A 57,671-nucleotide genomic window follows, 5' to 3' on the forward strand; every position below is an offset into this window, starting at 1 on the left:
GGTGTTGCGGGCGGATGTGTCGGGGGATCCGGTTTTCCGTGAGCTGGTGGGGCGGGTGCGGTCGGCGGATCTGGCGGCCTTCGCGCATCAGGATCTGCCGTTCGAGCAGGTGGTGGAGGCCCTCAACCCGGTCCGGTCGCCGGCCCGCCACCCCCTCTTCCAGGTCATGCTCACCCTGCAGAACACCACTCGTGACGCCCTCGAACTGCCCGGTCTGCGGGTCGAGCCGGTGGCACCCGGGGCGACCGCCGCGAAGTTCGACCTCTCCTTCGACTTCACCGAACGGTTCACGGCCGACGGCGCCCCGGCCGGTGTCGAGGGCGGTATCACCTACGCCGCCGATCTGGCCGAACGCGCGCGGCTGACGTGCGACGGCGACGGCGGAACCCTCCGGGCGCCGGCGGCCGACCGGGGCGTCGCGGAGCTGTTCGAGGAGCAAGCGGCCCGCACCCCACGGGCCGTCGCCGTCATCGACGAGCACATCACCTTGACCTACGCGCGGCTCAACGCCGAGGCCAACCGGCTCGCGCACCGCCTCATCGCCCACGGGACGGGGCCCGAGGACGTGGTGGCGGTGGTCATGGAGCGCTCGGCGGAGCTGATCGTCACGCTGCTCGGCGTGCTCAAGGCGGGCGCCGCGTTCCTCACCGTGGAGCCCCATCTGCCCGCCGAACGCGTCGCGTTCTTGTTCGCCGACGCCCGCCCGGCCTGCGTGGTGACCCGTCCTTCGGCGGCCGCGGCCGCAGCCGTGCCGGAGACGGGGCCGCCCCGCCTCGTCCTGGACGACCTGCAGCGCGGCGCGGACCAGGCCCCGGACGACACGGACCCGGCGCAGGAGCCGGGCGACCCCACCGACGCGGCGCGCGTGCGCCCGCTGCGTCCCGCCCATCCGGCATACGTGATCTACACCTCCGGCTCGACCGGCCGCCCCAAGGGCGTGCTGGTCCCGCAGCACGGCATCGTCAACCGCCTGCGCTGGATGCGCGAACGCGCCCCGCTGAACCACACCGACCGCGCGCTGGTGAAGACACCGGCGAGCTTCGACGCGTTCGTGCCGGAGTTCCTCGGGCCGCTGATCGACGGGGCCGCGCTCGTGGTGGCACGGCCGGAAGGGCACCGGGACCCGGAGTACCTGGCCCGGCTGACGCGCGACCGCGCGGTGACGACGGCGACCTTCGTGCCGTCGATGCTCCAGGCCTTCCTGGAGACGCGCGAGGCCGCCGAGTGCACCGCGCTGCGCCGGGTCCTCAGCGGCGGCGAACCTCTCACACGCCGGACCGTCACCGCGTTCACCGACACGCTCGACGCGACCCTGACCAACTGTTACGGGCCCGCCGAGACGACCGTGGACGTGGTGGTGGGGGACTGCCACGGAACGCCGCACCCGGAGCCCGGCGGTGTGCCCCTCGGGACCCCCGTGCCGCACACCCGGGTGTACGTCCTCGACCGGCGCCTCGGTCTCGTACCGCCCGGCGTGGTGGGCGAGCTGTACGTGGCGGGCGCGCAGCTCGCGCGCGGCTATGTGCGGCGACCGGGTATGACGGCGGAGCGTTTCGTGGCCGACCCGTACGCGGCGGCGTACGGAGCCGGGGGCGAGCGCATGTACCGCACCGGAGACCTGGCGCGCCGGCTGCCGGACGGGCGGCTGGAGTTCGCGGGCCGCGCCGACGACCAGGTGAAGGTGCGCGGCTTCCGCATCGAGCCGGGCGAGATCGAGGCGGCCCTGCTCGGCCATCCGGACGTGGCCCGCGCGGCGGTCGTCGTCCGCGAGGACACCCCGGGCGACACCCGGCTCGTGGGCTACGTCGTGCCCGTGCCCGGCGCGCGGTGCGAGGCCGCCGAGCTCAGGGAGCGGGTCCGGGCCACCCTCCCGGAGCACATGGTGCCCGGCGCCGTCGTCACCCTCGACGAACTGCCCCGCACGGACGGCGGGAAGCTCGACCGCCGCCGCCTGCCCGTGCCCGGCCACGCCGCGTCACCGGCGGGCCGCGGGCCGCGCACCGCACGTGAACAGGCGCTGTGTGGCCTCTTCGCCGAAACCCTCGGCCTGCCGAGTGTCACGATCGACGACAGCTTCTTCGACCTCGGCGGACACTCACTGCTGGCCGCACGGCTCGTCGGCCGCCTGCGCTCCGTCCTCGGAGCCGAGGCGGGCGTGCGGACCCTGTTCGAGGCACCCACGGTCGAAGGCCTCGCCCGCCGCCTCGCGGGCTCGCCTCCGGCCCGGGACGCCCTCGACGTGCTGCTGCCGCTGCGCGAACCGGAGGCCGGTACGCGAGCGGAGGGCGAGGCACCGCTGTTCTGCGTGCACCCCGGCGCCGGGCTCAGCTGGTGCTACGCGGGACTGTTGCGGCACCTCACGCCCGACATGCCCGTCTACGGACTGCAGGCCCGCCTGCTGTCGGAGGGCGGAGCGGCCCCGGCCTCGCTCGCGGACATGGCGGGCGACTACGTCCGGCGCATCCGCGACCTGCAGAAGTCGGGACCGTACCGGCTGCTCGGCTGGTCCATGGGCGGCACGCTAGCCCACGCCATGGCGACCCGGCTCCAGACGGACGGCGAGGAGGTGGAACTGCTCGCGCTGCTCGACGCCAGGCTCCCCGACGACGCACCCCGGCCGGCGGAACCCGGGCCGGTGGACGACATCCCGGCGGCACTGCGCGAGGGGCTGCGCGAACTCGGCCATGCCGTCGACGCGGAGACCCCCGAGGTCGCGGCCGCGGCCCAGGGCATCGCCGAGGCGGCCCGCTTCCTCATCCGCAACGACCCGGAGTTCGCCGGGATGCAGGAGAACACCGCCCGGGCGATGGTCGAGCTGACCCTCGCCGGGAAACGGCTCGCGCGCGAGCACCGGCCCGACGTGTTCCACGGCGACGCCCTCTTCTTCGAGCCCCTGGCCGACCTCGCCCAGAACCCCGCGCTGTCCCCGGCGCGGGCCTTCGCCCCCTACGTGGACGGGCGGATGACGACGTACCGAATCGACTGCGCCCACAAGGAGATGATGCAGCCCGAACCGCTGCGCGACATCGCGGCGAGAATCTCGCACCACCTGCGCGGCAGCGGCACACCCCCGCAAGACGGAGCCGCCAAGTGAAGGGACGGAACCACAAGTTGCTGTCTGACACGGCGGGTGCGCGGTGACGACCGCCGAAGCGCCCACAGGACTGCTGGCCGGAACCCGGCCCCGCATACTCGACCTGGCCACCGCCACACCACCCCTGTCCTACTCTCAGTCCGAGGTACTCGACCTCTACGGCATCTCGGACCCCCGGATCCGGTCGCTCTTCACCAACAGCGCGATAGACCGGCGCCACCTGACCCTGCCGCCGATCGACCCGGACACCGGCAGACCGCGCCCGGAGAGCCAGGGCGAACTCCTCGCCAAGCACCGGGAGACCGGCATCGCCATGGGCTCGGCGGCCCTGCAGGACTGCCTGAAGAAGCTCGGCGCGTCCGTCGACGACGTCGGCTATCTGATGTGCGTGACCAGCACCGGGCTCCTCACCCCGGGACTCTCCGCGCGGATCATCCGCGAGACGGGGCTGCCGAGGACCTGCGCGCGCGCCGACATCGTCGGCATGGGCTGCAACGCCGGACTCAACGCGCTGACCGCCGTGGCCGGCTGGGCCGCCACCCATCCCGGGCAGCTCGCCATCATGCTCTGCGTCGAGGCGTGCTCGGCCGCGTACGTCTTCGACGACACGATGCGCAGCGCCGTGGTCAACAGCCTGTTCGGCGACGGCGCGGCCGCCCTGGCGGTGCGGGCCGACGACGACGGAGGCCACCCGTCCGGCGAAGCCGGCGGTGGTGCGCAGATCCTGAAGTTCGCCGGACTGCTCATCACCGAGGCGTTGGAGGCGATGCGCTACGACTGGGACGAAGACCAGGGAAAGTTCAGCTTCTTCCTCGACCGCGATGTCCCGTACGTCGTCGGCGCCCACGCCGAACAGGCCGTCGACGCGCTGCTCGCGGGCACCGGAGTGCGGCGCACCGACATCGCCCACTGGGTCGTGCACTCCGGCGGAAAGAAGGTCATCGACTCCGTCATGGTGAACCTCGGCCTGACACGACACGATCTGCGGCACACCGTGAGCGTGCTGCGCGACCACGGAAATCTCTCCAGCGGTTCCTTTCTCTTCTCCTATCGGCGGCTCCTGGACGAGGGCGTGGTGCGCCCCGGCGACCTCGGCGTCCTGATGAGCATGGGGCCCGGCTCGACCATCGAAACCGCGCTGGTGCGGTGGTGACACGGATGGATGTGAACAGACGATGACGACGCTGCGCTTACGGCTCGATTCCGCGCCGGACATGGCACGGCTGACCAGGACGATCACCGCGTTCCGCGAGCGGGTCGAGGACGAGCGGGCCCAGGCGGCGGTGATCGGGCTCGGCCCCGGCCACACGGACTGGCCGGGCTCCGTCGACGTCCACACGGTGAACAAGTGGGAGCGGGCCCTGCGCCAGTGGGAACGCCTGGACGCCGTGACCCTCGTGACCGCCTCCGGGGCGTGCGGCGGGCCCGCGTTCGACCTGCTCATGGCCGCGGACATCCGGATCGCCGCGCCTGACCTGAGGATCGCCCTGCCCACCGCGGCCGGCGGCTTCTGGCCCGGCATGGCCGTCCACCGGCTCACCCACCGCATCGGCGTCTCGCGCGCCCGCAGGCTCACCCTGTGCATGGCGGGCACCGGAGTGCTGGAGTCCTACCAGGCGCTCGATCTCGGCATCGTCGACGAGATCACCGACGCGCCTGACGACCGCGTGGCCAAGGCCCTGTCGGGCATCCCTTCCGGCGCCGGGGCCCGACTGCTGCGCGGCCTGATCCTCGACGCCTCCGGCACGTCCTTCGAGGACGCCCTCGGCATCCATCTCGCCGCTTGTGACAGGGCGTTGCGCGCAGCGGCTCCGGCGACCGGGGACGAGCGATGACCGCCGCCCTGACCGCGGCCTGGCAGCGCCCCCGTGCCCTGGCCGTACGCGCCGAGGAAGTCCTGGCCCGTACCCCGCGCAAGGCCGATCGCACCCCCGAGCAGTGGGCACACCTGGACGCCGCGACGGACGACGCGCGGCGCGGGCGTACCACGTTCCTGGCCGAGCACGGGCAGGCCGTGTACGACGCACTGACCGGGAACCGCACCCGCTACCTCTGGCTGGACGAACTCCTCGACGCGGCAGCCGAGTTGCTCGGCGGGCTGGTGCCCACCCGCGAGCAGATGGTGGCCGAGGCCGGGCTCGCGCAGGCCGACAAGGAAGGACGGGAGATCGACCAGGCGGTCTTCTTCTCCGGTGTGCTGCGGCACGAACGGGCCGGCCTCCACCTGATGGAGTCGCTGCTGCGGCCCACCGACCGCGCTCTGGCGCTGCTGCCGGAGTTCACCGAGCGCGGCAGCGTCGATCTGGGCCGGCTGCACGTCGAGCGCGTCGGCGACGCGGCCCACCTGACCGTCACCAACCCGGACGCCCTCAACGCCGAGGACAACGACCTGATCGCCGCCATGGACGTCGGTGTGGACCTGGCGCTCCTCGACGACCGCGTCAAGGTCGGGGTGCTGCGCGGCGGCGAGATGACGCACCCGCGCTACCGGGGCCGCCGCGTCTTCAGCGCCGGCATCAACCTCCGCCACCTCGACGCGGGCCGGATCTCGTACACGGACTTCCTGCTGCGTCGCGAGCTGGGCTACCTCAGCAAGCTGCAGCGCGGCCTGCTCCCGGCCGACGCGAGCGGCAACCCCGTCATGAGCCGGAACGCGCCCTGGTCCACGACGACCGTGCAGAAACCGTGGATCGCCGCCGTCGACAGCTTCGCCATCGGCGGCGGCATGCAGCTCCTCTTCGCCTTCGACCGGGTGATCGCCGCGTCCGACGCCTACTTCAGCCTGCCCGCCGCCCAGGAAGGCATCATCCCGGGCGTGGCCAACCTGCGCCTGCCCCGTATCGCGGGCAGCCGCCTCGCGCGCCAGGTCATCCTCTCCGGGCGGCGCCTCCACGCCACCGAGCCGGAGGCCCGGCTGATCTGCGACACCATCGTCGACGCCGCCGACCCCGCCGCCCTCGACACGGCGGTCGCGGCCGCCGTCGAAGAGCTGGCGGCGCCCGCGGTAGTCGCGAACCGGCGGATGCTGGGCCTCGCCGAGGAGCCGCCGACCGTGCTGCGCGCCTACCTGGCGGAGTTCGCCCTCCACCAGGGCCTGCGCCTGTACGCGCCGGACGTCCTGGAGAAGACGACGAAGTTCGGCGGGACGACGTCCTGATGCCGTCGCCCCCCATCCCTGCCCACCGGCCGGCCTGCCTCGGAGACCGTCGACCGCGCTCACCTTCCACCGGTCCGCCGTGCGCGTCATCGTCATCCGCAGCCGGTTCAGGTCCAACCGGGGCCGCGACACCTGCGTGTCAGTGGTACGCCGTCGTCCGGGCCGGCGTCATCGCGACGACGACTTTGCCGGCCTTTGCCCGTCCCTTTTCGACGTATTCCATGGCCTGGAGGGTTTCTTCGAACGGGAAGACGCGGTCGATGACGGGGCGGATCTTTCCGGTGTCGATGAGGGGGGTGAGGTCGCGCAGTTGGTCGCCGCTGGCCCTCATGAACAGGAACGAGTACGTCACGCCGTGGCGCCTGGCGTTGCGCCGGGTCTTGAAGCTGAGGGCGGTCATGGCCAGGCGGAGGATCGGGTTCGCGCCCAGTTCGCGGGCGAAGGCCGGGTCGGGCGGGCCCGCGACGCCGATGACTGTGCCGCCGGGCTTGAGAACGCGCAGGGACTTGGCGAGGTTCTCGCCGCCGAGGCTGTCGAGGACGACGTCGTAGCCGTCGAGGACCTCTTCGAAGTCCTGGCTGCGGTAGTCGACGACGACGTCCGCGCCGAGGTCCTTGGCCAGGTCGACCTTGGCGGTGCTCACGGTGGTGGCCACGTGCGCGCCCAGCGCCTTGGCCAGCTGGACGGCGATGGAGCCGAGGCCGCCGGCGCCCGCGTGGATGAGGACCTTCTGGTCCGGCTGCACGCGGGCCCGCTCGACCAGTGCCTGCCATGCGGTCAGGGCGACCAGGGGGAGGGAGGCGGCCTCGGCCATGGTGAGGGTGGCCGGTTTGGGTGCCAGGTCGTCCTGGTGGACGGCGATGAGTTCGGCGAAGGTGCCGATGCGGTCCTTGTCGGGCCGGGCGTAGACCTCGTCGCCCACCGCGAAGCGGGTGACGGACGGGCCGACCCGGACGACCGTCCCTGCGAGGTCGTTGCCCAGAACGAGCGGGAGACGGTAGGGCATGAACGCCTTGAAGTCTCCGTTGCGGATCCTGAGGTCCAGCGGGTTGATGCCCGCCGCGTGGATCTTGACCAGGACGTCGTCGGCACCTACCTGGGGGTCGGGTATGTCGGCGGCGCGCATCCCGGCTTGGTCGCCGTAGTTCTCGACCATGAAGGCCTTCATCGTCGTCTCCGTTCCGTTTCCCGCCCGTGAAAGGCCGGGGTCTCCCTTCGCCCCGGGCCTTTCCAGTGCGAGGTAGGTTGTGTGGTCTTTCTGGTTGCGCGCGGGCGCACCGCGTCCTCAGCCGCGTTCACCCATCAGGCCACCGGCACGACCCGGGCGGTGACGCGGTCGGCGGCGCCTCCCTGGAGGCGGTCAAGGGAGGCGGCGATCCCCTCGTGGGGCGCGCCGGGCGGCACCGCGCTGACATCGGTCAGGCGGGTGTACTGCTCATCGGTCAGCTGGACGTCGAGGGCGCCGAGGTAGCTGTCGAGCTGGGAGAGATTGCGCGGGCCGATGATCGGGACGAGCGTGGCCACGGAACGGGCGCCGCGCTCGCGCACCCATGCCACCGCCACCTCGGCGGGCGTCAGGCCGGTCTCCTCGGCGATCGCCAGGACGGTGTCGACGACGGCGGTCTTCTGGCCGGTGCTCTCGGTGTGGATGACCATGCCCAGGTCGCTCAGGCGCCCCTCGGTGGAGTTGCGGTATTTGCCGGTGAGCAGTCCACCGCCGAGCGGGGACCACAGGGCGGCGCCGAGCCCGAGGCTCTCGGCCATGGGCAGGAGCTCACGGTCGGCGGTGCGCTCGACGAGGCTGTACTCGTGTTGGATGCCCACGATCGGCGCCCAGTTCTTCAGGTCCGCGAGGGTGACCGCGCGCGAGACGCGCCAGGCGGGGAAGTTGGACAGCGCGGCGTGGTGGATCTTGCCGGCGCTCACCAGGTCGTCGAGTCCGCGCAGGAGTTCCTCCATCGGAGTGAGCTCGTCGGGGAAGTGCACCCACAGCAGGTCGATGTAGTCGGTGCTCAGGCGCCTCAGGCTGGCCTCGACCGAGGCGACCATGTTCTTGCGGCTGTTGCCGGTCCTGGAGATGTCCGGCTGCGGGGCGGCGCCGAGGGTGAACTTCGTGGCCAGGACGAAGTGGTCGCGGTCGGCGGAGATCAGCTTTCCGGTCAGTTCCTCCGACTCGCCGAACTGGTAGCCGTCCGCGCTGTCGAGAAAGGTCCCGCCGGCCTCGGCGAACCGGTCGAAGATCCGGCGTGCCTCGTCCGGCTCGGCGCCCGCGCCCCAGCCGGTGCCGAAGTTCGCGGTGCCGAGCGCGTACTCGGAGACGCGCAGTCCGGTCCGGTGGCCGAAGGTCGTGTAACGCATGAGATGTCCTTGCACGAAGGGGTGTGGAGGTGGTCGCGCCGGGGTGTTGGGGGTGAGCGTCAGTCCGCGTTCGACTGGGGTGCCGCGGACAGGCTCTGCTTGACGTACCGGCTGGTCTCGTCGGCGAGGATCTCGGGCAGGCCGGTCTCGATGCCGTACAGGGCCTGGGTCGCGACGTCGGCGGCGGCGACCTTCTGATCGGCGGGCACGCCGGCGGCCATGTCGGTGTCCATGTAGCCGACGTGCAGCGCCGAGACGGCGATGCCGCGGGGTGCCAGCTCGTCGCGGATGGCACCGGTCAGCGCCCACGCGGCGGCCTTGGACGCGGCGTAGGAGCCGAGTCCTGCGGGGTGCAGCCAGGACAGGACGGACAGGACGTTGAGTACGCCGCCGCCGCCGTTGCCCTCGATGACGGGGGCGAAGGATCGGATCGTGGCGAGCGGGCCGAAGAAGTTGGTCTCCATCTCCCGGCGCACCTCAGCCACGTCGCCTCCGATCAGCGACGCGCCGGTGGAGATGCCCGCGTTGTTGATCAGCAGTGTCGCGTCGGACGCCACGCGCGCGGCCTCTCGTATCGACGCCTCGTCCGTGACGTCCACCCGCAGCGGGATGACGCCCGGCAGGTCGACCGTCTCGGGGCGTCGGGCCGCGCCGTACACCTTCGCGCCGCGCTCGACGAGCTGGGCGGCCAGGTGCCGCCCGAGACCCCGGTTGGCGCCGGTGACGACCGCGACCGCGTTCTTCAGTTCCAATGCTCGCTCCTGGTCGTGGCGGGCGGCGTCGGCCACCCGCAAGGGTTTAGATTACGAATCCAATCTAAACATGGGTCTATGATAGATGCCAGTCGACATCCAAACGGGAGGTGATCATGGGCCGCGTATCGCAGGCGCAGGCGGAGGAAAATCGCAGGCGAGTGGTGGACACCGCGTCCCGGCTGTTCCGGGAGCAGGGCATGCAGGTCAGCGTCGCCGACCTGATGAAGGCGGCCGGTCTGACTCACGGCGCCTTCTACAAGCAGTTCGCCTCCAAGGAGGCGCTCGTCGACGAGGCCACCGCCCACGCCTTCGCCGAGCTCGCCCAACGCCACAGCGCCGGGCTCGAGCGGCACGAAGGGCAGCGCGCCGCCGCCCAGCGGGCGCTGATCGACACCTACCTCTCCGTCGAGCACCGCGACGCCCCGGCGGACGGCTGCCCGGTCGCCGCGCTCGCCACCGACATCGCGCGCGAGGGCGGAGGGCGCGAGGCCCGTCGCGTCTACGCCGAGGGGGTGGCGGACTTCGCCGATTTCCTGGCCGATGACGACCAGGACGGCATCGTCCGGCTCTGCACCCTGTTCGGTGCGCTGGCCCTGTCCCGGGCCACCAAGGGCTCCCCGCTCTCCGGGGAGATCCTCGCCGCCGCGCACGCGGCCTTGACCGAAGCAGGCTGACCAGGGACTCGGTGCGGGTGCCCATCGACCGGGCTCGTGGGTGACGAGGGCATTCGTGGCCAGACGGAGGCGGTGGGAGAAGGCCGCCGGCGCCTGCGGGGCCGGCATCACCCTGCGCGAGTCAGTTCCGGGCCGGGGCGTCAGGTGGCCTCCGGGCGGTGCGGCGAGGTCATCGCAGGGTGAGGGGGGTCTCGCTCTCGGCGCGGGTCAGCTTCTCGGGGTTGCGGACGACGTAGAGGCCGGTGACCAGGACAAGGCCCTGTTCCGGGCCCGGCCCGCGCCGCTCCCGTTCCCGCCGAACCCGCTGACCTCACCGCGAACAGCAAGACGCTGCTGTACCGGCGCCTGGTGACGGCCACAGGAGGTGGCGACCACCGCCACCACCGCGCCGACCACGAGTTCGGCGTGGTGCGGCACCTTGAACTTCGGGTGCCCCGCGGCCAGGGCATGCGGCAGTCGACCACGCTCAGCGGCGGCGCGAGTTGAACGTGGCGACGTGGTCTGGAGCCGAGTGGCCGGCGTTACCTCGCCATCTTGATACCAGCCCGGTATCATGGCTGCATGGCGATGACACTCCGACTCCCCGACGACCTTGACGCGAAGCTCACCGAGCGTGCTCGTCGGGAAGGTCGCAGCAAGCAGGAACTCGCCATCGAGGCCATTCGTGAAGCCCAGGAGCGGGCTGAGCTGAAGGTCGAGGACGTTCTCACGGAACTCATGGACAGCGATGCAGAGATCTTGGACTACCTGAAGTGAGCACCGTGCGCTACGTCCAGATCGACGAGATCCTGGCCATCGCCCGCACGGTCAACGGTACCGAGCACAGCGTGCGTGACCTGGGGCTTCTGGTGTCAGCTGTCGAACGGCCCCGGACCAACGTGTTCGGGGCCGAGTTGTATCCCACGCTGCACGAGAAGGCGGCGGCGCTGCTGCACTCCGTGGCTCGCAATCACGCGCTGATCGACGGCAACAAGCGCACCGCCTGGCTCGCCATGCGTGTCTTCCTTCGGTTCAACGGCGTCAGCGCCGGTACCGTCCCGCCACCCGTCTCCGTTGCCGGCCCGTTCGTCGAGGAAGTCGCACAGGACAACATCGATGTACCGGTCATCGCCAAGCGCCTCTCGACCTGGTTCCCCATCTCCTGACGTTCGACGTCGTGCGGTGTAAGCGGTGCTGGCTCCGGGCAGCCTGATCTCGTTCTCCTGGGATCCGCTCGTTCAGCGGCTTGATTCGTATGCCCTGGAGAGACGGAGCAGCGAGTCCGCTCGGCTGGCTGTTGTCAGCGTCCGGGCGGCAAAAGGTTCCCGGCGCGGCCCGCGGCGTCGACGTCCGGCCAAGCTCCACGCCGACAAGGGCTACGACTGCGACCACCTGCGCCGCCGACTGCGCAAGCGCGGCGTGGTGCACACGGCCGGCCGCGCACGGAGGTGATGCTGCACGGCCTGGAGGAGATGCCGCGCAAGGAGCTGGAGTACCGCGGCGGCGTCTTCACCGAGATGGACGTCGACGCGGTCCTGGACCGCCGCCCGCAGGTCGCCCTGGTCGACGAGCTGGCCCACACCAACATCCCGGGCTCACGCAACACCAAGTCATATCCACGGTGAACATCCAGCACCTGGAGTCCCTCGGTGACGTCGTCGAGTCCATCACCGGCATCCGGCAGCGGGAGACCGGGCCCGACGAGGTGGTGCGCCGGGCCTCAGCCACGACCTGCGCACCCCGATCGCCGGCATCAAGGCATCGGTGTCCAGCCTGCGTTCGGACGACGTCGAGTGGTCGGAGGAGGACCGGGCCGATCTCCTGGAGGCGATCGAGGAAGGCGCGGACCGTCTCGACCACCTGGTCGGAAACCTGCTGGACATGTCACGCCTGCAGACCGGCACCCTCGCCCCGCTCATCCGCGAGATCGACCTGGACATCCCCGAGACCCTGCCCATGGTGGCCACCGACAAGGGTCTGCTGGAGCGCGTGGTCGCCAACATCGTGGAGAACGCGGTGAAGTACAGCCCCGAGGACGAGCCGGTCCTGGTGGCGGCCAGTGCCATCGCCGACCGGGTCGAACTCCGTGTCGTGGACCGCGGACCGGCCGTCCCCGACGAGGCCAAGGACCGCATCTTCGCGCCCTTCCAGTGCTACGGCGACGCCCCGCGCGGCAACGGCGTCGGTCTCGGTCTCGCGGTCGCCCGCGGCTTCGCCGAGGCCATGGGCGGCACCCTCCATGCCGAGGACACCCCCGGCGGCGGCTTGACCATGGTGCTCAGCCTGCCGACCGCCGCGGAGCGTCAGACGGTTCCCGCGCATCTTCCGGCGCCCGCCACCTCGTAGTCCACGCCGGGCCGCGGCGACGGTGACTGTCTCAGGCCGACGCGAATCGGTAGGACCCCGAGCCGACCTCGAACACTGCAGCGCCGTCCTCCATGCGGAGGAACCGGACGCCCTTGACGGTGTCCGCCGGACGGCCGCTCTCGGTGACCGCCCGGCGGCTCGTGGACGGCACGTGAACCTCCGCGACGGTGTTGACCGGCACTGTCACCTTCAGATCGAACGCGCCGTCGCGGGTGCTCCATCGTGACGACAGAAGGCCGTGGACGGTCTTGAGGCTTCCTGAGCCCTGCGTCAGGTTCCCTCCGGGCGCCGGTGCGATGCGGGACCGCTTGTAGCCGGGGTCGACCGCGGAGAGGCCGCCGATGTTCCGGAACATCCAGTCGCCCACGGCGCCGTACGCGTAGTGGTTGAAGGAGTTCATGTCGACCGGGCCGAAGCTGCCGTCGGGCATGATCGAGTTCCAGCGTTCCCACATGGTGGTGGCACCGTTGGCCACCTCGTAGCCCCAGGACGGGTAGTCCTTGTGCAGCAGCATCGTGTAGGCGAGGTCGTTCCGGCCGATCTTGCTCAACGCGGGCAGCAGCAGGGGTGTGCCGATGAAGCCGGTGCGCAGGTGGTGGTCGGTGAGCGCCAGTTTGGCCACGAACCTCTCGCCGGCCTTCTCGACCAGCGCCGGGTCCGAGATCAGGTCCATGCCGAGGGCCAGCGCGTACCCGGTCTGCGAGTTGCCCTTGACGGTGCCGTCGGCGTCGACGTAGGCCTTGGTGAAGGCGGAGCGGATGTCGGCGGAGAGTTCGCTGTAGTCGGCAGCCGCCGCCTCGTCGCCCAGCGCCTCGGCCACCTCCGCCATCATGCGGGCGTCCTCGGCGTAGTAGGCCGTGCCCAGGACGCCCTGCTCGGTCGGGTCGTCCAGATGCAGCCAGTCGTTGGTGAAGAACGTGGTGCGGCCGGGCTCGAGAAGGTCCGGTCCGGCGCTGTCGCGCACGAACTGGAAGAACTTCCGCATGGCGGTGTAGTTCTCCCGCAGGATGCGGGTGTCGCCGTAGGAGCGCCACACGTGGTACGGCACGGTGATCATCACGTCGGACCAGCCGACACCGCTGTCGCTGAACTGACCCTGCGGGGTCGGAACCACCGCAGGCAGATCACCGTTGGCGTACTGGGAGTTGCGCACGTCCGTCATCCAGTGGGACAGGAAGGCCCGGGTGTCGACCAGGTAGTTGGCCGTCGGCGCGAACAGGCTGATGTCTCCCGTCCAGCCCAGGCGCTCGTCACGGGCCGGGGTGTCGGTGGGAATGGACAGGAAGTTGCCCCGCTGGCTCCAGGAGATGTTGCTCACCAGTTGGTCGAGCATGCTGTCCGAGGTCTTCAGCGTGCCGGTCGAGGGGAGGTCGGATCCCCACACCACGCCCTTGACGTCGGCGAGGGCGGGGGGCTCGTCCACGCCGGTGATCTCGATGTAGCGGAACCCGTGCTGGGTGAAGGTGGGTTCATAGGTGACCGTTCCGGACTCGGCGAACGTGTAGCGGTCGGTGACCTTGGCACTGCGGAAGTTGTCGGTGTAGAGCGTGCCGTTCTTGTTGAGCACCTCCGCGTGGCGGATCCTGACCGTCTGGCCGGCGGTGCCGGTCAGGGTCAGCCGCGACACGCCCACCATGTTCTGGCCGAGGTCATAGACGTAGGAGCCGGCGGTGGGCTCGCTCATGGTCCGGGCCTCGAGCACCTGGGTCCGGCGCACCGGTTCGTCGCTCTGCGGGACCAGGAGGGCGGTGCGGGACTGAAGGCTCGCGGCGGGTTCCCACGTGGCGTCGTCGAATCCCGGGCGGCTCCAGCCCGACTGCTCCAGGCGGGCGTCGTAGGTCTCGCCGTCCTGCAGGTCGGCCTTGACGTAGGGGCCGTCCGCCGTCTTCCACGAACCGTCCGTCTCGATCCACTGGACCGACCCGTCGGTGTACGTGATGCGCATCCTCGCCACCAACGCGGGGGTGTCCCCGTACTGACCGCTCCAGCCGAGCCCGACCTTGCCGGCCCACCAGCCGTCCGCCAGGGACGCGCCGATGGCGTTGTCGCCGTCGGCGAGCAGCCTCGTCACGTCGTAGGTCTGGGACTGGATGCGCTTGTGGTAGTCGGTCCAGCCCGGCGCGAGCACCTGGTCGCCGACCCGCCTGCCGTTGATCTCCAGCTGGTAGAGGCCGAGTGCCGAGGCGTAGACCCGCGCGGAGGCGACCTCCTTGCCGGGCTCGGTGGCGAAGTCCTTGCGCAGCAGGGGCAGCGGCCGGCCCGCGGGGGCGTAGAGGGCGTCCGTGGTGCCGGACACCACGAGCGTGGAGTCGACGATGTCGCCGCCGGTGAAGGGGTTGCGTCCGGAGGCGAGGTCGGTGTCGAGCAGCGTGCTGCCGTCCGTGCCGGTCACGACGGCGTCGTAGACCGTTCCGCGTTCGCCGCAACAGGCGTGGGTGCGGAAACCGATGTAGCCCTTGGTGAACGTGGAGTCCGTGAAGGTGCTGACCGGCTTGCCGTCGAGGGTCGTCCTGATGGTGCTGCCCACGACGTCGTAGCGGACGGTGTGCCGGCCGGCGAGGAGATCCGCGTTGGTGAAGCCGTGGGGCGCGAGAGCGACCTCCTGCACCACGGAGTAGCTGCCCTTGACCTGCTTGTGCAGCCTCAGCACGGGGGCCGGTCCGGTGACGTTGAACTGCCACATGTACCCGTTGCTCGCGTCGGAGGCACGCAGGAACATGCCGAAGGCGGCGTTGTCGAGCCTGAAGTCGACGGTGGCGGTGTAGTCGGTCCACTTGTCCAGCTCACTCGCGGCCTTCGGACGCGTGATCCACTGGGCGTCCTTCCAGTCGCCGGCATTCAGCAGGCCGGTCTCGAAGGACGCGGGTGCGCTCCACCGGCTGGCCGCTCCCTCGTCGTCCCAGGCCCGGACGCGCCAGTAGTAGCGTGTGTTCGACTCCAGCTCAGCACCGCCGTACCTGATGCCGACCTGGCGATCGGAGGTCACCTTGCCGGACGCCCACACCCCGGCCGACCCCGGCGAGCGTCCGATCCGGATCTCATAGGCCTGCTGCGACGCCGCCCGCCTGTCCGACGCCAACTGCCAGCCGAAGACCGGGTCTTCATCACCGATGCCCAGCGGGTTCACCCGGCCGTTGGTGGTCAGGGCTTTCACGGCGAACCGTGCGTCCGACGCCGACGCCGCGGAGGAGACGGACGCCGGCATGATCGCCACGCTGCCGATCACGGCGAACACAATGCAGCCGCTGAGAATCACGGACGGGAACGAGCGTCTGTGGAGCATGGCATCTCCATCGTTTGAATCGTTTCAAAAGCCCGAATTGCCGGGACTCTACTGGCGTGACGATGACACGTCAAGAAGTGGAACGCGGACTCCGCCGGATCTTCGGCAGTCGCCGTCGGCGTGGGGGGCCGACAGGGTCAGGCGATCGGTGGCGAGGCGGCCAGGTCGTGGTCGGAGGCCCAGGAGGAGAGGATGCGCAGCCGCTCGTGGGTGGGAGAGCCGGGGGCCGCGGTCCAGACGGTCAGGTTCTGGTCCGGGTCGGTGTTGGCGGTGAGGGTGTCCCAGTCCAGGACGAGCTCGCCGACGACCGGATGATTCAGGGTCTTCGTGCCCACGGTGCGGGCGGCGACGTGGTGTTCGCCCCACCATCGGGCGAACTCCTGGTCACGCATGGACAGTTCACCGACCAGCTCGATCAGGCGGGGGTCCTCGGGGTACTTGGCGGCCTCCATCCGCAGCTGGGCCACGGAGATCCGCGCGGAGGTCCTCCAGTCGGCGTACAGGGTGCGCATGGCGGGATCGGTGAAGATGATCCGGGGATAGTTGCGGTGCTTCTCCGGGATACGCGAGAAGTCGGTGACCAGGGCGGCGGCCAGCGCGTTCCAGGCGAGGATGTCTCCGCGCCGGCCCTGCACGATGGCCGGGGTGGCGGTGAGGTCGTCCAGGACCCGCTGCAGCTGTGGCTGGACCTTCTGCCGGCCTCGGCGCCGGGTGCGGGTGGTGGTCTTGCCCGCGAGCTGGAAGAGGTAGCCGCGCTCGTCGTCGTCCAGGTGGAGCACGCGGGCGAGGGCGTCCAGTACGGGGGCAGACGCCTGCATGCGGCCCTGCTCGAGGCGGGTGTAGTAGTCCGTGCTGATGCTGGCGAGCTGGGCGACCTCCTCGCGGCGCAGCCCGTCGACCCGGCGGGGCCTGCCCGTCTCGGGCAGCCCGACCGTGCGCGGGCTCAGCTCCGAGCGGCGCTTCTTGAGGAATTCACCCAGCTCGTCGAGTGGAACATTGCTGGTCATGCTGCCCAGCATGACACCGATCCCACTCTGGGAAGGGGGGAGAATTTACTCCCAGGATGTTCCCGTCCCAGGATGGATTCCTCCTCTTTTCGCACCTTCCCTCGCGTGTGAGGCTCGATCTTGAGCAGCCGTTCCCCCGGCTGCGGCACCCCCGACCCTCGCAGTGAAGGAAGACCCTGGCATGCGCGGAGCAATGATCCACGCCCCCGGCGACGTGCGGATCGAGAACCTCGACGACCCGGAGATCGTCAAGCCGACGGACGCGGTGATCCGTACGGTCGCCACCTGTGTGTGCGGCTCGGACCTGTGGCCCTACCGCGGACTGGAGCCCATCGGCGACCCGCATCCGATGGGGCACGAGTACGTCGGCATCGTCGAGGAGGTCGGTGCCGAGGTCACCAACGTCAAGCCGGGACAGTTCGTGGTCGGCTCCTTCGCCACCTCGGACAACACCTGCGTGAACTGCCGCAACGGCTGGCAGTCCAACTGCCTGCACCGCGAGTTCATGAGCACCTGCCAGGCCGACTACGTCCGCATCCCCAACGCCCGCGGCACCCTCGTCGCCACCGACGAGCACCCGGACACCGAGTTCGTGCCCAGCCTGCTCGCCGTGTCCGACGTGCTGGGCACCGGCTGGTACGCCGCCCTCGCCGCCGAGGTCGAGCCCGGATCCACCGCCGTCGTGGTCGGTGACGGAGCGGTCGGCCTGTGCGGTGTCATCGCCGCCAGGGAACTCGGCGCCGAGCGGATCATCGCCATGAGCCGCCACGCGTCACGCCAGAAGCTGGCCGTGGAATTCGGCGCCACCGACATCGTCGGCGAACGCGGCGAGGAAGGCATCGCCCGCGTCAAGGAGTTGACGAACGGCGTCGGCGCCGACTCGGTACTGGAGTGCGTCGGCACCCCCGAGGCCATGCGGCAGGCCCTGCACTCCGCCCGGCCCGGTGGCAACGTCGGCTTCGTCGGCGTCCCGCACGAGGTGCGGGTGGACGGCGAGGAGCTGTTCTTCTCCCACGTCGGCCTGCGCGGCGGCCCCGCCCCCGTCCGCCGCTACCTGCCCGACCTGATCGACCGCGTCCTGACCGGCCGGATCAACCCGGGCAAGGTCTTCGACCTCACCCTGCCCCTGGACCAGGTCGCCGAGGGCTACCAGGCGATGGACGAGCGCCGCGCCATCAAGGCCCTCCTCAAGCCCTGACCGCGTCCGCGTCCCCACCCGCTCACACAAGGACCGACCATGACGACCTTCGCCCTCGTCGGCGCCGGACCCGGCCTCGGGCTCGCCACCGCCCGGCGCTTCGGAGCCGCCGGCCACACCGTCGCCCTGATCTCCCGCGACGCCGAGAAGCTGGACGGCCTGACCGCGGACCTCGCCCGTGACGGCATCCAGGCCCGCGGCTTCGCCGCCGACGTCCTCGACATCGAGTCCCTGACCACGGCTCTGCACGCCGCCGCGGCGGCCCTGGGGCCCATCGAGATCCTCCAGTACAGCCCCGTTCCTCGCGCCGATTTCATGAAGCCGGTCCTCGACACCAGCGCCGACGACCTCGACGCCCCGCTCGCCTTCTCCGTCAAGGGCCCTGTCACCTGCGTGAACGCGGTCCTGCCCGGCATGCGCGAACTCGGCCGCGGCACCCTGCTGTTCGTCAACGGCGGAAGTGCCGTACGACCCAACCCGAACGTCGCCGGCACCTCGATCGCCTTCGCCGGCGAAAGCGCCTACGCCCGCATGCTGCACGAGGTCCTCGCCCCGGAGAACATCCACGCCGCCCAGCTGATCATCCCCGGGGCCATCCGGCCCGACGCCGAGCACAGCAGCCCGGAGGTCCTGGCCCAGCGTCTCTACGGCATCCACCAGCAGCGGGACACCTTCCGGCACTACTCCGAGCCTCTGCCCGACTGACGCCCGGACGACACCATGAACCCGGCCACCCTCCGCACCCTCGTCCGCGCCGCCGCGGTCACCACGGTCCTGCTGGCCGCGGCGGCCTGCGGCGACACCTCGCCGACCTCCCCGCACCAGGCATCCTCCGCTGCCTCCGCCCGGCAGCAGACACCGACGGCCGAGGCACGCACCGCACCGTCCGACAGGAACACCGCCATGGACATCCGGGTCACCCTCGACGGCCGCCCCGTCGACGCCACCTTGAACGACAGTCCTGCCGCCCGTGACTTCGCCGAGCTGCTCCCGCTCACCCTGGACCTGGAGGACTTCCACCAGACGGAGCGGATCGCCGACCTGCCGCGCAGGCTGACCACCTCCGGCGCTCCCGAGCCGCGCGCGCCCCGGACCGGCGACCTGACCTACTACGCGCCCTGGGGCAACGTGGCCCTCTTCTACCGCGACGGCGACTCCGCCGACGCCGACCTGCTCATCCTCGGCCACCTCGACGCCGACACCGACCGGCTTGCCCGCGCCGACCGGATCACCATCGAAGCCGCGCCCTGACCCGCCCGACCCCACCGCCCTTCTCACCCGGACGCCCAATTGAAGTCCGCCCCGGCGGCCAAATTGTCTGACGGAGGCTCACCAAGCCGTACCGCAGAAGCTCATCAAGCAGCCCCGGTACCACTCGCCCCGCAGCACCTCAGCACTCGAAGGGACATCCCGAGATGAACCCCGCGTACGACTTCACCGGCCAGGTCGCTCTGGTCACCGGAGCCGGCGCCGGTATGGGCCTGGCGACCGCCCGCGCGTTCGCCGATTCCGGAGCCGCCGTCGCCCTCACCGACATCGACGAAGCAGCCCTGAACGCGGCCGCGAAGGAACTCACCGACGCCGGCCACCAGGCCCTCGCCCTCACCTGCGACGTCAGTGACGAGGACCAGGTCGCCGCCGCGGTCGACCGTACCGCCCGGACCTTCGGCCGCCTCGACATGGCCTACAACAACGCCGGCATCCAGATCCCGCCCAGCGACGCCGCCGACGAACCCGCCGAGCGGTTCGACCGCGTCAACGCCATCAACCTTCGCGGCGTGTGGGCCTGCATGAAGCACGAACTGCGGCACATGCGCGCCCAGGGAAGCGGCGCCATCGTCAACTGCTCGTCCCTCGGTGGCCTCGTCGGCCTCCCCGGCCGCGCCTCCTACCACGCCTCCAAGCACGGAGTCATCGGCCTGACCACCAGCGCCGCCCTCGAATACGCCCCCCGCGGCATCCGCGTCAACGCCATCTGCCCCGGCACCATCGACACCCCCATGGTCAGCGACATGATCGCCAAGGGGGAACTCGACCGCGCCGAGGCCGAAGCCAGCCAGCCCGTCAACCGCCTCGGCACCGCCGAGGAAATCGCCCAGGCCGTCCTGTGGCTGTGCAGCCCCGGAGCCGGCTTCGTCATCGGCGTCGCCCTCCCCGTCGACGGCGGCTACGTCGCCCGCTAGAGACGGCCCACACACGAAAGAGACCGGAGAGACACCATGGAATTCATCGAGCAGCAGCCCACCAGCAAGGCCCCGGCGGACTGGTTCACCGGAGACGTGTGGTGGGACGTCATCGTGGCCGGCCAGGAGCCGTCCCGGATGCGCGCCAACCTGGTCCGCTTCTCACCGGGCGCCCGCACCAACTGGCACTCGCACGCCCTGGGCCAGACCCTGCACGTCGTTTCCGGTATCGCCCTGATCGGCACCCGGGACGGCACCGTCTTCGAGGCCCACCCCGGCGAGACCGTCGCCTGCCCGCCGAACGAGGAGCACTGGCACGGCGCCGCGCCCGACCGGTTCATGGAGCACATCGCCATGTGGGAGGGCACCGGCGACGGCAGCCCCGAGACGAGCTGGGCCGAGCCGGTCACCGACGAGCAGTACAACGGCCCCCGCACCCGCAGCCAGTAGGCCCGGCGCACTGACCACGGGCGCGGCGGCGCGGCTCCGGCCTGCCCCTCCCCGCGCGAAAGTGCCCCCGATCGTGTCGGCAGATCGCTCCTGACAGCGGATGAAGGGGGGAGGAAAGTCTCCCTGTCACGAGCGTTGCCGGTGGTGCGAGACTCCCCATGCGATCAGGCGCCGCCGCCGAGGCCCGCGGTGGCCCGGTTCCCGCGATGACGACGATCCAGTCTCCCGTTCCGCTGCCGAGTACGGCCGATCCGTCCGCGATACGAAGGCGTACGTATGTCCACTGAACTCCCTGAGCCTGCCGCTCCGCCCCCCACCCAAGCCGACGACACCTCCCCGGCGCCCACTCGGCGCACCTTCATCGCCACCGGTACGGCGGTCGGTGGCGCGGTCGTCGCGGGCGGGGTGATCGGCGGATCGTTCCTCGCGTCCCCGGAGGAGGTGGCCGCCGCCGAGGCGCCGCCCTCCAGCCGCGTGTCCCTGACGGTCAACGGCACCCGCCGGACCGTGACGGTCGACAACCGCACCTCGCTTCTGGACCTGCTGCGCGAGCACCTCGGCCTCACCGGCTCCAAGAAGGGCTGCAACGCCGGGGCCTGCGGCGCGTGCACCGTGCTGGTCGACGGCGAGCGCAGCGAGATGGGGGTCCCCCCGGCCGGAGGCTGGCGGAGGGTCAACTCCTGTCTGACGCTCGCGGTGCGTCTCGAGGGCGCCGAGGTCACCACCATCGAGGGCCTGGCCGACGGCGACCGACTCCACCCGCTGCAGCAGGCGTTCATCGACGAGGACGCCTTCCAGTGCGGGTACTGCACACCCGGCCAGATCGTCTCCGGTGTCGGCTGCATCCAGGAGGGCCACACGGGCTCGCCGGAGGAGATCCGGGAATGGATGAGCGGCAACATCTGCCGCTGCGGCTGTTACGTCAAGATCGTGCGCGCGGTCGAGCAGACCGCGCGCCGGAAGTGAGGACCGGCCGCCATGCGTCCCTTCTCCTACACCCGCGTCTCCGACACCCGTGAGGCCGTCAACGCCGCTCGCCGCGGCGGGCGTTACATCGCCGGCGGCACCACGCTGGTCGACCTGATGCGGGAGACCGTCGAGCGCCCCGAGGCATTGGTCGACATCAGCGGCCTGCCGCTGGACGAGGTCACCGTCACCGAGCGCGGCGGGCTGCGCATCGGCGCGCTGGTGACCATGTCCGAAGCCGCCGCCCACCGCAAGGTGCGCACCCTGTTCCCGGTGGTCTCCGAGGCGCTGGAGCTGAGCGCGTCGGCCCAGCTGCGGAACATGGCCACCATCGGCGGCAACATCATGCAGCGCACCCGGTGCACGTACTTCCGGGATGTGACCGCCGACTGCAATCGGCGCGAGCCCGGTTCCGGCTGCGCGGCGCTGGAGGGCGTCAACCGTACGCACGCCATCCTGGGCACCTCCGACGCCTGCGTGGCCACCCACCCCTCCGACGTCGCCGTGGCCTTCGCGGCACTCGAGGCGCAGGTGCGCCTGATCGGCCCGGACGGGGAACGCCAGGTCCCCTTCGCCGACTTCCTGTTGCGGCCGGGCAGCACCCCCGACCGTGAACAGGCCCTCAGAAAAGGCGAGTTGATCACGGCGGTGGAGATCCCCGCGTCGCCGCGTCCGCTGAGGTCGGGCTACCTGAAGGTGCGTGACCGGCAGTCCTACGAGTTCGCCCTGACCTCGGCGGCCGTAGCGCTGCATGTGCGCGGCGGGGTGATCCGCGAGGCCAGGGTCGCCGCCGGGGGAGTGGGCACGGTGCCGTGGAAGCTGCCGGCCGTCGAGCGGCACCTCGTCGGCGAGCGCCCCTCGGACTCGCTGTGGACGGCTGCCGCCGCCAAGGCGGCGGAAGGCGCCCGACCCCTTCGACACAACCGGTTCAAGGTCGAGTTGCTCCGACGGACCGTCGAACGCCAGCTGCGCATCGTGGGAGGTACGAGGTGAGCCCCCAGCCGCAAGCAGCCGTGGGTGCGCCGCTGTCCCGGGTGGACGGCCGGCTGAAGGTCACGGGCAAGGCGCGGTACGCCGCCGAGTCCGACGTCGACGGGGCGGTGCACGCCGTCATCGTGGACGCGAGCATCGGCCGCGGCCGCATCACATCGATCGACACCGCTGACGCCGAACAGCAGGCAGGCGTGCTGCGGGTGATCCACCACGGCAACGCGCCGAAGCTGCCGTACCGCGACAACGCCGGGTCGAACAACCCGCCGGGCCGACGGCTGCGGGTCTTCCAGGACGACCGGGTGCTCTTCCACGGCCAGCCCGTCGCCGTCGTGGTCGCCACCACGCTGGAGGCCGCGCAGCACGGCGCGAGCCTGGTGAAGGTCCGGTACGACGCCGAACGGCCCTCCACCGACCTGCACGACGCGGAGCGGGACAAGCCGACGAACTACGCGCGCGGCGATGCGGACGCGGGCCTGCGCGACGCCGCCGTACGGCTGGATCTCACCTACCGACTGGCGCGCAATCACCACAATCCGATGGAGCCGCACGCCACCATCGCCCGCTGGGACGGCGACAAGCTGACCGTGTGGGACAAGACGCAGTGGGTGATGGGCACGCATGACGAGCTCGCGGCCGTGTTCGGCCTGCCCGCCGAGTCGGTGCGCGTCATCAACCCGTTCGTCGGCGGCGGTTTCGGCAGCGGGCTGCGCTGCTGGCCGCACAGCGTCGTCGCCGCCCTGGCGGCCCGTGAGACGAAGCGCCCGGTCAAGCTCGTCCTGAGCCGCAGGCAGATGTACTTCGGCACCGGCTTCCGGCCGTCGTACGAGTACCGGCTGCGCCTCGGCAGCGACCGGCGCGGCCGGCTGACCGCCGCCATCCACGACATCGACGCCGAGACCTCGTCGTACGAGACGTTCACCGAGGCCGTCATGGGCGCGGGGCAGATGCTCTACAGCATGCCGAACGTCAGCCAGGCGTACCGGACGGTCCCCCTGGACGTGAACACACCGATCTGGATGCGCGGCCCCGGCTTCGCCTCGGCGTCCTTCGTGATCGAGTCGGCCATGGACGAACTCGCGCACAAGCTGGGCATCGACCCGATCGAGCTGCGCCTGCGCAACGAACCGAACGAGGACGAGTCGAGCAACCTGCCGTTCTCCACCCGTCGGCTGCGCGAGTGTTACACCGTCGGCGCCCGCGAGTTCGGCTGGCAGCGCCGCTCCGCCCGGCCACGCTCGAGGCGCGAGGGCGACTGGCTGATCGGCCTGGGCATGGCCGCCGGTGTCTACGACCCCGGACGTTTCCCCGCACAGGCCCGGGCCCGCCTCGATGCCGACGGCACCGCCGTGGTCGAGGCGGCCACCAGTGACATGGGGCCGGGCACCTATACCTCCCAGACCCAGGTCGCGGCCGACGCCCTCGGGCTGACCATGCGCACGGTCACCTTCCGGCTCGGCGACTCCCGCTACCCGCCGACCTCGCCGCACGGCGGCTCGGCGACCATGGCCAGCGTCGGCACCGCCGTCCACGACGCCTGCGACCAGGTGCGGCAGCAGGCGATCGAACTGGCCGTCGAGGACCGCGAATCACCGCTGTACGGGGTGAAGGCCGACGACGTGGTCGTACGCGGCGGCCGGCTGCATGTGAAGGGCAACCCGGCCCGCGGCGAGACGTACCGGACGCTCCTGGCCCGCAACGACCGCACCTACCTCGAAGCGGGCGGCTCCTACACCGGACCGCCCACTCCCCAGCGGCGCTCCTACCACGCCTACAACGCCACCTTCGCCGAAGTCGCCGTCGACGCGACGCTGGGCCTCGTACGGGTCCGGCGCATGCTCGGCGTGTACGACGCGGGCCGCATCATCAGCCCCAAGCTCGCCGACAGCCAGGCCATCGGCGGCATCGTGGGCGGCATCGGCACGGCCCTGCTGGAACACACGGCCACCGACCACCGCGACGGCCGGATCGTCAACGCCAACCTCGCCGACTACCTCGTCCCCGTCAACGCCGACGTCCCCGAGGTCAGGGCGATCTACCTGGACGGCGAGGACAACGACGGCAACGCGCTCGGCGTCAAGGGGCTCGGCGAGGTCGTCCAGGTGGGTGTGGCGGCCGCGATCGGCAACGCGGTCTTCAACGCCACCGGCCGCCGCGTCCGCGAACTGCCCATCACCGCCGAGGCGTTGCTCTGACGCACTGCCTGTGCACTCCGGGTCGGCGGAGTGCGCACCCCTCGTCCGGCGTCCTGCCCCCGTCAGGCCGCCGGACCTCCCGATCGGTCCAGGGCCCTGCTGCGGGCCGGCCGCACCGCCCGCGTCGACATCGGCGGGCCAGGGGACGAATGCCCCGAACGACTGTCCGTCCTCGTCCACGTGCACGCGTCCCGGCCGCGCCTGCTGATCTTCGGCGCGGTCGACTTCGCCGCCGCCCTCAGCCAGGCCGGCCGCTTCCTCGGCTATCACGTCACCGTCTGCGACGCCCGCCCCGTCTTCGCCACGACCGCCCGCTTCCCCCACGCGGACGAGGTGGTTGCCGACTGGCCCCACCGCTACCTGGAACGCGCCGAGGTGGACGAACGCACCGCCGTATGCGTCCTCACCCACGACGCCAAGTTCGACATCCCCCTGCTGCGCCTGGCCCTCGAACTGCCCGTCGCCTACGTGGGGGCCATGGGTTCCCGGCGCACCCACGAGGAGCGACTGCACCTCCTGCGCGAGGAGGGCGTCACGGAGGACCGTCTGGCGCGGCTGCGTTCCCCCATCGGCCTCGACTTCGGAGCCCGCACGCCCGCACAGTCCCACAGCTCCCGGTCGAGGATGGGGACTCCGTGCACGAACAGGTCGATTGCACCGTCGATGTAGTCAGGGTCGTGTGGCGGCGTGGCCTTGGTGACGAGAGTGAAGCCTCTGCTCGGGTTCCCGAGGTAGGAGGCGATGCTGACGGCTGCGTAGTTGCTCATTGGTCGAGGGTTCCTGGGTACTGACCCGTCCCAGTACTGCGGGTGGTGGCGCTCGAGGACGTGTGAAGAAGCTTCGGCCCAGTCCGGCCTCGCTCCATTCTGCTGGCTGCGGAAGGCGAGGGGATCACTTCTTGGACTTCCGGAGTTTGGCGGCGGGGATGCGCTTCTTGCCCATCTCGATGATCAGGCCGGCGGCCTTGAACGTGAGGTTGAGGGCGACGGTCTCGGGAACCTGCCGGCCGGGGCTGAGGTGCCCCGTGATGTAGTCGCCCATCTGGACATCCGGGTCCAGGCGCTTGAGGACCATGTAGGCGATGGACTCGGCCTCGACCTCGTTGCGTGCATGGGCCTTCTGGGCTTCCTCGGGGGAGGAAGGGCACGCGCGCCGGTCGGGCCAAGTCTCTCCGGGGCCTGCCCCGAGGTGTCCGCAGAACAGGTGGCCCAGCTCGTGAGCGAGCGTGGCATAACGGTCCAGGAGAGGCAGGTTCCGGTTCACCTCGATCTCGAACAACGTCGGATACGACTCAGGTGGATCCCCGGCCCTGCTTCCGAGACGCTGGACCGAACCGCCGGACCTGCTGTGGTACGTGCGCCCGCAGGAGGAGGCTCCGTGGTCGACCAGGGTGAGCCGGATTCCCAGGGGCGCGAGGTTCGTCTCGGTGTGATGCCAGACCTTGGCGACTTCCTTCTCTCCGACGCGAGAGGACACCGAGACGGGGGCGGTTATCCCCTTGGGCAGAGGCAGGGCCCCGGGCAGCGCTTCGGTGTCCCCGACGTCGTACACGAGCATGTAGGGCCCACGGGGCTGGAAGATCAACAGCGGCTTGGCGCCGGGCTTGAGTATCCGGCGGTACGTCGACTCCCACTCCGAGGAGGAGAGAACGTAGCGTGCCCCCGGCTTCTGGATGTGAACCACCATGGCGTTGAACGGTGCGTACCGCTTGAACCGGCCGACGAACTCGAGCATTTGCAGGTAGTCCGAGGAGGAGCGATAGCGCTGGGCACCGCGGACGAGGTCGTCGATCGAGGCCTTGGCCAGGTCTGCCTGGCTGACCTCCATCTCCTCGTCCTGCCAGGGCAGATCGAGTCCGTGCTGCAGGACGGCCGGCTCTTCGTGCTCGAGAGGGATTTCGCGTAACCGTTTCCAGTCCGAGAGTTGTCCTTCGGCCCAGCCGGGCTCGACCATGTGCGCGAACGACAGCAGCCCGGTCACATGGGCGTCCAGATCGGCCAGGCTCTTGAACTCCTGGTGACGGCGGTGCTGTTCAATACCGAACGACACAGCCCCTCGCACATGCTTGGTGATGCGGCGCTTGTACTCGCGCGTCAGGCGAGGAGCGGGACCGTCGACGAGGATGCCCAGCACGCTGCGACGTGCACCGGGACGGGCCACGTACGTCTTCCTCGTGTTGAGCCTCATGCCCAGAGGCTCCAAAGCCCTCTTCACTCCGGCCACGAGACGGTCGACGTCGGCGTGACGCACATGCCGACGGCTCGAGAAAAACAGGTCGTCGCTGTAGCGGGTGTAGCGCAGGCCCAAGGACTCGGCCTGGTGGGTGACAACCTCGTCGACATCACGCATCACGATGTTCGACAGGTACCCGCTCGTAGGAGCGCCCTGCGGCAGGAATCCCTCGCGGGTGTGCTTGTAGACCAGGCCGGGCCGACGAACGTGGAAGTCCTGTCCGGTGGCCTCCAAGCGCACCTTGCGATGTCCGGTGCCACGGTTCGTCCAGGTCTGGTTCGGCCCTTGAGGCGACACGGTGACCAGCCGGGCCGTCGTATACGCACCCAGGGTGCGACCGGTGCGGCGCAGACCGATCCCCTGGTGGCCGTTGTCGTCCTCCACGAGAGCGATCCGGTACTCGGGCTCCGTCGGGCGCGTCCAGGCGTCTTTCAGCGCAGCGTGGATGTGCCGTTCCCGGATACTCCCGAAGAAGTCGGCGATGTCCAGGCGGATCACGGTATGAGCCCGCAGATGGACGGCGGCGCAGTCCACGACCGAGCGGCCCCGCCGGTAGGCGAACGCTGCCGGGTGGGGCTGGAACCTGGCCGGCAGAGTCTCCAGACGGGCAAGTATTTCCTGCTGCATCACTGACAACCGCGCAACCGGAGCGTGCAAGGTCCGCAGTCCGCCGCAGCGCTTGGGGATCCGGTGCTCTGTGTACGGGTAGATCGAACCGCTGACTACCGCCTCGAGAAACTGAGCTGGGGCAAGGTGCGCGAAATCGTCCGCCATCGTCACCGACCCCCCTGGCCCCTGCTGGCGAGACGCAGCCGGTGAGCCTCACCTTGAGTGTTCCACCGCCCCTTGACGGGCGGTCCGCTGCGTCCCTCCGCCACCCTGTGCAAGCACAGGGCCCGATCCCCGGCACCCGGTGTGATCAGCACCGAGGTGTGGTGGACCGGAGGGCCCATCGCAAGGGATGGGTTCCTGAGACTCGCCGACTGCGCTGGGTCGGATCGTAACCCCCTCACGAGTCGGACTCACAGGCGGGTCAGCCGGTGGCGGCGCTGTACGGCGACACGTTCGGCCTCACAGGCGCACGAGCCGGGCATCATGGCACTTCGCCGGAGCACTGGCGCACAGGGAGACGGAACACTGGTCCACTTCACCACCATCGCTCAACGGGTTCGCCGCTCGCATCCAGCCCAAACGGCCAGCGCTGCCGAGCTATTTCTGACGGCACCTCCCCGTAGTCAGCCGCTCGGCGGTAAAGACGCTCGGCTCCCTCACTGTCTCCGTCTGCCTCCTGAATCCGCGCCAGGCACCCCAGAGGCCAGGGGTCTCCATCGTCGACGAGCCTCCGGTACAGACGCAGAGCGCCTTCCCGGTCCCCGTCACCCTCACGACCCAGAGCCAGGAGATGCACGTCCCACCGGTAGCCACCTTCCGCCGCCTGGCCGTACAGTTCGTCGGCCGCATCACGGTCCCCGACCGCCTCACGCAGCCGGCCCAAGGCCAGGAGAGCCTGGACGTCGCCTCGATCCGCAGCCATCCGGTAGAGCCGCTCAGCGCCTTTTCCATCCCCGCTCTCCTCGCGCCGACTCGCCGTGCTCAGCAGGAGGGCCGTGTCGCCTCGGTCGGCTGCCTCGTGCGCCAGCCGCTCTGCATCCTTCTCGGCACCCGCCGCTTGTCGCAGTTGGAAGAGAAGTCGCAAGGCCTCGGGGTGACCTCGGCCGGCGGCTTGGAAGGCGTAGGCCTCGGCACCCTCGCGATCCCCGTCCCATTCACGCAGTCGCAGCAAGCCCAGCACTCCGCTGCGCTCTCCCCGGCTGATGAGCCAGCGGTACAAGCGTTCGGCGCCCTCCCGGTCCCCCATCCACTCACGTCGTTGGGCGAGATACCACAGAATCGTGGCATTCCCCTCGCGCGCACAGCGATAGGCATAGTCCTCGGCACCGCGGGCATCGCCGCCCATTTCCCGCTCCTGCACGAAGAGCCACACAGCCTCCGTGGCCCCTTGGCCGGCGGCTTCCCGGGCGCACCGTTCGGCCCCTTCCCGGTCCCCGGCCCTCTCCCGCCTCGATGCCAGAAGCCCCAGAGCCAGCATGTCCCCGTGCTCGGCAGCCCGGCGGTACATTCGATCCGCGGCCTGCGCGTCACCCGCCTCGTGGTACCTCAGTGCGAGCTTTCGCATGGCCTCGGTATCGCCGAGATCGGCAGCTTCGTGATACAGCTTCTGGGCACCGCCTCCGTCCCCGCTCTGCTGACGCATCGTGGCAAGGCGGCGCAGAGCCTCGCCATCTCCGCGGTCCCCAGCAGACCGGTACAGCCGCTCTGCCTGCTTCGGATCTGTCGTCTCGTGTTGTTGGGCGAGCGTTCTCAGGACGAGTGTGTCCCCCTGGTCGGCGGCCATCAACGCGAAGCGTTCAGCGCTGCCCAGGTCATCCGTCAGCGTGGCGAGTTCGAGCCATGCGCGGGTGTCACCCAGCGCGGCGGCCTGCTGGGCGTAGTGCTCAGCCTCGGCCCAGTCTCCTGCTTCCCGTCGCAACCGTGCCAGACAGCACAGAGCCCACGTGTCACCGACCTGAGCGGCCTTCACATAGAGCCGCTCGGCCCCTCTCCGGTCATCAGCGTCCTCCCGCATCTCAGCCACTTCGGACACGGCTCGCCCGCTGCCATGACGAACAGATCGCAGAGCAAAACCATCCGCGCCGCCGTGATCGCCAACCTCCTCCCGCAACAACGCCAAGTCGTGCAGCGCATCGTTGTGCCCGTACTCCACCGCCGCTTGATAGAGGCGGTCCGCAATCTGCAGTCGCTCGCGTTGATGGGCGGCACGGGCAAACGACATGAGAACAGCGGGCTCCGTAAGGTGCACAGCCGCGGCATCCCAGAAGCCGGTCGGCGGGCACTTACCGCCCCTCGTGCGCGCAGTGTGAGCCTGGAGGTAGTCAGCCAGCCGGTACAGAGGCTCGACGCAGTTCGGCTGACCGGGGGGAGCCACTTCCTGTGTGAGAGGGCCCGGGATTCCCCGGCACGCCTGGTCGGTGGCGTGCACGGCGCGTTCGAACCACGTCTGCCGCCATTGCGAGGTCTGGGTCCGCCAGTAGTCGCGGTGGAGGTACGAGCCGGCTGCCGCGCGGAGAAAGACTTCTGGAAGCAACTCGCCGTGTCCCAAGCGGCGGGCATCGGCCGCGGCGTCAAGTACAGCGCGGATGTGCGGTGATGCCTTTTCTTCGTACCGGGCTACCAGCTCGCGGGCTCCGGCGAGGTACTGCGTAATCCTGCTGTCGCCCTTGGCCAAGGCCTCGGCCAGCCGTGGATCGTCCGCAGCGAGGCCCTGCAGCGTGCTCAAGTCCTCGGGGGTGAAGCATTCAGCCACTGTGAGGGTGGAATCGTCGAGCAACGTGCGTGCTTGCTGGTGGGGGTCGTGCTGCTGGGAGCCGCTGGGGCGCTGAGTGAGCGTGGTGTGGTGCCTGTGCCACAGCGTGCCCAGGACCAGTACGGGTCCCCGGCCGGCGTCGTGCATCAACGACATCAAGGCACTGGCTGCCCGTCCGCCGGGGTCCGGTTGGCCATGGGGGAGAAGGTAGCGCTCGAGTTCATTGAGCCAGAGCACGGTGTGGGACAGCCGATGCTGACTCCGCAGCCCCTGCAAGAGATCGGTTCGGTCACTCGGCCGCCAGACCAGCCACCCCGCCGGCAATCGAGTGACGGCTTCCCACAAGGCTCGGGACTTGCCGGTCGATGAGTCCCCCACCAACACCACCAGACGGCTCTGGCCGGCCACCGCCAGAGCCACTTCGTCCTGAAGCCGACGGTCATGAGCCCGTCGTACGTACTGCGGGAGCTGCCCAAGCCCATCGGTGGACGGCGTACGGCGATCAACCTCAATGGCCCGGTGCACTTGCAGATGCCGAACCGGGTCGAGCTGATCGAGCGCACATCCCAGCCTGGCGGGCACCACCTCCGGTGTCAGGGACGGAGCCGAGTCCACCGTGGCCCTTTCCTCTTGAGCCCTCTGACGCAACTCGCGGCACCGGTCGATCGACAGGACGTGCGGGCCGACCCCCAGTGGAGAAAGCCCCCGCTCCCTGCGCGCCCTCACGGCCGTGTGAACGAGTGTGTCCACCACCCGCTGGTCGGGCACATGCTCGCGGGCGCACCATTCCCCGAGCCGCTCCTCGTTGAAGACCGGCACCCTCCCCGGCGGGTCGGGCAGTGTCCGCTCAACTTGTGCGGCGCGACTCGCGAACTCCCCACGCGTCAAGCCTGATGCCGTGATCAAGTCCTGCACACATTGCGCGAACTGCGCCCGGGCCGACGCCGGTTCCTGGTTCCGTAACAACCCCCACCTCCGGTCTTCTCCGGTCCGGATCCGCTCCGGAGATCCGACCATATCGGCCCTCGCCTTCAGCTTTGCCCCATATCTTGATATGGGCTGTCGCAGCATGCTCAACCGATCCGCAACCTCGTCGCCATGACGAACCCAAACCCGCACGACATGTCCGAGCAGTCCGGCCGGCGCTGAAACTCCCACCTGGGGAACGGTGTTGGGTCTCCGAGCGGATGCCGGGGTACGAGGCCCTCGAGCCTCTCGCGAGCCGGGCCGCTGCGCGGCGGCCTCGAAGTCGTCCGGGTCGACCGGCTCGGTGGCGGCGACCGGCCTGGTCACCTGATCGAGCACGTCCTCGTACGACGCTCCGTCGAACAACGCGAGCAGCACTTCGCCGGTGAGCTGCGGGGCGTACTCGACGAGTCCCAGCAGCTGGTCCTCGGTGGTGTTGGTGCGGATGACCGGGAGCAGGGGTTCGGCGACACCGAGGTCCGCCATCCGCCGGGGCCGGTCGGCGGCGCCACGCCTGCCCGTTCGTGGACCGGAGTGACCGGCTCGCCCGGGGCCGGGGCCCGGGACCGTCGGCCGCCGGGCCGGGACCAGTGGGCCCTGCCGGCAACGCCCCCGCGGACCGAAGACTTGACGCAGCCTGAAGGAGGTACCCATGACCCGCACCATCACCGCCGGACTGGACGGCTCGCCGCAGAGCCTGGCCGCCGCCGACTGGGCCGCAGGGGAAGCGCGGCTCCGTGACCTGCCCCTGCGGCTGGTGAGCGCCTGGGAATGGCAGCCCCCCGCCTACGCGCCGGCGGCCGGGCTCGGTGTGCCGGTGCCGCCGAGCGACCTTCAGCGCGCGGGGGCGCAGCGCCTGCTGGACGAGGCACGGACTGGTTTCGCCCGCCGCCTTCCCGGTCTGCGGATCGACGTGGAGGATGTCCCCGGTTCGCCCGTCCCGGCCTTGCTGAAATCCTCCGAGGACGCCGAGCTGCTGGTCTTGGGATCCCGCGGTCTGGGCCAGCTCACCGGCTTCCTGCTCGGCTCCGTCTCCCTCTCCGTCCTGGCCCGGTGCGAGCGGCCGGTGGTCCTCGTGCGGCCTGGCGGGCAGTGGGAGGAGGAACCGTCGCCGGGGCACTCGGCGTCCGGCCTTGCCGCCGCCCCCGGCCACCGCGACGTCGTCCTCGGCCTCGACCTGCACGAGCCCAGCAGCGCGGTGATCGACTTCGCGTTCGACGCGGCTTCGCGGCGGGCGGCGCGTCTGCGGATCATCCACGGCTGGACACTGCCGCCCTACCACTACGGCGGCGAGCTCATGCCCGACCTGAACGACGAGATGGCCACGCAGGTGCGGCGCGAACTGTCCGACGTGCTGCGCCCGTGGCAGGAGAAGTACCCCGCCGTGGAGATCAGCCCGCAGGCCACGGTCGGCGGCGCGGGCCGTCACCTGGTCGACGCCTCCCAGGATGCGGCGCTGGTGGTCGTGGGCCGCCGGATCCGTCGGACAGCGGTCGGCGCTCACATCGGGCCGGTGACCCAGGCTCTGCTGCACCATGCCGCCGCCCCGGTTGCGGTGATCCCGCACGACCCTCCCGCCGGCCCCTCGGCATCGGATCTCACCTCACCGGCGTGAAGTCCCGCGCCCCGATGAACTCCGGCCGCCGTACCGGTGCCGCGAACGGTTCCACCGCCGTGTTCTCCACGCTGTTGAACACGATGAAGACGTTGCTGCGCGGGAACGGCGTGATGTTGTCGCCGGAGCCGTGCATGTGTGCGGCCGGCGCAGCCGATGAACGTCCGGTGCGAGCCCGGCATGATCATGAGGCTGCCGTTGGTGTCGTGGTTCTCGGTCAGGGCGATCGACACGGAAACGGTCCGCATGCGCGGCAGGCCGTCCTCGGCGTGCCATGTCTCGAAGTCCGAGTGCCAGTAGAAGCCGGAGGCGCCGAAGCCCGGCTTGACGTTGATCCGGGACTGGTGGACGTACACGTCGGAGCCGAGGATGCGGCGGGCGGTGCCTGCCACGCGTTCGTCGCGTACCAGGTCGGCGAAGACATCGCTGATCTTGTGGACTTCGAACACCGACCGGACTTGCTGTGTCTTCGGTTCGATGATCCAGCGTTCATCGGTGCCGAGCGCCGGGTGGTGGATCAGCCGGTCGAGTTCGGCGCGGTAGGTATCGGTCTCGTCGTCGGAGAGCAGGTGACCGTCGGTCAGGAAGCCGTCGCGTTCGTACGACTTCAGGCCGGGGGAGGGCGGCCCCCAGACGACCGGGTCCCGGCGGCTTGTGACGACCTCGGCGGGGCCACGGGTCGGGTAGAAGTCCTGGACGGCCGTGGTGGTCGCGGTCATGGGCGGTCCCCTTCCGTCAGGGGTCAGGCGTCGGGCTCGGGGGCGGGTAGGAACCGTTCTCGTCGTGGTCCTCCCAGCCTGTGACAGGGGGGTTGAAGACGCACACGCAGCGGAAGTCCGTCTTGGGGCGGAGGGTGTGCCGCTCGTGGCCGTCGAGCAGGTACATCGTGCCGGGCTTGATCCAGTGGGTCTCGCCCGTCTCGTGGTCGGTGAGTTCGGCCTCGCCTTCGACGCACAGCACGGCCTCGACGTGATGCGCGTACCACATCGACGTCTCCGTGCCCGCGTAGAGCACGGTCTCGTGGAGTGAGAAACCGGCCTTCTCCCTGGCGAGCACGAGGCGTTTGCTCTCCCAGGTGCCGGAGGCGGCCCTGATGTGGCGCTCGGTGTTCTCGATCTCGCTCAGTGACCGGACTATCACGTGGTCTCCCGTACCGCTCGGGCGAGGATCCGCAGCCCCTCGTCCAGTTCCTCCGGGCTGGTGGTGAGGGCGGGCAGCAGCTTGACGACCTCGTCGCGGGGCCCGGACGTCTCGACCAGCAGCCCGAGTTCGAAGGCGCGGCGGGCCACTGCCGTTGCGCGCCACTCGTCCGGGAACGCCATGCCCCACACCAGCCCCCGTCCGCGCACGGCGGCGTGGAGGTGTGGGTGTTCGTCGCGGATCGTCTGCAGCGCCTGCTCGACCTGTTCCCCGCGGGCGATGGTCTGCTTCTCCATCCGGTTGTCGGTCCAGTACGTCCCGAGCGCGGCGGTCGCCGTGACGAAGGCGTGGTTGTTGCCGCGGAAGGTGCCGTTGTGCTCGCCCGGCTCCCACACGTCCAGGTCGTGCCGGAAGAGGCACAGCGACATCGGCAGTCCGTAGCCGCTGATGGACTTCGACAGCGTGACGATGTCGGGTGTGATGCCGGCCTCCTCGAAGGAGAAGAAGGCGCCGGTGCGTCCGCAGCCCATCTGGATGTCGTCCACGATCATCAGCATGTCGTGCCGGTGACAGAGCTCGGCCAGCTCCCGGAGCCACTCGCCGCGGGCCACGTTGACACCGCCCTCGCCCTGCACCGTCTCGACGATCACGGCGGCGGGCTTGTTCAGGCCCGAGCCCTGGTCGTCGAGCAGCCGCTCGAACCACAGGAAGTCGGGGACCCGGTCGTCGAGGTAGTGGTCGAACGGCATGGGTGTGCCGTGCACGAGGGGAATGCCGGCTCCGGCCCGCTTGACGACGTTGCCGGTGACGGCCAGCGCCCCGAGGGACATGCCGTGGAACGCGTTGGTGAAGGAGACGATCGCCTCGCGCCCCTTCACCTTGCGGGCCAGCTTGAGCGCGGCCTCGACGGCGTTGGTGCCCGCCGGGCCGGGGAACATCACCTTGTACGGCAGTTCACGCGGTCCCAGCACCAGGTTCTGGAAAGCCTCCAGAAACGCGCGCTTGGCGGTGGTGGCCATGTCGAGACCGTGGGTTATTCCATCGGTCTCGATGTAGTCGATGAGGGCCCGTTTCAGGGCGGGGTCGTTGTGGCCGTAGTTGAGCGAACCGGCGCCCGCGAAGAAATCGACGTAGGTGCGGCCGTTCTCGTCGCGGAGGTGGCTTCCCCGGGCGTGGACGAATACGGTGGGCCAGCCTCGGCAGTAGCTCCGTACGTCGGATTCGAGGGTTTCGAAAACGCTCAGATCCGGCTGCATTTTCGTCATGACACTCCTAGGTGCGGGAGGAGTCCGTGCGCCGGTGCACCCCACGGCCACACCGCGTTCTGTCTAACGCAGTGGTCCGATGCGGTACAGGTACTCGGGCTCGTGGGCATCCGGGAACAGCTCCGCGGGAAAGAGAAGTTCACGCTTCAACGGTGCCCTGTGTCGTTCGGCGAAGGAGAGAAACAGCTGGTGGGATGCGGTGTTGCCCGGGGTGACGGTGGTCTCGACCCGGTGCAGGACGCTCTGTGTGTGCAGTCGGCTGGTGAGGTGGTCGAGCATGGCGCCGGCGAGACCGCGTCCGCGGTTGCCTCCTGTCACGGCGATCTGCCAGATGACGAGTACGTCGGGCCGGTCGGGGCGGCGGTATCCGGTGGTGAAACCCGCCAGTGTGCCGTTGTCGCCGCGCGCCACCGCGGAGGTTTTCGCGAAATCGCGGAACCACAGGAGGTAACTGTAGGGGGAGTTCACGTCGAGTTCCCCGGATTCGCGGGCGATACGCCAGGCGGCGGGACCGTCCGCGATTGTTGGTTCCCCGATTTCTTCCGTGTATTCCGTCAGTGTCGTCATACGGAGCACCTTTGTTTCACGGTCACGGGAGTGATGCTGGTTCCCGGCGCGTGAGCCAATCGCTTCCTCATATTACGTCCGTGGTCTCCCGTCGGCCACGGGACCGGTCGCCGGGGCCTGGCGCGGAGGGCGCGTACCCGAGCGAGAGTGTGCTGGTCAGCGCCCAGTAGAGTGCGGCTCTGTTGCCCCCGAACGCCGAGGTATCGAGCAGTGACGCCCGCACTCCCCGCACCGACCGCCGCCGTGACCGTCGTCGGGATCGGGGCCGACGGCTGGGCAGGCCTGCCCGACGTCTCCCGTGCCGCACTGTCCGAGGCCGAGGTTCTGATCGGGGGAGCGCGCCAGCTGGACCTGCTGCCGCCCGAGTGCGCCGGGCAGCGCGTCGCCTGGCCCTCGCCGCTGCGCCCCGCCGTCCCCGGCCTGCTCGCCGCGCACGCCGGCCGCCGGATCGCCGTCCTGGCCAGCGGGGACCCCATGTTCTACGGCATCGGACGCGCCCTCGCCGAGGAGACCGACGCCCTGCGCGTCCTGCCGCACCCCTCCTCCGTCTCCTACGCCGCCGCCCGGCTCGGCTGGCCCCTGGAGGACGTGGAGGTGGTCACGCTCGTCGGCCGGCCCTCCGCCCGTCTGGCCGCCGCCCTGCACCACGGCCGGCGCCTCCTCGTCCTCAGCGCGGACGCCACCACCCCGGGCGAGGTCGCCGCGCTGCTGCGGGAGCGGGGCTTCGGGCCCAGCCGGATGCGCGTTCTCGAACAACTGGGCGGGGAGACGGAACGCGCCACCGCCGAGTCCACCGCCGACGCATGGCCGCATCCGCCCGGCGATCCCCTCAACATCGTCGCCGTCGAATGCCGCCGCGCCCCGGACGCCCTGCGCCTCGGCGCCGTGCCCGGACTGCCGGACGAGGCGTACGAGCACGACGGACAGCTCACCAAGCGGCACATCCGCGCCGCCACGCTGGGCGTGCTCGCGCCCGCGCCCGGTGAGCTGTTGTGGGACATCGGAGGCGGGTCCGGTTCGATCGCCGTCGAGTGGATGCGGACCCACCCGTCCTGCCGGGCGGTGAGCGTGGAGCGCGACCCGGTGCGGGCCGACCGGATCGGGCGCAACGCCGAGCGGCTGGGCGTGCCGGGGCTGCGTGTCGTCACCGGCGCCGCTCCCGCCGTGCTGGCCGAACTGCCTCCGCCGGACGCCGTGTTCATCGGCGGCGGGCTCACCGCGCCCGGTCTCCTGGACGCCTGCTGGGAGGCGTTGCCCGGCGGTGGACGTCTCGTCGCCAACACCGTCACGCTGGAGTCCGAGGCACTGCTCGCCGACGCCCGCCGCCGCCTCGGAGGGGAGCTGGTGCGGCTCGCCGTGGCCCACGCCGTCCCCGTGGGCGGCTTCACCGGGTGGCGGCAGGCGATGCCGGTGACCCAGTGGGCCGTTCAGAAAGACGCGTAGAGACGCGTGACGACACCCGGTAACGCGCGAAGACGCGCAGCGAACTCTCGACCCCTTTCCCAGGAGCAGACAGATGACCGTGTACTTCATCGGTGCGGGACCCGGTGCCGCCGACCTGATCACGGTGCGCGGTGCCCGCACGCTCGCCGCCTGCCGGGTCTGCCTGTACGCGGGCAGCCTGGTCCCGCGTGAACTGCTCGCCGAATGCCCGCCGGACGCCCGGCTGGTGGACACCGCGCAGCTCGACCTGGACCAGATCACGGCCGAGTTGGTGCGGGCCCACGAGGAGGGACACGACGTGGCCCGGCTGCACTCCGGGGACCCGTCCGTGTTCAGCGCGGTGGCCGAGCAGATGCGGCGGCTGGACGCGGCCGGGGTGCCGTACGAGGTCGTCCCCGGTGTACCGGCCTTCGCCGCCGCGGCGGCTTCGCTGAAGCGGGAGCTGACGGTGCCGACCGTCGGGCAGACCGTGATCCTCACCCGCGTCGCCAACCGGGCCACCGCCATGCCGGAGGGTGAGGACCTCGCCACCCTCGGCCGTAGCGGGGCGCTGATCGTGCTGCACCTGGCCGCCAAGTACGTGGACCGTGTCGTCGAGGAGCTGCTTCCGCACTACGGGGCCGACTGTCCCGCCGCGGTCGTCGCCTACGCGTCCCGCCCCGACGAGCTCGTCATCCGCGGCTCGCTGGAGGAGATCGCCGGGAAGGTGAAGGAGTCCGGTGTGCAGCGCACGGCGGTGATCATGGTGGGGCGGACGCTGGGAGCGGAGCAGTTCCGGGACAGCCACCTGTACTCGCCGGAGCGGGAACGCCACGTGTGCTGAGAACGGTGGGAACGCCACGTGTGCTGAGAGCAGGGGGAACCGCCCGTGCGCCGAGAACGGTGAGCGGCCGTCAGGCCACGGTGCTGCGTCCCACCACCGTCCCCGCCCGGTCGATGCAGATCACGTCGACCGCGACCGGCGCGCCGCGCAGCACGGCCAGGGCCTCGTCGCGGGCGGTCGTGGCGACCAGGTCGCCGAGCGGAACCCCGGCGGCGAGGCACGACTGGAGTGCGGCGAGGCCGGTGTTGGCCTCGGCCACCTGGCCGGCCAGGGCCTCGTCCGCGCCGCCGCGCCGGGCCAGTCCGGCGAGGAAGCCCTTGTCGACCTGGGAGCGGGCCGAGTGCAGGTCGAGGTGGCCGGCGGCGAGCTTGGAGAGCTTGGCGAAGCCGCCGCAGATGGTCAGGCGGTCGACGGGGTGGCGGCGGATGTACTTCAGCACCGCGCCCGCGAAGTCGCCCATGTCGAGCAGGGCGTCCTCGGGCAGGCCGTACTCGGCCACGACCGTCTTCTCCGACGTCGACCCGGTGCAGCCGGCGACATGCGTACGGCCCGCCGCCCGGGCCACGTCCACGCCCCGCCGGATGGAGTCGATCCACGCCGAGCAGGAGTACGGGACGACGATGCCGGTGGTGCCCAGGATGGACAGGCCGCCGAGGATGCCGAGCCGGGGGTTCCAGGTGGAGCGGGCGATCTCCTCGCCGTGGTCCACGGAGACGGTGATCTCGACGTCGCCCGAACCGCCGTGCCGGGCGGCGACCTCGGCGACGTGGTCGCCCATCATGCGGCGCGGGACGGGGTTGACGGCCGCCTCGCCGACGGGCAGGGGCAGGCCGGGCCGGGTGACCGTGCCGACCCCGGGACCTGCCCTGAAGACGACGCCGGCCCCGGCGGGCAGGTGCCGTACCGTGGCCCGGACCAGCGCCCCGTGGGTGACGTCCGGGTCGTCGCCGGCGTCCTTCACGATCCCCGCCATCGCGTACCCGTCGCCCAGCTCCTCGGCCGCCAGCGCGAACGACGGTGTCTGCCCCTTCGGCAGGGTGATGGTCACAGGGTCGGGAAACTCACCGGTCAGCAGGGCGGTGTACGCCGCTGTCGTGGCCGCCGTCGCACAGGCGCCGGTGGTCCAGCCTGGCCGCAGGCCGGTGTGCTCCAGCTGGGCCCTGCGGCCGCCCTTCACTTCGCTGCTCATGAACGGATCTGGACTTCCATGCACGTACTGATTCTCGGCGGGACCTCGGAAGCCCGGCGGCTCGCCGAACTGCTCCACGGGACACCCGGGCTGCGGCTGGCCAGCTCCCTCGCCGGGCGGGTGGCCAGCCCGCGGCTGCCGCCCGGTGAGGTGCGGGTCGGTGGCTTCGGCGGGGTGGAGGGGCTGGCCGCGTGGCTGCGGGAGCACCGGGTGGATGTGCTCATCGATGCCACCCACCCTTTCGCCGGGACGATCAGTTTCCACGCGGCGCGTGCCGCCGCCACCGCCCATGTTCCCCTGCTCGCCCTGCGGCGCCCCGGCTGGGTCCCCGTCGAGGGCGACGACTGGCACGACGCCGGTTCCCTGGAGGAGGCCGCGCGGCTGCTGCCCGCGCTGGGCCGGCGGGTGTTCCTCACCACCGGCCGGATGGGGCTGGCCGCGTTCGCCGAGCTGGACGAGCTGTGGTTCCTCGTACGGTCCGTGGACGCGCCCGAGCCTCCGCATCCGGCCCGCATGGAGGTGCTGCTCGACCGAGGTCCGTTCACCCTCGACGGCGAGCGCGAGCTGCTGCGCCGCCACCGTGTCGACGTCGTGGTGACCAAGGACAGCGGGGGGACGGCCACCGCGCCGAAGCTGACGGCGGCGCGGGAGGCCGGGCTGCCGGTGGTCGTGGTCCGCCGGCCGCCGGTACCGGAGGGCGTCCCGGTCGTGCCCGACCCGGAGGCGGCGGCCCGGTGGGTGGTGAACCGCCTCCCGCAGGGAGACTGACGAGGGCTCCGGGTGTTCAGGAGGCCCCGCCGGCCCTGTCCTCCGGGTAGCGACGCGGTGTCCAGGTGATCTCCTCGCCGTTCCCGCGTTGTACGACCCGCGTCTGTGACGAGCCGACCAGCAGGATCGTGCGCATGTCGACCTCGGCCGGATCCAGGTCGGACAGGCGTACGATCCGCACGCGTTCGCCGGTGCCGCCCACGTCCCGCGCGACCACCACCGGCGTGTCCGGAGCCCGGTGCTCCAGCAGCAGTTCGCGTGCCTTGCCCACCTGCCAGGTGCGGCTGCGCGAGCCCGGGTTGTACAGGGCCAGCACCAGGTCCGCCGAGGCCGCCGCGCGCAGCCGCTCGGCGATGACCTCCCAGGGCTTGAGCCGGTCGGAGAGGGAGAGGGTGGCGTAGTCGTGCCCGAGTGGGGCGCCCGCCTTGGCGGCTGCCGCGTTGGCGGCGGTCACGCCGGGCAGCACCCGCACCGGGACGTCCGTGTACTCCTTCTGGGAGGCGACCTCCAGGACGGCCGTCGCCATGGCGAAGACGCCCGGGTCGCCGCCGGAGACGACCGCGACCCGCCGGCCGCGCCGGGCCAGATCGAGGGCGAACTCGGCGCGCTCCGACTCGACCCGGTTGTCCGAGCCGTGCCGGATCTGGCCGGGCCGCTCCGGCACCCGGTCGAGGTAGGTCGTGTAGCCGACGAGGTCGTCGGCGGCGGCCAGGGCGCCCCGGGTCTCGGGCGTCAGCCACAGCGGGCCGGCCGGCCCGGTCCCGACCACGACGACCTCGCCCCGCTCCGGGGTCTGAGGCCGCTCGGCGTCGACCCGGCTGGGCAGCACCGCCACCGAGAAGTACGGCACCGACTCCGCGTCCACGTCGGCCAGTTCGCCGAGCCGCTCCCCGGTCATGGTGGCGCGTTCGACGTACCGGGCCTCGTCCAGCCGCCCCGCATCGGCGAAGGCGTTCCGCACCTTGGTGAAGGTGCGGCCCAGCTTCATCACCACCGCCGCGTCCGTCGCGGCGAGCCGCGCGGTCAGCTCCTCCTCGGGCAGCGTGCCCGGCAGGATGGTCAGCACCTCCTCGCCCTCGGCGAGCGGGGTGCCCAGCCGGGCGGCGGCGGCGGACACGGAGGTGACGCCGGGGATCACCTCGGTGTCGTAGCGGTCGGCCAGCCGCTTGTGCATGTGCATGTAGGAGCCGTAGAAGAGCGGGTCGCCCTCGGCGAGGACCGCGACCGTCCGCCCCGCGTCCAGGTGCGCGGCGAGCCGGGCCGACGCCTCGGCGTAGAACTCCTCGATCGCGCCCTTGTAGCCGCCGGGGTGGTCGGTGGTCTCCGTCGTGACCGGGTAGACGAGTCGCTCCTCGATGTGGTCGGCACGGATGTGCTTCGCCGCGATCGAGCGGGCGATGGAACGGCCGTGCCGGGCACTGTGGTACGCGATGACGTCGGCCTCGGCGATGACCTCGACGGCCCGTACGGTCATCAGGGACGGGTCGCCCGGGCCGAGCCCTACCCCGTACAGCCGCCCCGCGGTGGACTGCTTCCCGCTCACTCTTCCTCACTCGCGATCGCGTTGAGCGCGGCGGCCGCGATGGCGCTGCCCCCGCGACGGCCGCGCACGACCAGGTGTTCCAGGCCGGACGGGTGCGCGGCCAGGGCGTCCTTGGACTCGGCGGCCCCGACGAAGCCGACCGGGACGCCGATGACGGCGGCCGGGCGGGGAGCCCCCTCGTCGATCATCTCCAGCAGCCGGAACAGGGCGGTGGGCGCGTTGCCGACGGCGACCACCGAGCCTTCCAGCCGGTCCCGCCACAGCTCCAGCGCGGCGGCGCTGCGGGTGGTGCCGAGTTTCGCCGCGAGTTCGGGGACGGCCGGGTCGGAGAGGGTGCACAGCACGTCGTTGTCGGCGGGGAGCCGCTTGCGGGTCACGCCGCTGGCCACCATCCGCACGTCGGTGAAGATGGGCGCGCCGGCGCGCAGTGCCTCGCGGGCACGGGCCACCACGGCCGGTGTGTAGGCCAGGTCCCGCACGAGGTCGACCATCCCGCAGGCGTGGATCATCCGGACCGCGACCTGGCTGACGTCGGCGGGCAGGGCCGCCAGGTCCGCCTCCGCTCGGATGGTGGCGAAGGACTGGCGGTAGATGGCCGGGCCGTCCTTCTCGTAGTCGTACGTGGTCACGGTGGTGTTCACACTGCTCTCGGTCGTCTTGCGGCTCATGGGGTGATCGCCGCCAGGGCGGTGGCGAGTCGGGCGGGGTCGTCCAGTGAGGTGGTCCGGGGCTCCTGGCCGCTCACGGCGGTGGAGAGCCGGTAGCCGCCTCCCTCGGCGGCGACCACGTCGACGCGGTCGCCCCGGGGGTGCCCGCAGCGGCGTTCGCACCCGGACCAGTACAGAGGGAGGCCACGCGGCTCGATCGTGCCGAGGGCCCCCGCCGCGTCGGTCCGTACGTCGGCACGCGACTTGGCGCATCCGGGCCTGCCGACGCAGGCGCCGACGCGGAGCCAGGGGGAGCCGGGGTCGGTGACGAGGCCGGCGGCGGCGAGGCGGGCGAGGGACTCGTCCGTGGGAACCCCCTGTGTGGGAAGAACCACACCTCGCCATGGGGTCAGACGCAGTTCATCGGGGGCGATATGTGTCAGTTCGCGCCACTGGTGCGCCGACAGCCGTCCCAGCGGCACGTGCACGGAGAGGCCGGTGCCGATGACTCCCGGGGACGGGCCGTCCGTGCGGCCGGTGTCCCGGGTCCGTCGCTCGTGGCGGATGCCCACGGCCGTGAGGTGTCGGCCCAGCAGGTCGAGCAACTCGCCACCTTCAAGGCCCAGTTCGTCCACTCGCCAGACCCGCGCGCCGCTCGTCCGAGCTGCCTCCAGGAAGGTTTCCGCGGCCACCAGCGCGGCCCGGGCCGCATCCTCGGCGGAGACGTGCAGCGCGTCTCCGGCGGCACCGAGGCCGAGTTGCGCGCCGCCGTCCGCCGCCGCCCGTACCGTCACGTCGGCACCGAGCCCGGCCACGTCGCCGCGTCCGTCGTCGAGCGCGAACAGGAAACGCCCCGACAGGGCCCGCGCCGCCTCGCTCGCGCACAGCGCCGCGTCGAGAGCCGTCAGCCAGGGGCGTACGTCCAGCACGCCCCGCCCGTCGAGGCCGGACAGCGGTGAGGCCACGACGTTGCGCACCCGCTCGTGGCCGTGCGAGGGCAGCAGCCCGGCCGCCTCCAGCAGCCCGGCCAACTCCCCGCCGCAGCCACCGTCCAGACCCCGCAGCTGCACGTTTCCGCGCGAGGTCAGATGCAGCTCCCCGTCACCCAGCCGCTCCGCCGCGTCGACCAGCGTCTCCGCCTGCCGGACGGTCAGGACGCCGCCGGGAATCCGGACCCGGGCCAGCGCGCCGTCGTCCGCCGCGTGCAGCCGCAGCGTCCCCGGGCAGGCGTCACCGCGGTCCCGGGAGACCACTGTGGCCTGGGGCGTTGAACGAAGGGCAGGCGTGGGCATGGCGGCGAGCATACCTACCATCACACCAGGTGTACTCCCTGCCCTTTTCCCCTGCCCCTTACTATGATCCGCGGCGGATCATCCGGTCCGCCGACGCCATGACGGCGACAGGGGAGGAAGCCCGGTGCGAGTCCGGCGCGGTCCCGCCACTGTGAGCCCGGCCCGTACGGGGCAGGGTGAGCCAGGAACTCCCGCCGTCCTACCACCGCCCGGGGCGCGGACACCCCGAGGAAGGCCAGACGCCGCATGATCCTGCTCCTGTCGACGTCCGACACCGACCTGCTCAGCGCACGCGCGGCGGCCGGGCCGGTCCCGTACCGCTTCGCCAACCCCGCCCGCCTCGCCCTCGACGACCTGTCCGGCCTCCTCGACGGTGTCCAGCTGGTCGTCGTCCGCCTCCTCGGCGGTATCCGGGCCTGGCAGGAGGGCCTCGACCTGCTCCTCGCCGACGGCCGCCCGGTCGTCGTCCTCACCGGCGAACAGGCCCCGGACGCCCAGCTGATGGCCGCCTCCACCGTCCCGGTCGGCATCGCAGCCGAGGCGCACGCCTACCTCGCCCATGGCGGCCCGGCCAACCTGGAGCAGCTCGCCCGTTTCCTCTCCGACACGGTCCTGCTGACCGGCCACGGCTTCGAGGCACCGGCCCCCGCCCCGACCTGGGGCCCGCTGGAGCGCACGCCCCGCGACGGCGCCGACGGCCCGACCGTCGCCGTGCTCTACTACCGCGCCCACCACATGAGCGGCAACACCGCCTTCGTGGGCGCCCTGTGCGACGCGATCGAGGACGCGGGCGGCCGGCCGATGCCGCTGTACGTGGCCTCCCTGCGCGCCCCCGAGCCCGAGCTGATCGAGGAACTGCGCGGCGCCGACGCCATCGTCACCACCGTCCTCGCCGCCGGTGGCACCAAGCCCGCCGAGGCATCGGCCGGCGGCGACGACGAGTCCTGGGACGCGGGCGCGCTCACCGCACTGGACGTCCCGATCCTCCAGGCCCTGTGCCTCACGGGCTCGCGCGCCGACTGGGAGGAGAACGACGAGGGCGTCTCCCCGCTCGACGCGGCCAGCCAGATCGCCGTCCCCGAGTTCGACGGGCGCCTCATCACCGTCCCGTTCTCCTTCAAGGAGATCGACGAGGACGGCCTCCCGGCCTACGTCGCCGACCCCGAGCGCGCGGCCCGGGTCGCCGGAACCGCCGTACGCCACGCACGCCTGAAGCACATCCGGCCCGCCGACAAGCGCCTCGCGCTGGTCCTCTCGGCGTACCCGACCAAGCACTCCCGCATCGGCAACGCGGTCGGCCTGGACACCCCCGCGAGCGCGGTGGCCCTGCTCCGCCGGCTCCGCGAGGAGGGCTACGACTTCGGGACGGACACGGAGGTGCCGGGACTGGCCTCCGGCGACGGCGACGAGCTGATCCGCGCGCTGATCGAGGCGGGCGGCCACGACCAGGACTGGCTCACCGAGGAGCAGCTCGCCCGCAACCCGGTCCGCATCCCGGCGGCCGACTACCGCCGCTGGTTCGCCACGCTCCCCGAGGAGCTGCGGACGGCGGTGGAGGAGCACTGGGGCCCGGCCCCCGGCGAGATGTTCGTCGACCGCAGCCGCAACCCGGAGGGCGACATCGTCCTCGCGGCCCTGCGCTTCGGCAACCTGCTGATCCTCATCCAGCCGCCGCGCGGCTTCGGCGAGAACCCGATCGCGATCTACCACGACCCGGACCTGCCGCCCTCCCACCACTACCTGGCCGCCTACCGCTGGATCGCCGCCCGCGCCGAGGACGGCGGCTTCGGCGCGGACGCGATGATCCACTTGGGCAAGCACGGCAACCTGGAGTGGCTGCCCGGCAAGAACGCCGGCCTGTCCGCCGCCTGCGGCCCCGACGCCGCCCTCGGCGACCTCCCCCTGATCTACCCCTTCCTGGTCAACGACCCGGGCGAGGGCACCCAGGCCAAGCGCCGCGTCCACGCCACCCTCGTCGACCACCTCGTCCCGCCGATGGCCCGCGCCGACTCCTACGGCGACATCGCCCGCCTGGAGCAACTCCTCGACGAGTACGCCCAGATCTCCTCCATGGACCCCGCCAAGCTCCCGGCGATCCGCGCCCAGATCTGGACCCTCATCCAGGCCGCCCGGCTCGACCACGACCTCGGCCTGGAGGACCGCCCGGACGACGACGGCTTCGACGACTTCCTCCTGCACGTCGACGGCTGGCTCTGCGAGGTCAAGGACGCCCAGATCCGCGACGGCCTGCACGTCCTCGGCAACCCACCGCGGGGCGCCGACCGCGTCAACCTCGTCCTCGCCATCCTCCGCGCCCGCCAGATCTGGGGCGGCGCCACGGCCCTGCCCGGCCTCCGGGAAGCCCTCGGCCTGGACGAGTCCGCGGCGACCCGTACGACCGCCGACGAAGCGGAGGACAAGGCCCGCACGCTCGTCCAGGCGATGGAGGACGCGGGCTGGGACCCGGCCGCCGTCCCCACCGAGCACGGCGAACAGGTCGCCGCCATCCTGGAGTTCGCGGCCCGCGAGGTCGTGCCGCGCCTGTCGGCGACGACGGCCGAGATCGACCACGCCGTCCACGCGCTGGCCGGCGGCTTCGTCCCGGCCGGCCCCTCCGGATCCCCGCTCCGCGGCCTGGTGAACGTCCTGCCGACCGGCCGCAACTTCTACTCCGTCGACCCCAAGGCCGTCCCCTCCCGCCTCGCCTGGGAGACCGGCCAGGCACTCGCGGACTCCCTGCTGGAGCGCTACCGCACCGACAACGGCGACTGGCCCACCTCCGTCGGCCTCTCCCTGTGGGGCACCAGCGCGATGCGCACGGCCGGCGACGACGTGGCCGAAGCCCTCGCGCTGCTCGGCGTCCGCCCGGTCTGGGACGACGCCTCGCGCCGCGTGACCGGCCTGGAGGCCATCCCGTACGAGGAACTGGGCCGCCCCCGCATCGACGTCACCCTGCGCATCTCGGGCTTCTTCCGGGACGCCTTCCCGCACACCATCGGCCTGCTGGACGACGCCGTACGCCTCGCCGCCTCGCTGGACGAACCGGCCGAGGCCAACCACGTACGGGCCCACGTCCAGGCGGACCTGGCCGCGCACGGCGACGAACGCCGCGCCACCACCCGCATCTTCGGCTCCCGCCCCGGCACCTACGGCGCAGGCCTGCTCCAGCTCATCGATTCCCGCGACTGGCGCACCGACGCCGATCTCGCCGAGGTCTACACCGTCTGGGGCGGCTACGCCTACGGCCGGGAACTCGAGGGCCGCCCGGCCCGGGAGGAGATGGAGACGGCGTACAAGCGGATCGCGGTCGCCGCGAAGAACACGGACACCCGCGAGCACGACATCGCCGACTCCGACGACTACTTCCAGTACCACGGCGGCATGGTCGCCACCGTCCGCGCCCTGCGCGGCACCGCCCCCGAGGCGTACATCGGCGACTCCACCCGCCCCGAGACGGTCCGCACCCGCACCCTCGTCGAGGAGACGTCCCGGGTCTTCCGCGCCCGCGTCGTCAACCCCAAGTGGATCGAGGCGATGCGCCGCCACGGCTACAAGGGCGCCTTCGAACTCGCCGCCACGGTCGACTACCTGTTCGGCTACGACGCCACCACCGGCGTGGTCGCCGACTGGATGTACGACAAGCTCACCGAGACCTACGTCCTGGACCCCGCCAACCGCGAGTTCCTCCAGCAGGCCAACCCCTGGGCCCTGCACGGCATCGCCGAGCGGCTGCTGGAGGCGGAGTCCCGCGGCATGTGGGAGAAGCCCGACCCGGCGGTGCTGGAGGGCCTGCGGCAGGCCTACCTGGAGACGGAGGGGGACCTGGAGGGCGACGGGTCGTAGGCCCGGCGGCGCCTCACCACCCGGTGAGCAGCAGGTGGTTGAGGAGCAGGGCGAGCAGCGCCTGGGCGGTGAGCCAGGCGCGGGGGCGGGGAAGGAGCGCGCAGGCCGGGAGCAGCCACACCGCGAACGGCAGCCAGATGCGCTCCGTCTCCGCCTTGCTCATGCCGGACAGATCGGCGACCAGCAGGGCGAGGAGCGCGGCGGACACCAGGAGCGCGAGGCGTAGGTCAGCGCGGGACCCGGTGCGGTGCCGGAGCAGCACGGCACCCGTCCGCCGCAGCCCCGCCGCTGTCGCAAGGCCCGTGATGAACACCGTGCAGGCCAGGTTGGCCCACACCCAGTAACCGTAGGGACGGGTACCGCCCGCGCCTTGGTAGTACCGGGTGACCAGCAGGCGGTACGCCTCCCACCAGTCGAACCCGGCGAGCGTGAACGCCGTCGGCACCACCGCCAGTCCGGCGAGCAGCGGCACCAGCAGGGCGGGGCGCTCCCGGACCCCGCGCCGGCCGAGCAGCAGCACCGCCGCCGCGATCAGCGCGACGAGCGTGAGGCCGTACGACAGGTAACAGGTCAGACCGAACAGCAGCCCGGACGCCCCCGCCCTCCCCCACTCTCGGCTTCGCTCGAGCGGGGGGACCCCCATCGTGGACCGGCGGGTGACCGCCAGCGCCAGCAGCGCCACCGCCCACGCCGCCACCGCGGCGAAGTACGCGTCGGCCGAGGTGCCCATCCACACGGCGGCCGGGGCCAGGACCAGGACGGGCGCCGCCCTGCGCGCGAGTGCCTCACCGGCCAGGGCGCGGACCGCGACCAGCACCGCCACGCAGGCCGTCGCCCCCACGGCGATGCACCACACGCCCGCCCAGCCCCCACCGCGCAGTCCGATCCGGTCGAGCAGGACGAAGGTGAGGGTGGCGGCGGGCGGGTGGCCGGCGATGTGGGCGGGCCAGTTGTCGGGGGAGTCGAGCAGGATGTGGTCGGTGAAGGTCCCCAGGGCCGCCGGGATGTCGTGGAAGCGGTCGATGACCTGGAGGTATTCGTGGCGGGTGGTGAGCCTGCGCGCGATGCCGCGGTCCCAGCCGTCGATCAGGGCCAGGGAGAAGATCCACGCCGTCGCCGTGCCCCAGGCCGTCGGCAGCAGGACCCGCCAGGGAAGACGGGCCGCCAGGGTGGGGCCGTAGGCCACGGCGGCGATCGCGACCACGAGGGCCGCGGGAGTGCCGGGGCCCAGGTGGGGTCCCCAGGACCCCAGCACCGGCGGCCAGTTGACGAACAGCGTGTGGTGGGTGAACTGGATGTGGCGGCCGACCAGCACGGCGACCGTCACCAGAACGGTGGCGGCCCCGGCGGCGTACAGGTCACGGCGGAGGGAGCGGGTCACAGCCGGAACGCTAGGCCGACAGGGCGGGCACGGACCGCCGTCCGGGCCGGACGTCAGCGTTTCGTCATCGGTTGAGCGCCCTTTCCGGGGGTGGTCCGGGCCTACGGTCGGGCCATGCGAGACGACCCACGGCTTCCCTCCTCGTCCGGCTTCTGGCGCAGCCCCCTGCGCGGCCCCCGGTTCACCTCGGTGCTGGGCCTCGTCCTCCTCTTCGGCATCACCGTGCTGTTCGTGACGGGCCTGGTGTCCTACGCCGCCTACAACCCGGACCTGTCGCCGGTGAACGACCAGACCCCGGAAAAGGGGATCCTCGGCTTCTACCTCTTCGACTGGCCGACCGGCCCGCACTGGCTGTACCGCCTCAACCAGGGCGTCCACGTCACCCTCGGCATCACCCTGATCCCCGTCCTGCTCGCCAAACTCTGGTCCGTGATCCCGAGGCTGTTCGCACTGCCGCCGGCCCGCTCGCTCGCACACGCCCTGGAGCGGATCTCACTGCTGCTCCTGGTGGGCGGCGCGCTGTTCGAGTTCGTGACCGGTGTGCTCAACGTCCAGCTCGACTACGTCTTCCCGGGTTCCTTCTACCCGCTGCACTTCTACGGCGCGTGGGTGTTCTTCGCCGCGTTCGTCGCCCACGTGGTGCTGAAGATGCCCATCGCCCTGAGCAATCTGCGACACCTGCGGGAGGAGAAGGAGGTGACGGAGGAGGAGAAGAACGACCTGGTGACACCGCGTCCCGCCGAGCCGACCGTCTCCCGCCGGGGCGCCCTGTGGTTCGTCGGGGGCGGCTCGCTGCTGCTGTTCGCGACGACGGTCGGGCAGAACGTCGACGGCCTGCGGCGCACCGCCCTCCTCGCACCGCACGGCGGCGGCGACCCCGGCAGCGGCCCGAACGGGTTCCAGATCAACAAGACCGCCGCGTACGCCCGGATCGACGCGGCGGAGACGGGCGAGGACGCCTGGCGGCTCGTCGTCACGGGCCGCACGGGCACCGTCCGCCTCAGCCGCGCCGATCTCGCCGGACTCACGCTGCACAGCGCGGCGTTGCCCATCGCCTGTGTGGAGGGCTGGTCGACGTCGGACCAGTGGTGGCGCGGCGTGCGGCTGCGTGATCTCGCGGCGCTCGTCGGGTACGACGGCGACCCGCCGGACCTGTTCGTCGAGTCCCTGCAGCGACGCGGCGCCTTCCGGAGAGCCGCCCTGCGCGCCAACCAGGTGGCCGACCCGCGTTCCCTGCTCGCCCTGTACGTCAACGGCGAGGAGCTGTCCCCCGATCACGGCTTCCCGGCGCGGATCATCGTGCCCGCGGCGCCCGGTGTGCTCAACACCAAGTGGGTGGCCCGGATGACGTTCGGAGACCTGTGATGCGCCGGCCGCGGATTCCCGTCGGGAGCCCCTTCCAGCTTCTGCTGCTCGCCTGCTCCTTCGCGCTCGCCGCGTACGCCGGGGTGCGGTTGCTCGCGGACGACTGGTGGGGCGTGGTCCTGTGGTTCGTGGGGGCGGCCCTGCTGCACGACCTGGTGCTGCTGCCGTTGTACGCGGCGGCGGACCGCACGCTGGTACGAGGGCTGGGGACGCGCCGGGAGTGGGTGCCGTACGTGCGCGTGCCGGCGGCCCTGTCCGGGCTGCTGCTGCTCGTGTGGTTCCCGCTGATCAGCGGCATGGTGGAGCGGCGCTACCGGCTCGGCACCGGACTGTCGCCGGACGGCTTCCTCGCCCGCTGGCTGCTGATCACCGCCGTCCTCTTCGGGGGCTCGGCGCTGCTGCTGGCGCTGCGGCTGCGCAGGGCGGCGAAGCGGCGCCCGCCGGCCGTCCACTGACCGGACCGCTCCCACCCCCGTGCGTACCGGAGGAGCGCCGGCGTGCCGATCCGGGCCCAGGGGAAGGCGGCGCCGGCGGCCGCCGTGTGCGCGTCGGTGATGCGGACGTGGACGCGTTCGTCGATGTCCACCGGGGCGGTCTCGGCGATGAGCAGGCCGCCGGGGCGCAGGAGTTCGGCCGCCCGGTCCAGCAGGGCACTCGGGTCGCCGCCGATGCCGACGTTGCCGTCCATGAGCAGGACGGTGCCCCAGCGGCCCTCGCCGGGCAGGGGTTCGAACACCGAGCGCCGCAGTGCCTGCCCGCCGAGCCGCACGGTGTGGTCGACGGCGGCCCCGCTGACGTCGATGCCGAGGACGGTCCGGCCCTGCCCGGCGAGTTCGGCCACCAGCCGCCCGGGCCCGCAGCCCACGTCCAGCACGGTCCCCTCGCACCGGTCCAGCACGTCCCGGTCGACCGCGTCGGCTCGGGCGCACCAGCGCTCCACCTCCAGCGGCAGCAGCCAGCCGTCGGAGCGCCGCAGGAACAGCGGTCCGCGGCCGGCGCGCAGGGCGGCGGCGTAGGGGTCGGCGCTCGCCCAGGCGAGGGCGGTGGCGGGCGGGGCGCTCATCGCGCGGTGACCGAGGTGAACGAGGCCAGCCGGGCGGCGAACCGGCCGTGCGGGGCGAGAGCGGCGACGGCGTGGGCGTCGGCGGCGGTGTCGACGTCCCGGAGCCGGGGCAGGTCCCGTACCCGCAGCCCGGCCGCGACGAGCCGTTCCCGCTGGACGGCCCCGGTCACCGGTGTGGACATGGGCACGCCCCGCAGCAGGGCCGGGTCGGGATCGGCGAGGCCGAGGGCCCAGAAGCCGCCGTCCTCCGCCGGGCCGAAGTACGCGGCACCGTCAGCGAGGTCCGTCGTGAGCAGCTCCGGTGTCACCTGCGGGGTGTCCATGCCGATCAGCAGGGCCGGGCCGTCGCAGCGTGCGAAGGCGTCCGCCAGCCGCTCGTCCAGACCGCCCGCGCACTGCCGTACGACGTCGAAGCCGGGCGGCAGCCAGGGGCCGGGATCCCCGTCGAGGACGAGGATCCGGCGGGTGGCCGGGGTCGCCGCGACCACGTCCAGGGTGTCCGCGAGGGACGCCTCGGCGAGCGACGCGGCCTCCTGAGGCGTGAACGGTGGGGTGAGCCGCGTCTTGACCCGCCCCGGCCGGGGCTCCTTGGCGATGACGAGAAGTGTGGTCATCGTCCGGCCCTCCCGTCGGCCAGGACCCGGCTCATGTCCCGGACGGCCTGCCAGGTGCCGAGCCAGGTGCCCGTCACCTTGGAGGTCCCGGTGCGCGGCAGGTACGGCACGTCGTACTCGGCGATCCGCCAGCCCGCGTCGGCCGCGCGGACCACCATCTGCAGCGGATAGCCGCTGCGCCGGTCGGTGAGACCGAGGGCGAGCAGCGGCTCGCGGCGGGCGGCGCGCAGCGGACCGAGGTCGTGCAGACGCAGCCCGGTGCGGCGGCGCAGCATCCGCGCCAGGGCGAGGTTGCCGGCGCGGGCGTGCGCGGGCCACGCGCCCCGCCCCCGCGGACGCCGCCGCCCGAGGACCAGGTCGGCGCCGCCCTCGCGCACCTCGCGCACGAAGGGCACGAGGAGCGACGGGTCGAGGGAGGCGTCGCAGTCGCAGAAGCACACCACGTCGGCGGTGGACGCGGTCAGTCCGGCGTGGCAGGCCGCGCCGAAGCCCCGGCGGGGCTCGCGTACGACGGTCGCGCCGTACGCGCGGGCGACCTCGGCCGAGCCGTCGGTGGAACCGTTGTCGACGACGAGTGCGCGCCAGCCCGGCGGGATCCGCTCGAGGACCCAGGGCAGGGCCCCGGCCTCGTTCAGGCAGGGCAGCACCACGTCGACGTCCGAAGGAGTCGTCTTCACGGCTCTCACCCTACGAACACGAATCGCCGCATAACGGACATCCGCTCCTTACGAAACGCGGACGTCGGCGGCCCGGAGGCGCCCGGGCGCGGTGGCGAAGCCGGTCTGGTGCCAGTCTGGAGGCATGCAGCCGCCTCATCAGCACGAGGAGACCCCCGACGCCTCCCCGCGGATCCTGGTCGTCGACGACGACCCGACCGTCGCCGAGGTCGTCACCGGGTATCTGGACCGCGCCGGTTACGTCGTCGACCGGGCCGACGACGGCCCGACGGCCCTCACCCGGGTCGCCGCGCACTGGCCGGACCTGGTCGTGCTCGACCTGATGCTGCCCGGCATGGACGGCCTCGAGGTCTGCCGGCGGATGCGGGGGCAGGGGCCGGTCCCGGTCATCATGCTCACCGCCCGCGGCGACGAGGACGACCGCATCCTGGGCCTGGAGGTCGGCGCCGACGACTACGTCACCAAGCCGTTCAGCCCGCGCGAGCTGGTGCTGCGCGTGGAGTCGGTGCTGCGCCGCAGCAGGCCCGCCGCCACGGGGCACCGGCTCGGGGCCGCCGGCTTGACTATCGACCCTCAGGCCCGCCGGGCGACCAAGAACGGCACCGAACTCGCCCTCACCCTGAGGGAGTTCGACCTGCTCTCCTACTTCCTGCGCCACCCGGGACGGGCCTTCAGCCGCGAGGACCTGATGCGCGAGGTGTGGGGCTGGGACTTCGGCGACCTGTCGACCGTCACGGTCCATGTCCGCCGCCTGCGCGGCAAGGTCGAGGACGATCCGGCCCGGCCCCGCCTGATCCAGACCGTGTGGGGCGTCGGCTACCGCTTCGACGCCACCGGAGCCGGAGGGGAGGAGAACGGATCGTGAACGACACGCTCCTCATCGCCCTGTACGCCTTCGCGGGTGCCGCGGCCACCGGTCTGGCCGGGGCGGGCGCGCTGCGTCTGATCCGGCGCCGCTCGCTCACCGCCTCCCTCGCCGTGGTCGCCGCCGTCGGGGTCGTCGCGATGCTCGCCGGCACGCTCGCCGTCGCCTGGGCGATGTTCCTGTCCCCGCACGACCTGTCCGTGGTCACGACCGTCGTCGCCATGGCGGCCGTCGTGTCGCTGGCCACCGCGCTGCTGCTGGGCCGCTGGGTCGTCGCCCGCAGCCGGGAACTCGCCGTGGCCGCCCGCTCCTTCGGCGACGGCGGGGACTTCGCCGCCCCCGACGGCCCGGCCACCGCGGAACTGGAGCACCTGAGCCGCGAGCTGGCCGCCACCAGCGCCAGACTCGCCGAGTCCCGGGAGCGGGAACGCGCCCTGGAGACCTCGCGACGCGAACTCGTCGCCTGGATCTCGCACGACCTGCGCACCCCGCTGGCCGGTCTGCGCGCCATGTCGGAGGCCCTGGAGGACGGCGTCGCCGCCGACCCCGGCCGCTATCTGCGGCAGATCCGCACCGAGGTCGAACGCCTCAACGACATGGTCGGCGACCTCTTCGAACTCTCCCGCATCCACGCGGGCACCTTGCCGCTGTCCTGCGCCCGGATCTCGCTCTACGACCTGATCGGTGACGCGCTGGCGGGAGCCGACCCGCTCGCCCGGGAGCACGGGGTGCGGCTGGTGGGCGGCCGGATCGAGCCGGTGCCGGTGGAGGTGGACGGCAAGGAGATGAGCCGGGTGCTGGGCAACCTGCTGGTCAACGCCATCCGCCGAACCCCGGCCGACGGCACGGTCGCCATCGCCGCGGAGCGGACCGCCGAGGGCGTGGTGCTGTCCGTGACCGACGCCTGCGGCGGCATTCCCGAGGAGGATCTGCCGCGCGTCTTCGACACCGGCTGGCGCGGCACGCACGCCCGGACACCCCCGGCCGGCGCGGGCCTCGGCCTCGCCATCGTCCGGGGGATCGTGGAGGCGCACCAGGGCCGGGCCACCGTACGCAACATCCCCGGCGGCTGCCGTTTCGAGGTGGTGCTGCCCGCCGCCGCTTCGTGAACACGGGCAGCACCACCGGCTCTATGCCCCCCGCAGCCCGGCCCGCGCGAACTCCGCCATGCCCTCTTCGAACCCGACCTCCGGCTTCCACCCCAGCCCGTCGCGCAGTCGCGACGAGTCCGCGGTGATGTGCCGTACGTCCCCGAGCCGGTACTCGCCGGTGACGACCGGCTCCGGCCCGCCGTACGCGGCGGCCAGCGCCCGCGCCATCTCGCCGACGGTGCGCGGGTCACCGCTGCCGGTGTTGTACGCGGTGAGCGTCCCCTCGGGTGACGAGGCCTCCAGGGCGGCCACGTTGGCCGCCGCGACGTCCCGCACGTGCACGAAGTCCCGTCGCTGCCGTCCGTCCTCGAACACCCGCGGGGCCTCGCCCCGGGCGAGCGCCGAGCGGAAGAAGGAGGCGACCCCGGCGTACGGGGTGTCGCGCGGCATGCCGGGACCGTACACGTTGTGGTAGCGCAGCGACACCGCCGACCCGCCCGTGCAGCGGGCCCAGGCGGCGGCCAGGTGCTCCTGGGCCAGCTTGGTCGTCGCGTACACGTTCCGTGGATCGGCCGGGGCGTCCTCGCCGACCAGCCCGGGGACGAGGGCCGCCCCGCACACCGGACACGGCGGCTCGAACCGCCCCGCGTCGAGGTCGGTGACGGTCCGCGGCCCGGGCCGTACGACCCCGTGGCGGCGGCACTCGTACCGCCCCTCCCCGTAGACGACCATCGACCCGGCCAGCACGAGACGCCGTACACCTGACTCGGCCATGGCGGCGAGCAGTACGGCGGTTCCGAGATCGTTGTGCGAGACGTACTCCGCCGCGTCGGAGACCCCGTCGCCGAGCCCGACCATCGCGGCCTGGTGGCAGACGGCGTCGACACCGGCCAGGGCGTGACGGACCGCCGCCCGGTCCCGTACGTCGGCGCCGGGATCCTCCCGCACGTCGAACACGACCGCCTCGTGCCCGTGCTCGCCGAGCGCGGAGACGACATGGGACCCGATGAATCCGGCACCGCCGGTGACCAGTACGCGCATACGGCCACGCTAGGCCCGCACCGGCGCCGCACCACGGGACCGCGCCCGCACGTCATGACTCCGTAAGGACGCGCCCGGTGCGTCGAACCGGGACAAACGGGACTTCGCGCGCGACGCTGCCTCCATGACGACAGCCGCATCCTCCGGTGACTCCGTGCACCGCTACGACGATCTGACCGCCCTCTACGTCAACTGCACCCTCAAACCGTCCCCCGGGCTCAGCCACACGCAGGGCCTGATCGACAAGAGCCGGGCCATCATGGACGCCGCCGGTGTGACCACCGACGTGATCCGCGCGGTCGACCACGACATCGCCCCCGGCGTCTACCCCGACATGACCGAGCACGGCTTCGCCACCGACGCCTGGCCCGGCCTGTACGAGAGGGTGATGGCGGCGGACATCCTGGTCCTGGCCGGCCCGATCTGGCTGGGCGACAACGCCTCGGTCACCAAGCAGATCGTCGAGCGTCTCTACGCCTGCTCCTCGCTGCTCAACTCCCAGGGGCAGTACGCCTACTACGGCCGGGTCGGCGGCTGCCTCATCACCGGCAACGAGGACGGCGTGAAGCACTGCGCCATGAACCTGCTCTACAGCCTCCAGCACCTCGGCTACACGATCCCGCCCCAGGCGGACGCCGGCTGGGTCGGTGCGGCCGGCCCGGGGCCGTCGTACCTCGACCCGGGTTCGGGCGGTCCGGAGAACGACTTCACCAACCGCAACACCAGCTTCATGACCTGGAACCTGATGCATCTGGCCGCCCTGCTGAAGCGCGCCGGAGGTATTCCCGCCTACGGCAACCAGCGTTCACAGTGGGATGCCGGCTGCCGCCCGGGGGCGGACAACCCGGAGCACCGCTGAACAATCGCGGAGACTCCCGGAAAACGGCCGACCGGGGCACACTACTCCGATAGCATGTTCGATCACTCCACTATCGTCACACAAACCGAATAAAACAATTGATACCTATAACAACGCGAATATCCTCGCGCATAAGACGCAGGGGCACGCTGTGGGCCGCAGCGGGTGTCGTGATCCTCGGCTTCCTCATCGCCCTGGAGATGGCCGCGCGTCACTACGGCGTGCAGGGGCCGATCACCACCCAGGTGCGGGAGCTGGTCGTCGCCCCCAAGTCGGGCGCCCTGCTGTATGCCGGGCTGGCGTTGATGATGGTGGTGCTCACCAAGCGGGAACGGTTCCTCGCGCTCGGCACCGCGATCGGGATCGACGTCGTCTTCCTGCTGGTGCGGTGGGCGGCCGGTATCAAGGTGACCGAGGGACATCACTTCGGCAACGGGGCGTGGTGGGTGCTGCTGGGCTGCGGGGTCGTCGCCCTCACGCGCCGCACCGGCGCGGAACGCGTCCTGCTGCTGAAGGGCGTCGGGCTGGGCCTGCTGCTGGTCGCCGGCCGAAAGGCCGGCGACACCTGGCTGCACATCACGTCGAAGGCCCATCCGACGGTGCTCGACCCGTACGTGGCGACCGCCGACCACGCGCTGGGCAACCCCTCGTGGCTGGCGGGCCGGATCGTCACCGCCACCGGCGTGGTCGGCTACAACGTCCTCGACTTCGTCTACGGCCAGCTCGCGGTGGCCGCGGTCCTCGTCGCGCTGTACCAGCTGCGCAACGTGGCGGCCGAGCGCCGCTTCCCGCGCCACTACCTGGTGCGCACCTTCCTGGTCATAGGTCTCCTCGGGCCGGGCATCTACATGATCTTCCCGGTGGTCGGGCCGATCTACGCCTACGGCACCGGCACCGAGCACTGGGACGACATCAGCCTGTGGTGGTCGGACGCGCCGCGCACCGAGCACTGGGCGCTGGCCAACCTGTGGCCGGACATACCGCCGCCGCTCGACCCCCCGCAGTCGATGCCGTTCGACGGGATCACCCCACGCAACTGCATGCCCAGCCTGCACACGGCCTGGGCCGTCGCGATCTTCATCCACACCCGCAAGGGCCCGCGCGCACTGCGGTTCGCGGGCACGTTCTGGCTGATCGCCACGCTCACCGCGACGCTGGGATTCGGCTACCACTACGGCGTGGACCTCGTGGCCGGCGTGGTGTTCACGCTCACGATCGAGGCCGCGCTGCGTGCGCTCGAGCGCGGCTGGGACCGCTCGGGGGCCCTGCTGGTGGCCTACGGGACCACGGTCTTCGCCCTGCTTCTGGTCTCCTACCGCTACCTGCCGGTGGAGATGGCCCGGCATCCGTGGGTGGCCGGGC

At 71.5% G+C, this 57,671-nt stretch carries 44 protein-coding genes, 6 pseudogenes and 1 riboswitch (1 of these 51 running past the window's edge); of the genes and pseudogenes, 30 read left to right on the forward strand and 20 right to left on the reverse strand.

Annotation, left to right across the window (positions count from 1 at the left end):
• The 4 genes from IE97_RS0123925 to dpgC all read left to right on the forward strand — a co-directional run.
• Positions 1–3,094, forward strand: a 3,094-nt coding sequence (locus IE97_RS0123925) for a non-ribosomal peptide synthetase (protein ID WP_037844696.1), incomplete at its 5' end; no start/stop codon positions are given.
• 70 nt (positions 3,095–3,164) lie between these two features.
• Entirely contained in the window at positions 3,165–4,247 is a 1,083-nt protein-coding gene (gene dpgA / locus IE97_RS0123930; protein WP_051705090.1) for a 3,5-dihydroxyphenylacetyl-CoA synthase DpgA, read from the forward strand.
• Positions 4,248–4,269: 22 nt separating this feature from the next.
• Positions 4,270–4,929: an enoyl-CoA-hydratase DpgB gene (gene dpgB / locus IE97_RS0123935; RefSeq protein ID WP_030244211.1), complete on the forward strand. Its 660-nt coding sequence runs from the start codon at positions 4,270–4,272 to the stop codon at positions 4,927–4,929.
• On the forward strand, positions 4,926–6,251 hold the full coding sequence (gene dpgC, locus IE97_RS0123940; protein WP_030244214.1) for a (3,5-dihydroxyphenyl)acetyl-CoA 1,2-dioxygenase DpgC: 1,326 nt from the start codon (positions 4,926–4,928) through the stop codon (positions 6,249–6,251). The genes dpgB and dpgC overlap by 4 nt, the downstream gene beginning before the upstream one ends.
• A 139-nt stretch (positions 6,252–6,390) precedes the next feature.
• Here the strand turns inward: dpgC and IE97_RS0123945 are convergent, their stop codons facing one another.
• The 3 genes from IE97_RS0123945 to IE97_RS0123955 form a co-directional block, all read right to left on the reverse strand.
• A complete protein-coding gene (locus tag IE97_RS0123945; RefSeq protein WP_030244219.1) occupies positions 6,391–7,419 on the reverse strand; it encodes an NADP-dependent oxidoreductase in 1,029 nt (342 codons plus the stop codon).
• A 134-nt stretch (positions 7,420–7,553) separates the two neighbouring features.
• A complete protein-coding gene (locus tag IE97_RS0123950) occupies positions 7,554–8,609 on the reverse strand; it encodes an aldo/keto reductase (RefSeq protein WP_030244221.1) in 1,056 nt (351 codons plus the stop codon).
• Between the two features lie 59 nt (positions 8,610–8,668).
• Positions 8,669–9,361, reverse strand: coding sequence for an SDR family oxidoreductase (locus IE97_RS0123955; RefSeq protein ID WP_030244222.1), 693 nt, complete (start codon positions 9,359–9,361; stop codon positions 8,669–8,671).
• Between the two features lie 116 nt (positions 9,362–9,477).
• Between IE97_RS0123955 and IE97_RS0123960 the strand changes: the two genes are divergently transcribed.
• The 7 genes and pseudogenes from IE97_RS0123960 to IE97_RS0123980 all read left to right on the forward strand — a co-directional run.
• Positions 9,478–10,038, forward strand: a complete 561-nt coding sequence (locus tag IE97_RS0123960) for a TetR/AcrR family transcriptional regulator (protein WP_030244224.1) — start codon at positions 9,478–9,480, stop codon at positions 10,036–10,038.
• Positions 10,039–10,386: 348 nt separating this feature from the next.
• A complete protein-coding gene (locus IE97_RS42205) occupies positions 10,387–10,524 on the forward strand; it encodes a hypothetical protein (RefSeq protein WP_158708326.1) in 138 nt (45 codons plus the stop codon).
• 75 nt (positions 10,525–10,599) lie between these two features.
• Positions 10,600–10,794: a ribbon-helix-helix protein, CopG family gene (locus tag IE97_RS0123965; protein WP_030244225.1), complete on the forward strand. Its 195-nt coding sequence runs from the start codon at positions 10,600–10,602 to the stop codon at positions 10,792–10,794.
• Entirely contained in the window at positions 10,791–11,183 is a 393-nt protein-coding gene (locus IE97_RS0123970) for a type II toxin-antitoxin system death-on-curing family toxin (protein WP_030244226.1), read from the forward strand. The genes IE97_RS0123965 and IE97_RS0123970 overlap by 4 nt, the downstream gene beginning before the upstream one ends.
• A 166-nt stretch (positions 11,184–11,349) precedes the next feature.
• Positions 11,350–11,457 (forward strand): annotated as a pseudogene (locus tag IE97_RS42580) (IS5/IS1182 family transposase); the annotation flags it as partial.
• Positions 11,458–11,489: 32 nt separating this feature from the next.
• Positions 11,490–11,683, forward strand: a pseudogene (locus IE97_RS40710) (sensor histidine kinase KdpD); the annotation flags it as partial.
• A 14-nt stretch (positions 11,684–11,697) separates the two neighbouring features.
• Positions 11,698–12,363 (forward strand): annotated as a pseudogene (locus tag IE97_RS0123980) (sensor histidine kinase); the annotation flags it as partial.
• 31 nt (positions 12,364–12,394) lie between these two features.
• Here the strand turns inward: IE97_RS0123980 and IE97_RS0123985 are convergent.
• Together IE97_RS0123985 and IE97_RS0123990 are read right to left on the reverse strand one after the other, a co-directional pair.
• Complete coding sequence (locus tag IE97_RS0123985; RefSeq protein WP_051705085.1) at positions 12,395–15,667, reverse strand: family 78 glycoside hydrolase catalytic domain; 3,273 nt, start codon at positions 15,665–15,667, stop codon at positions 12,395–12,397.
• A 137-nt stretch (positions 15,668–15,804) separates the two neighbouring features.
• Positions 15,805–16,686, reverse strand: coding sequence for a helix-turn-helix domain-containing protein (locus IE97_RS0123990; RefSeq protein WP_030244239.1), 882 nt, complete (start codon positions 16,684–16,686; stop codon positions 15,805–15,807).
• A 169-nt stretch (positions 16,687–16,855) separates the two neighbouring features.
• Between IE97_RS0123990 and IE97_RS0123995 the strand changes: the two genes are divergently transcribed.
• The 9 genes and pseudogenes from IE97_RS0123995 to IE97_RS0124040 form a co-directional block, all read left to right on the forward strand.
• Positions 16,856–17,872 carry a zinc-dependent alcohol dehydrogenase family protein gene (locus IE97_RS0123995; protein ID WP_030244242.1) on the forward strand — a complete coding sequence of 339 codons (1,017 nt, stop codon included), beginning with the start codon at positions 16,856–16,858 and terminating at the stop codon, positions 17,870–17,872.
• A gap of 39 nt (positions 17,873–17,911) precedes the next feature.
• Positions 17,912–18,577: an SDR family NAD(P)-dependent oxidoreductase gene (locus IE97_RS0124000; protein WP_030244244.1), complete on the forward strand. Its 666-nt coding sequence runs from the start codon at positions 17,912–17,914 to the stop codon at positions 18,575–18,577.
• Between the two features lie 15 nt (positions 18,578–18,592).
• A complete protein-coding gene (locus IE97_RS0124005) occupies positions 18,593–19,123 on the forward strand; it encodes a cyclophilin-like fold protein (protein ID WP_030244246.1) in 531 nt (176 codons plus the stop codon).
• Between the two features lie 164 nt (positions 19,124–19,287).
• Complete coding sequence (locus IE97_RS0124010; RefSeq protein WP_030244250.1) at positions 19,288–20,055, forward strand: SDR family NAD(P)-dependent oxidoreductase; 768 nt, start codon at positions 19,288–19,290, stop codon at positions 20,053–20,055.
• Between the two features lie 36 nt (positions 20,056–20,091).
• Positions 20,092–20,505 (forward strand): cupin domain-containing protein, encoded by a 414-nt coding sequence (locus IE97_RS0124015; RefSeq protein ID WP_030244252.1) that lies wholly within the window; start codon positions 20,092–20,094, stop codon positions 20,503–20,505.
• A 276-nt stretch (positions 20,506–20,781) separates the two neighbouring features.
• A complete protein-coding gene (locus IE97_RS0124025) occupies positions 20,782–21,471 on the forward strand; it encodes a (2Fe-2S)-binding protein (protein ID WP_030244255.1) in 690 nt (229 codons plus the stop codon).
• A gap of 12 nt (positions 21,472–21,483) precedes the next feature.
• Positions 21,484–22,464, forward strand: coding sequence for an FAD binding domain-containing protein (locus IE97_RS0124030; protein ID WP_030244257.1), 981 nt, complete (start codon positions 21,484–21,486; stop codon positions 22,462–22,464).
• On the forward strand, positions 22,461–24,656 hold the full coding sequence (locus tag IE97_RS0124035) for a xanthine dehydrogenase family protein molybdopterin-binding subunit (RefSeq protein WP_030244261.1): 2,196 nt from the start codon (positions 22,461–22,463) through the stop codon (positions 24,654–24,656). Before IE97_RS0124030 ends, IE97_RS0124035 begins: the two co-directional genes overlap by 4 nt.
• A gap of 81 nt (positions 24,657–24,737) precedes the next feature.
• Positions 24,738–25,325 (forward strand): annotated as a pseudogene (locus IE97_RS0124040) (XdhC family protein); the annotation flags it as partial.
• 222 nt (positions 25,326–25,547) lie between these two features.
• Here the strand turns inward: IE97_RS0124040 and IE97_RS0124045 are convergent.
• Both IE97_RS0124045 and IE97_RS43830 read right to left on the reverse strand, forming a co-directional pair.
• A complete protein-coding gene (locus IE97_RS0124045; protein ID WP_078603360.1) occupies positions 25,548–27,662 on the reverse strand; it encodes an RNA-directed DNA polymerase in 2,115 nt (704 codons plus the stop codon).
• 3,808 nt (positions 27,663–31,470) lie between these two features.
• Positions 31,471–31,701, reverse strand: a pseudogene (locus IE97_RS43830) (DNA helicase); the annotation flags it as partial.
• A gap of 169 nt (positions 31,702–31,870) precedes the next feature.
• On the opposite strand from IE97_RS43830, the gene IE97_RS0124055 reads away from it, so the two are divergent.
• Positions 31,871–32,833, forward strand: a complete 963-nt coding sequence (locus IE97_RS0124055; protein WP_051705087.1) for a universal stress protein — start codon at positions 31,871–31,873, stop codon at positions 32,831–32,833.
• On the opposite strand, the pseudogene IE97_RS38650 reads toward IE97_RS0124055, so the two are convergent.
• The 4 genes and pseudogenes from IE97_RS38650 to ectA form a co-directional block, all read right to left on the reverse strand.
• A pseudogene (locus IE97_RS38650) lies at positions 32,817–33,552 on the reverse strand (phytanoyl-CoA dioxygenase family protein). The gene IE97_RS0124055 and the pseudogene IE97_RS38650 overlap by 17 nt on opposite strands.
• A gap of 16 nt (positions 33,553–33,568) precedes the next feature.
• A complete protein-coding gene (locus IE97_RS0124065; RefSeq protein ID WP_030244273.1) occupies positions 33,569–33,973 on the reverse strand; it encodes an ectoine synthase in 405 nt (134 codons plus the stop codon).
• Positions 33,970–35,238 carry a diaminobutyrate--2-oxoglutarate transaminase gene (ectB, locus tag IE97_RS0124070; RefSeq protein ID WP_030244274.1) on the reverse strand — a complete coding sequence of 423 codons (1,269 nt, stop codon included), beginning with the start codon at positions 35,236–35,238 and terminating at the stop codon, positions 33,970–33,972. The genes IE97_RS0124065 and ectB overlap by 4 nt, the downstream gene beginning before the upstream one ends.
• Positions 35,239–35,301: 63 nt before the next feature.
• On the reverse strand, positions 35,302–35,805 hold the full coding sequence (gene ectA, locus IE97_RS0124075) for a diaminobutyrate acetyltransferase (RefSeq protein WP_030244275.1): 504 nt from the start codon (positions 35,803–35,805) through the stop codon (positions 35,302–35,304).
• A gap of 210 nt (positions 35,806–36,015) precedes the next feature.
• Here ectA and IE97_RS0124080 point away from each other — a divergent pair, with 210 nt between their 5' ends.
• Together IE97_RS0124080 and cobM are read left to right on the forward strand one after the other, a co-directional pair.
• On the forward strand, positions 36,016–37,248 hold the full coding sequence (locus IE97_RS0124080; protein WP_030244278.1) for a bifunctional cobalt-precorrin-7 (C(5))-methyltransferase/cobalt-precorrin-6B (C(15))-methyltransferase: 1,233 nt from the start codon (positions 36,016–36,018) through the stop codon (positions 37,246–37,248).
• Positions 37,249–37,321: 73 nt separating this feature from the next.
• Positions 37,322–38,071 carry a precorrin-4 C(11)-methyltransferase gene (cobM, locus tag IE97_RS0124085; protein WP_030244281.1) on the forward strand — a complete coding sequence of 250 codons (750 nt, stop codon included), beginning with the start codon at positions 37,322–37,324 and terminating at the stop codon, positions 38,069–38,071.
• Positions 38,072–38,141: 70 nt separating this feature from the next.
• On the opposite strand, the gene IE97_RS0124090 is transcribed toward cobM, so the two are convergent.
• Entirely contained in the window at positions 38,142–39,260 is a 1,119-nt protein-coding gene (locus tag IE97_RS0124090; protein WP_030244284.1) for a cobalt-precorrin-5B (C(1))-methyltransferase, read from the reverse strand.
• An 18-nt stretch (positions 39,261–39,278) separates the two neighbouring features.
• Here IE97_RS0124090 and IE97_RS0124095 point away from each other — a divergent pair, with 18 nt between their 5' ends.
• Positions 39,279–40,028: a cobalt-precorrin-6A reductase gene (locus IE97_RS0124095; RefSeq protein WP_030244286.1), complete on the forward strand. Its 750-nt coding sequence runs from the start codon at positions 39,279–39,281 to the stop codon at positions 40,026–40,028.
• A gap of 16 nt (positions 40,029–40,044) precedes the next feature.
• Here the strand turns inward: IE97_RS0124095 and IE97_RS0124100 are convergent, their stop codons facing one another.
• From IE97_RS0124100 to cobG, 3 genes are read right to left on the reverse strand one after another with little or no spacing between them, the layout of a single operon-like run.
• Complete coding sequence (locus IE97_RS0124100; protein ID WP_030244289.1) at positions 40,045–41,571, reverse strand: precorrin-2 C(20)-methyltransferase; 1,527 nt, start codon at positions 41,569–41,571, stop codon at positions 40,045–40,047.
• Positions 41,568–42,239, reverse strand: a complete 672-nt coding sequence (locus IE97_RS0124105; RefSeq protein ID WP_106975422.1) for a precorrin-8X methylmutase — start codon at positions 42,237–42,239, stop codon at positions 41,568–41,570. The genes IE97_RS0124100 and IE97_RS0124105 overlap by 4 nt, the downstream gene beginning before the upstream one ends.
• A complete protein-coding gene (gene cobG / locus IE97_RS0124110; protein WP_030244295.1) occupies positions 42,236–43,522 on the reverse strand; it encodes a precorrin-3B synthase in 1,287 nt (428 codons plus the stop codon). The genes IE97_RS0124105 and cobG overlap by 4 nt, the downstream gene beginning before the upstream one ends.
• 101 nt (positions 43,523–43,623) lie before the next feature.
• Positions 43,624–43,701, forward strand: a riboswitch (cobalamin riboswitch).
• A 55-nt stretch (positions 43,702–43,756) separates the two neighbouring features.
• Between cobG and cobN the strand changes: the two genes are divergently transcribed.
• The gene (cobN, locus tag IE97_RS0124115; protein WP_030244299.1) at positions 43,757–47,353 is read left to right on the forward strand and encodes a cobaltochelatase subunit CobN; all 3,597 of its coding nucleotides are present in this window, start codon (positions 43,757–43,759) and stop codon (positions 47,351–47,353) included.
• Between the two features lie 13 nt (positions 47,354–47,366).
• Here cobN and IE97_RS0124120 read toward each other — a convergent pair whose 3' ends face one another.
• A complete protein-coding gene (locus IE97_RS0124120; protein ID WP_030244302.1) occupies positions 47,367–48,734 on the reverse strand; it encodes a hypothetical protein in 1,368 nt (455 codons plus the stop codon).
• A 114-nt stretch (positions 48,735–48,848) separates the two neighbouring features.
• Here IE97_RS0124120 and IE97_RS0124125 point away from each other — a divergent pair, with 114 nt between their 5' ends.
• On the forward strand, positions 48,849–50,099 hold the full coding sequence (locus IE97_RS0124125) for a molybdopterin-dependent oxidoreductase (protein ID WP_030244304.1): 1,251 nt from the start codon (positions 48,849–48,851) through the stop codon (positions 50,097–50,099).
• 310 nt (positions 50,100–50,409) lie between these two features.
• Here the strand turns inward: IE97_RS0124125 and IE97_RS0124135 are convergent, their stop codons facing one another.
• From IE97_RS0124135 to IE97_RS0124145, 3 genes are read right to left on the reverse strand one after another with little or no spacing between them, the layout of a single operon-like run.
• Positions 50,410–51,162, reverse strand: a complete 753-nt coding sequence (locus tag IE97_RS0124135) for a class I SAM-dependent methyltransferase (RefSeq protein ID WP_030244308.1) — start codon at positions 51,160–51,162, stop codon at positions 50,410–50,412.
• The gene (locus tag IE97_RS0124140) at positions 51,159–51,776 is read right to left on the reverse strand and encodes a TIGR04282 family arsenosugar biosynthesis glycosyltransferase (protein ID WP_030244309.1); all 618 of its coding nucleotides are present in this window, start codon (positions 51,774–51,776) and stop codon (positions 51,159–51,161) included. Before IE97_RS0124140 ends, IE97_RS0124135 begins: the two co-directional genes overlap by 4 nt.
• Positions 51,773–52,462, reverse strand: a complete 690-nt coding sequence (locus IE97_RS0124145) for a glycosyltransferase family 2 protein (RefSeq protein WP_037835770.1) — start codon at positions 52,460–52,462, stop codon at positions 51,773–51,775. The genes IE97_RS0124140 and IE97_RS0124145 overlap by 4 nt, the downstream gene beginning before the upstream one ends.
• 115 nt (positions 52,463–52,577) lie before the next feature.
• Here IE97_RS0124145 and IE97_RS0124150 point away from each other — a divergent pair, with 115 nt between their 5' ends.
• Together IE97_RS0124150 and IE97_RS0124155 are read left to right on the forward strand one after the other, a co-directional pair.
• The gene (locus IE97_RS0124150; protein WP_030244315.1) at positions 52,578–53,318 is read left to right on the forward strand and encodes a response regulator transcription factor; all 741 of its coding nucleotides are present in this window, start codon (positions 52,578–52,580) and stop codon (positions 53,316–53,318) included.
• Positions 53,315–54,427, forward strand: a complete 1,113-nt coding sequence (locus IE97_RS0124155) for a sensor histidine kinase (protein ID WP_030244317.1) — start codon at positions 53,315–53,317, stop codon at positions 54,425–54,427. Before IE97_RS0124150 ends, IE97_RS0124155 begins: the two co-directional genes overlap by 4 nt.
• Before the next feature lie 21 nt (positions 54,428–54,448).
• Here IE97_RS0124155 and IE97_RS0124160 read toward each other — a convergent pair whose 3' ends face one another.
• Positions 54,449–55,450, reverse strand: a complete 1,002-nt coding sequence (locus IE97_RS0124160) for an NAD-dependent epimerase/dehydratase family protein (protein ID WP_030244320.1) — start codon at positions 55,448–55,450, stop codon at positions 54,449–54,451.
• 124 nt (positions 55,451–55,574) lie between these two features.
• Between IE97_RS0124160 and IE97_RS0124165 the strand changes: the two genes are divergently transcribed.
• Both IE97_RS0124165 and IE97_RS0124170 read left to right on the forward strand, forming a co-directional pair.
• Positions 55,575–56,309 (forward strand): flavodoxin family protein, encoded by a 735-nt coding sequence (locus IE97_RS0124165; RefSeq protein WP_030244323.1) that lies wholly within the window; start codon positions 55,575–55,577, stop codon positions 56,307–56,309.
• A gap of 149 nt (positions 56,310–56,458) precedes the next feature.
• On the forward strand, positions 56,459–57,671 hold the 5' portion of the coding sequence (locus IE97_RS0124170) for a DUF5933 domain-containing protein (protein WP_037835825.1). 116 nt of this gene lie beyond the right edge of the window; the window shows 1,213 of its 1,329 coding nt (coding positions 1–1,213); it begins with the start codon at positions 56,459–56,461; its stop codon lies beyond the right edge, outside the window.

The organism is Streptomyces sp. NRRL S-455 (assembly GCF_000717875.1).
Classification (GTDB): domain Bacteria; phylum Actinomycetota; class Actinomycetes; order Streptomycetales; family Streptomycetaceae; genus Streptomyces.

Coding starts and splice junctions, on each gene's coding strand:
- IE97_RS0123965 (WP_030244225.1), top strand. CDS start 10,600: ATGGCGATGACACTCCGACTCCCCGACGACCTTGACGCGAAGCTCACC.
- IE97_RS0123990 (WP_030244239.1), bottom strand. CDS start 16,686: ATGCTGGGCAGCATGACCAGCAATGTTCCACTCGACGAGCTGGGTGAA.
- IE97_RS0123945 (WP_030244219.1), bottom strand. CDS start 7,419: ATGAAGGCCTTCATGGTCGAGAACTACGGCGACCAAGCCGGGATGCGC.
- cobG (WP_030244295.1), bottom strand. CDS start 43,522: ATGCTCGCCGCCATGCCCACGCCTGCCCTTCGTTCAACGCCCCAGGCC.
- IE97_RS0124010 (WP_030244250.1), top strand. CDS start 19,288: ATGAACCCCGCGTACGACTTCACCGGCCAGGTCGCTCTGGTCACCGGA.
- IE97_RS0123950 (WP_030244221.1), bottom strand. CDS start 8,609: ATGCGTTACACGACCTTCGGCCACCGGACCGGACTGCGCGTCTCCGAG.
- dpgC (WP_030244214.1), top strand. CDS start 4,926: ATGACCGCCGCCCTGACCGCGGCCTGGCAGCGCCCCCGTGCCCTGGCC.
- IE97_RS0124105 (WP_106975422.1), bottom strand. CDS start 42,239: ATGAGCCGCAAGACGACCGAGAGCAGTGTGAACACCACCGTGACCACG.
- IE97_RS0124045 (WP_078603360.1), bottom strand. CDS start 27,662: ATGGCGGACGATTTCGCGCACCTTGCCCCAGCTCAGTTTCTCGAGGCG.
- IE97_RS0124140 (WP_030244309.1), bottom strand. CDS start 51,776: ATGACCACACTTCTCGTCATCGCCAAGGAGCCCCGGCCGGGGCGGGTC.
- ectA (WP_030244275.1), bottom strand. CDS start 35,805: ATGACGACACTGACGGAATACACGGAAGAAATCGGGGAACCAACAATC.
- IE97_RS0124095 (WP_030244286.1), top strand. CDS start 39,279: ATGCACGTACTGATTCTCGGCGGGACCTCGGAAGCCCGGCGGCTCGCC.
- IE97_RS0124135 (WP_030244308.1), bottom strand. CDS start 51,162: ATGAGCGCCCCGCCCGCCACCGCCCTCGCCTGGGCGAGCGCCGACCCC.
- IE97_RS0124055 (WP_051705087.1), top strand. CDS start 31,871: ATGACCCGCACCATCACCGCCGGACTGGACGGCTCGCCGCAGAGCCTG.
- IE97_RS0124165 (WP_030244323.1), top strand. CDS start 55,575: ATGACGACAGCCGCATCCTCCGGTGACTCCGTGCACCGCTACGACGAT.
- IE97_RS0124160 (WP_030244320.1), bottom strand. CDS start 55,450: ATGCGCGTACTGGTCACCGGCGGTGCCGGATTCATCGGGTCCCATGTC.
- IE97_RS0124015 (WP_030244252.1), top strand. CDS start 20,092: ATGGAATTCATCGAGCAGCAGCCCACCAGCAAGGCCCCGGCGGACTGG.
- IE97_RS0124125 (WP_030244304.1), top strand. CDS start 48,849: ATGCGAGACGACCCACGGCTTCCCTCCTCGTCCGGCTTCTGGCGCAGC.
- IE97_RS0124000 (WP_030244244.1), top strand. CDS start 17,912: ATGACGACCTTCGCCCTCGTCGGCGCCGGACCCGGCCTCGGGCTCGCC.
- cobN (WP_030244299.1), top strand. CDS start 43,757: ATGATCCTGCTCCTGTCGACGTCCGACACCGACCTGCTCAGCGCACGC.
- ectB (WP_030244274.1), bottom strand. CDS start 35,238: ATGACGAAAATGCAGCCGGATCTGAGCGTTTTCGAAACCCTCGAATCC.
- IE97_RS0123985 (WP_051705085.1), bottom strand. CDS start 15,667: ATGCTCCACAGACGCTCGTTCCCGTCCGTGATTCTCAGCGGCTGCATT.
- IE97_RS0124090 (WP_030244284.1), bottom strand. CDS start 39,260: ATGAGCAGCGAAGTGAAGGGCGGCCGCAGGGCCCAGCTGGAGCACACC.
- IE97_RS0124150 (WP_030244315.1), top strand. CDS start 52,578: ATGCAGCCGCCTCATCAGCACGAGGAGACCCCCGACGCCTCCCCGCGG.
- cobM (WP_030244281.1), top strand. CDS start 37,322: ATGACCGTGTACTTCATCGGTGCGGGACCCGGTGCCGCCGACCTGATC.
- IE97_RS0123995 (WP_030244242.1), top strand. CDS start 16,856: ATGCGCGGAGCAATGATCCACGCCCCCGGCGACGTGCGGATCGAGAAC.
- IE97_RS0124025 (WP_030244255.1), top strand. CDS start 20,782: ATGTCCACTGAACTCCCTGAGCCTGCCGCTCCGCCCCCCACCCAAGCC.
- IE97_RS0123960 (WP_030244224.1), top strand. CDS start 9,478: ATGGGCCGCGTATCGCAGGCGCAGGCGGAGGAAAATCGCAGGCGAGTG.
- dpgB (WP_030244211.1), top strand. CDS start 4,270: ATGACGACGCTGCGCTTACGGCTCGATTCCGCGCCGGACATGGCACGG.
- IE97_RS0124030 (WP_030244257.1), top strand. CDS start 21,484: ATGCGTCCCTTCTCCTACACCCGCGTCTCCGACACCCGTGAGGCCGTC.
- IE97_RS0124005 (WP_030244246.1), top strand. CDS start 18,593: ATGAACCCGGCCACCCTCCGCACCCTCGTCCGCGCCGCCGCGGTCACC.